This window comes from Cyanobium sp. Candia 9D4 (genome assembly GCF_024346155.1).
Classification (GTDB): Bacteria; Cyanobacteriota; Cyanobacteriia; order PCC-6307; family Cyanobiaceae; genus Cyanobium; species Cyanobium minutissimum.
The window spans coordinates 1-54,087 of record NZ_JAGQCK010000005.1; the positions used below are offsets into that span (position 1 = coordinate 1).

The 54,087-nt window shown below is 70.9% G+C and carries 57 protein-coding genes, 1 tRNA gene and 1 pseudogene (1 of these 59 only partly in view); 34 read left to right on the forward strand and 25 right to left on the reverse strand.

From position 1 onward, the window contains the following. Positions 1-1,523 (forward strand): Ig-like domain-containing protein (locus KBZ08_RS11190; protein ID WP_254973006.1); only part of this gene is annotated, 1,523 nt, incomplete at its 5' end. A 60-nt stretch (positions 1,524-1,583) separates the two neighbouring features. After that, on the forward strand, positions 1,584-2,102 hold the full coding sequence (locus tag KBZ08_RS11195) for a hypothetical protein (protein WP_254973008.1): 519 nt from the start codon (positions 1,584-1,586) through the stop codon (positions 2,100-2,102). Positions 2,103-2,129: 27 nt separating this feature from the next. Here the strand turns inward: KBZ08_RS11195 and KBZ08_RS11200 are convergent, their stop codons facing one another. From KBZ08_RS11200 to KBZ08_RS11215, 4 genes are all read right to left on the reverse strand, one after another. Next, positions 2,130-3,155 (reverse strand): hypothetical protein, encoded by a 1,026-nt coding sequence (locus tag KBZ08_RS11200; protein WP_106222667.1) that lies wholly within the window; start codon positions 3,153-3,155, stop codon positions 2,130-2,132. A 155-nt stretch (positions 3,156-3,310) separates the two neighbouring features. Further along, complete coding sequence (locus tag KBZ08_RS11205) at positions 3,311-3,736, reverse strand: cupredoxin domain-containing protein (protein ID WP_106222666.1); 426 nt, start codon at positions 3,734-3,736, stop codon at positions 3,311-3,313. Then, positions 3,733-5,835, reverse strand: a complete 2,103-nt coding sequence (locus KBZ08_RS11210) for a copper-translocating P-type ATPase (RefSeq protein ID WP_254973010.1) — start codon at positions 5,833-5,835, stop codon at positions 3,733-3,735. Before KBZ08_RS11210 ends, KBZ08_RS11205 begins: the two co-directional genes overlap by 4 nt. Before the next feature lie 94 nt (positions 5,836-5,929). Further along, the gene (locus KBZ08_RS11215) at positions 5,930-6,118 is read right to left on the reverse strand and encodes a high light inducible protein (protein WP_245552597.1); all 189 of its coding nucleotides are present in this window, start codon (positions 6,116-6,118) and stop codon (positions 5,930-5,932) included. 416 nt (positions 6,119-6,534) lie between these two features. Here KBZ08_RS11215 and KBZ08_RS11220 point away from each other — a divergent pair, with 416 nt between their 5' ends. Further along, positions 6,535-8,736 (forward strand): glycoside hydrolase family 3 C-terminal domain-containing protein, encoded by a 2,202-nt coding sequence (locus tag KBZ08_RS11220; RefSeq protein ID WP_254973012.1) that lies wholly within the window; start codon positions 6,535-6,537, stop codon positions 8,734-8,736. 4 nt (positions 8,737-8,740) lie between these two features. On the opposite strand, the gene KBZ08_RS11225 is transcribed toward KBZ08_RS11220, so the two are convergent. The 8 genes and pseudogenes from KBZ08_RS11225 to KBZ08_RS16535 form a co-directional block, all read right to left on the reverse strand. Beyond that, entirely contained in the window at positions 8,741-9,244 is a 504-nt protein-coding gene (locus KBZ08_RS11225; RefSeq protein ID WP_254973014.1) for a hypothetical protein, read from the reverse strand. Further along, a complete protein-coding gene (locus KBZ08_RS11230) occupies positions 9,214-10,296 on the reverse strand; it encodes a glycosyltransferase family 2 protein (RefSeq protein ID WP_106222663.1) in 1,083 nt (360 codons plus the stop codon). Before KBZ08_RS11230 ends, KBZ08_RS11225 begins: the two co-directional genes overlap by 31 nt. A 43-nt stretch (positions 10,297-10,339) precedes the next feature. Further along, entirely contained in the window at positions 10,340-10,948 is a 609-nt protein-coding gene (locus KBZ08_RS11235; RefSeq protein ID WP_254973017.1) for a triacylglycerol lipase, read from the reverse strand. A gap of 50 nt (positions 10,949-10,998) precedes the next feature. After that, positions 10,999-11,727: a peptidase gene (locus KBZ08_RS11240; protein WP_106222662.1), complete on the reverse strand. Its 729-nt coding sequence runs from the start codon at positions 11,725-11,727 to the stop codon at positions 10,999-11,001. Beyond that, a complete protein-coding gene (locus KBZ08_RS11245) occupies positions 11,724-12,563 on the reverse strand; it encodes a transglutaminase family protein (protein WP_254973020.1) in 840 nt (279 codons plus the stop codon). The genes KBZ08_RS11240 and KBZ08_RS11245 overlap by 4 nt, the downstream gene beginning before the upstream one ends. Before the next feature lie 3 nt (positions 12,564-12,566). Then, positions 12,567-13,370 carry an N-formylglutamate amidohydrolase gene (locus KBZ08_RS11250; RefSeq protein WP_254973023.1) on the reverse strand — a complete coding sequence of 268 codons (804 nt, stop codon included), beginning with the start codon at positions 13,368-13,370 and terminating at the stop codon, positions 12,567-12,569. 71 nt (positions 13,371-13,441) lie between these two features. Then, the gene (locus KBZ08_RS11255) at positions 13,442-14,038 is read right to left on the reverse strand and encodes a transglutaminase family protein (RefSeq protein WP_254973238.1); all 597 of its coding nucleotides are present in this window, start codon (positions 14,036-14,038) and stop codon (positions 13,442-13,444) included. 60 nt (positions 14,039-14,098) lie between these two features. Further along, positions 14,099-14,515: pseudogene (locus KBZ08_RS16535) on the reverse strand (transglutaminase N-terminal domain-containing protein); the annotation flags it as partial. A gap of 294 nt (positions 14,516-14,809) precedes the next feature. Between KBZ08_RS16535 and KBZ08_RS11265 the strand changes: the two are divergent. The 4 genes from KBZ08_RS11265 to KBZ08_RS11280 all read left to right on the forward strand — a co-directional run bounded on the left by KBZ08_RS11265 (position 14,810) and on the right by KBZ08_RS11280 (position 16,667). Next, entirely contained in the window at positions 14,810-15,028 is a 219-nt protein-coding gene (locus tag KBZ08_RS11265) for a CsbD family protein (RefSeq protein ID WP_106222659.1), read from the forward strand. Between the two features lie 56 nt (positions 15,029-15,084). After that, positions 15,085-15,489 (forward strand): heavy metal-responsive transcriptional regulator, encoded by a 405-nt coding sequence (locus KBZ08_RS11270; protein WP_106222658.1) that lies wholly within the window; start codon positions 15,085-15,087, stop codon positions 15,487-15,489. A gap of 113 nt (positions 15,490-15,602) precedes the next feature. Next, the gene (locus KBZ08_RS11275) at positions 15,603-16,256 is read left to right on the forward strand and encodes a DUF305 domain-containing protein (protein ID WP_106222657.1); all 654 of its coding nucleotides are present in this window, start codon (positions 15,603-15,605) and stop codon (positions 16,254-16,256) included. A gap of 18 nt (positions 16,257-16,274) precedes the next feature. Next, positions 16,275-16,667, forward strand: a complete 393-nt coding sequence (locus KBZ08_RS11280) for a DUF302 domain-containing protein (protein WP_254973026.1) — start codon at positions 16,275-16,277, stop codon at positions 16,665-16,667. A 39-nt stretch (positions 16,668-16,706) separates the two neighbouring features. Here KBZ08_RS11280 and KBZ08_RS11285 read toward each other — a convergent pair whose 3' ends face one another. Continuing rightward, positions 16,707-17,117 carry a hypothetical protein gene (locus KBZ08_RS11285; RefSeq protein ID WP_254973028.1) on the reverse strand — a complete coding sequence of 137 codons (411 nt, stop codon included), beginning with the start codon at positions 17,115-17,117 and terminating at the stop codon, positions 16,707-16,709. Between the two features lie 115 nt (positions 17,118-17,232). After that, a complete protein-coding gene (locus KBZ08_RS11290) occupies positions 17,233-17,577 on the reverse strand; it encodes a helix-turn-helix domain-containing protein (protein ID WP_254973240.1) in 345 nt (114 codons plus the stop codon). 91 nt (positions 17,578-17,668) lie between these two features. Between KBZ08_RS11290 and KBZ08_RS11295 the strand changes: the two genes are divergently transcribed. From KBZ08_RS11295 to KBZ08_RS11305, 3 genes are all read left to right on the forward strand, one after another. Further along, entirely contained in the window at positions 17,669-18,403 is a 735-nt protein-coding gene (locus tag KBZ08_RS11295) for a glucose 1-dehydrogenase (RefSeq protein ID WP_254973030.1), read from the forward strand. A 35-nt stretch (positions 18,404-18,438) separates the two neighbouring features. Next, on the forward strand, positions 18,439-18,879 hold the full coding sequence (locus KBZ08_RS11300) for a putative quinol monooxygenase (protein WP_254973032.1): 441 nt from the start codon (positions 18,439-18,441) through the stop codon (positions 18,877-18,879). Between the two features lie 65 nt (positions 18,880-18,944). After that, a complete protein-coding gene (locus KBZ08_RS11305) occupies positions 18,945-19,670 on the forward strand; it encodes a DUF305 domain-containing protein (RefSeq protein WP_254973034.1) in 726 nt (241 codons plus the stop codon). Positions 19,671-19,683: 13 nt separating this feature from the next. Here the strand turns inward: KBZ08_RS11305 and KBZ08_RS11310 are convergent, their stop codons facing one another. Both KBZ08_RS11310 and KBZ08_RS11315 read right to left on the reverse strand, forming a co-directional pair. Then, entirely contained in the window at positions 19,684-20,961 is a 1,278-nt protein-coding gene (locus KBZ08_RS11310) for a di-heme oxidoredictase family protein (RefSeq protein ID WP_254973035.1), read from the reverse strand. Further along, the gene (locus tag KBZ08_RS11315; RefSeq protein WP_254973037.1) at positions 20,961-21,986 is read right to left on the reverse strand and encodes an imelysin family protein; all 1,026 of its coding nucleotides are present in this window, start codon (positions 21,984-21,986) and stop codon (positions 20,961-20,963) included. Before KBZ08_RS11315 ends, KBZ08_RS11310 begins: the two co-directional genes overlap by 1 nt. Positions 21,987-22,326: 340 nt before the next feature. On the opposite strand from KBZ08_RS11315, the gene KBZ08_RS11320 reads away from it, so the two are divergent. Together KBZ08_RS11320 and KBZ08_RS11325 are read left to right on the forward strand one after the other, a co-directional pair. After that, entirely contained in the window at positions 22,327-23,925 is a 1,599-nt protein-coding gene (locus KBZ08_RS11320) for an iron uptake porin (RefSeq protein WP_254973039.1), read from the forward strand. A gap of 51 nt (positions 23,926-23,976) precedes the next feature. Continuing rightward, positions 23,977-24,666, forward strand: coding sequence for a response regulator transcription factor (locus tag KBZ08_RS11325; RefSeq protein WP_106222648.1), 690 nt, complete (start codon positions 23,977-23,979; stop codon positions 24,664-24,666). 58 nt (positions 24,667-24,724) lie between these two features. Here KBZ08_RS11325 and KBZ08_RS11330 read toward each other — a convergent pair. Next, positions 24,725-24,796: transfer RNA gene (locus KBZ08_RS11330), tRNA-Lys, on the reverse strand. Positions 24,797-24,880: 84 nt separating this feature from the next. Here KBZ08_RS11330 and KBZ08_RS11335 point away from each other — a divergent pair. From KBZ08_RS11335 to KBZ08_RS11365, 7 genes are all read left to right on the forward strand, one after another. Then, positions 24,881-25,396, forward strand: a complete 516-nt coding sequence (locus KBZ08_RS11335; protein WP_254973040.1) for a gamma carbonic anhydrase family protein — start codon at positions 24,881-24,883, stop codon at positions 25,394-25,396. A 30-nt stretch (positions 25,397-25,426) separates the two neighbouring features. Then, positions 25,427-25,549 carry a photosystem II protein Y gene (locus KBZ08_RS11340; RefSeq protein ID WP_015108528.1) on the forward strand — a complete coding sequence of 41 codons (123 nt, stop codon included), beginning with the start codon at positions 25,427-25,429 and terminating at the stop codon, positions 25,547-25,549. Beyond that, the gene (gene trmFO, locus KBZ08_RS11345) at positions 25,549-26,940 is read left to right on the forward strand and encodes an FADH(2)-oxidizing methylenetetrahydrofolate--tRNA-(uracil(54)-C(5))-methyltransferase TrmFO (protein WP_254973042.1); all 1,392 of its coding nucleotides are present in this window, start codon (positions 25,549-25,551) and stop codon (positions 26,938-26,940) included. The genes KBZ08_RS11340 and trmFO overlap by 1 nt, the downstream gene beginning before the upstream one ends. Before the next feature lie 65 nt (positions 26,941-27,005). After that, entirely contained in the window at positions 27,006-28,583 is a 1,578-nt protein-coding gene (crtH, locus tag KBZ08_RS11350; RefSeq protein WP_254973044.1) for a carotenoid isomerase, read from the forward strand. 41 nt (positions 28,584-28,624) lie between these two features. After that, a complete protein-coding gene (locus tag KBZ08_RS11355) occupies positions 28,625-29,566 on the forward strand; it encodes a carbon-nitrogen hydrolase family protein (protein ID WP_254973045.1) in 942 nt (313 codons plus the stop codon). Between the two features lie 90 nt (positions 29,567-29,656). After that, positions 29,657-29,938 carry a hypothetical protein gene (locus KBZ08_RS11360; protein ID WP_106222644.1) on the forward strand — a complete coding sequence of 94 codons (282 nt, stop codon included), beginning with the start codon at positions 29,657-29,659 and terminating at the stop codon, positions 29,936-29,938. Continuing rightward, positions 29,935-30,483, forward strand: a complete 549-nt coding sequence (locus KBZ08_RS11365; RefSeq protein ID WP_254973047.1) for a hypothetical protein — start codon at positions 29,935-29,937, stop codon at positions 30,481-30,483. The genes KBZ08_RS11360 and KBZ08_RS11365 overlap by 4 nt, the downstream gene beginning before the upstream one ends. Positions 30,484-30,489: 6 nt before the next feature. On the opposite strand, the gene KBZ08_RS11370 is transcribed toward KBZ08_RS11365, so the two are convergent. Then, positions 30,490-31,281: a response regulator transcription factor gene (locus tag KBZ08_RS11370; RefSeq protein WP_106222642.1), complete on the reverse strand. Its 792-nt coding sequence runs from the start codon at positions 31,279-31,281 to the stop codon at positions 30,490-30,492. Between the two features lie 203 nt (positions 31,282-31,484). Between KBZ08_RS11370 and KBZ08_RS11375 the strand changes: the two genes are divergently transcribed. Next, entirely contained in the window at positions 31,485-31,748 is a 264-nt protein-coding gene (locus KBZ08_RS11375) for a DUF6761 family protein (protein WP_015108534.1), read from the forward strand. On the opposite strand, the gene grxD is transcribed toward KBZ08_RS11375, so the two are convergent. The 4 genes from grxD to KBZ08_RS11395 are packed head-to-tail and all read right to left on the reverse strand — an operon-like array spanning position 31,745 to position 33,707. Beyond that, positions 31,745-32,068: a Grx4 family monothiol glutaredoxin gene (gene grxD / locus KBZ08_RS11380; protein WP_106222641.1), complete on the reverse strand. Its 324-nt coding sequence runs from the start codon at positions 32,066-32,068 to the stop codon at positions 31,745-31,747. The two genes, KBZ08_RS11375 and grxD, sit on opposite strands and share 4 nt — an antisense overlap. 24 nt (positions 32,069-32,092) lie before the next feature. Continuing rightward, on the reverse strand, positions 32,093-32,326 hold the full coding sequence (locus KBZ08_RS11385; protein WP_015108536.1) for a BolA family protein: 234 nt from the start codon (positions 32,324-32,326) through the stop codon (positions 32,093-32,095). 47 nt (positions 32,327-32,373) lie between these two features. Continuing rightward, positions 32,374-32,949, reverse strand: a complete 576-nt coding sequence (locus KBZ08_RS11390; RefSeq protein WP_106222640.1) for a hypothetical protein — start codon at positions 32,947-32,949, stop codon at positions 32,374-32,376. Between the two features lie 29 nt (positions 32,950-32,978). Then, positions 32,979-33,707 carry a 1-acyl-sn-glycerol-3-phosphate acyltransferase gene (locus KBZ08_RS11395; RefSeq protein WP_219904444.1) on the reverse strand — a complete coding sequence of 243 codons (729 nt, stop codon included), beginning with the start codon at positions 33,705-33,707 and terminating at the stop codon, positions 32,979-32,981. Between the two features lie 143 nt (positions 33,708-33,850). Here KBZ08_RS11395 and KBZ08_RS11400 point away from each other — a divergent pair, with 143 nt between their 5' ends. Both KBZ08_RS11400 and KBZ08_RS11405 read left to right on the forward strand, forming a co-directional pair. After that, positions 33,851-34,600: a pyridoxine 5'-phosphate synthase gene (locus KBZ08_RS11400; protein WP_254973050.1), complete on the forward strand. Its 750-nt coding sequence runs from the start codon at positions 33,851-33,853 to the stop codon at positions 34,598-34,600. 13 nt (positions 34,601-34,613) lie between these two features. Next, positions 34,614-34,934, forward strand: coding sequence for an MgPME-cyclase complex family protein (locus KBZ08_RS11405; RefSeq protein ID WP_106222638.1), 321 nt, complete (start codon positions 34,614-34,616; stop codon positions 34,932-34,934). Between the two features lie 45 nt (positions 34,935-34,979). Here KBZ08_RS11405 and KBZ08_RS11410 read toward each other — a convergent pair whose 3' ends face one another. Beyond that, entirely contained in the window at positions 34,980-35,333 is a 354-nt protein-coding gene (locus KBZ08_RS11410; protein ID WP_254973052.1) for a hypothetical protein, read from the reverse strand. Positions 35,334-35,454: 121 nt separating this feature from the next. On the opposite strand from KBZ08_RS11410, the gene KBZ08_RS11415 reads away from it, so the two are divergent. From KBZ08_RS11415 to KBZ08_RS11455, 7 genes are all read left to right on the forward strand, one after another. Next, positions 35,455-36,141, forward strand: coding sequence for a metallophosphoesterase (locus KBZ08_RS11415; protein ID WP_254973054.1), 687 nt, complete (start codon positions 35,455-35,457; stop codon positions 36,139-36,141). Between the two features lie 10 nt (positions 36,142-36,151). Next, the gene (locus KBZ08_RS11420) at positions 36,152-39,436 is read left to right on the forward strand and encodes an exodeoxyribonuclease V subunit gamma (RefSeq protein WP_254973056.1); all 3,285 of its coding nucleotides are present in this window, start codon (positions 36,152-36,154) and stop codon (positions 39,434-39,436) included. Further along, positions 39,433-43,239, forward strand: coding sequence for a UvrD-helicase domain-containing protein (locus tag KBZ08_RS11425; protein WP_254973058.1), 3,807 nt, complete (start codon positions 39,433-39,435; stop codon positions 43,237-43,239). The genes KBZ08_RS11420 and KBZ08_RS11425 overlap by 4 nt, the downstream gene beginning before the upstream one ends. After that, the gene (locus tag KBZ08_RS16370) at positions 43,236-44,909 is read left to right on the forward strand and encodes an ATP-dependent RecD-like DNA helicase (RefSeq protein WP_261359305.1); all 1,674 of its coding nucleotides are present in this window, start codon (positions 43,236-43,238) and stop codon (positions 44,907-44,909) included. Before KBZ08_RS11425 ends, KBZ08_RS16370 begins: the two co-directional genes overlap by 4 nt. Positions 44,910-45,323: 414 nt before the next feature. Beyond that, positions 45,324-45,686: a phosphomannose isomerase type II C-terminal cupin domain gene (locus tag KBZ08_RS11440; RefSeq protein ID WP_106222633.1), complete on the forward strand. Its 363-nt coding sequence runs from the start codon at positions 45,324-45,326 to the stop codon at positions 45,684-45,686. 92 nt (positions 45,687-45,778) lie between these two features. Further along, positions 45,779-47,722: a DEAD/DEAH box helicase gene (locus KBZ08_RS16375; RefSeq protein ID WP_315861258.1), complete on the forward strand. Its 1,944-nt coding sequence runs from the start codon at positions 45,779-45,781 to the stop codon at positions 47,720-47,722. Between the two features lie 58 nt (positions 47,723-47,780). Next, positions 47,781-48,086 carry a hypothetical protein gene (locus KBZ08_RS11455; protein ID WP_254973061.1) on the forward strand — a complete coding sequence of 102 codons (306 nt, stop codon included), beginning with the start codon at positions 47,781-47,783 and terminating at the stop codon, positions 48,084-48,086. Between the two features lie 27 nt (positions 48,087-48,113). On the opposite strand, the gene KBZ08_RS11460 is transcribed toward KBZ08_RS11455, so the two are convergent. Further along, positions 48,114-48,317 carry a hypothetical protein gene (locus KBZ08_RS11460; protein WP_106222630.1) on the reverse strand — a complete coding sequence of 68 codons (204 nt, stop codon included), beginning with the start codon at positions 48,315-48,317 and terminating at the stop codon, positions 48,114-48,116. A 285-nt stretch (positions 48,318-48,602) separates the two neighbouring features. On the opposite strand from KBZ08_RS11460, the gene KBZ08_RS11465 reads away from it, so the two are divergent. The 3 genes from KBZ08_RS11465 to KBZ08_RS11480 all read left to right on the forward strand — a co-directional run bounded on the left by KBZ08_RS11465 (position 48,603) and on the right by KBZ08_RS11480 (position 51,836). After that, positions 48,603-49,031: an RNA-binding protein gene (locus tag KBZ08_RS11465; protein ID WP_254973063.1), complete on the forward strand. Its 429-nt coding sequence runs from the start codon at positions 48,603-48,605 to the stop codon at positions 49,029-49,031. 59 nt (positions 49,032-49,090) lie between these two features. After that, entirely contained in the window at positions 49,091-50,845 is a 1,755-nt protein-coding gene (locus KBZ08_RS11475) for an ABC transporter ATP-binding protein (protein WP_254973246.1), read from the forward strand. Between the two features lie 103 nt (positions 50,846-50,948). Continuing rightward, positions 50,949-51,836, forward strand: a complete 888-nt coding sequence (locus KBZ08_RS11480) for an LCP family protein (protein WP_219904440.1) — start codon at positions 50,949-50,951, stop codon at positions 51,834-51,836. Here the strand turns inward: KBZ08_RS11480 and KBZ08_RS11485 are convergent. After that, positions 51,805-52,308, reverse strand: a complete 504-nt coding sequence (locus KBZ08_RS11485; RefSeq protein WP_254973066.1) for an MgtC/SapB family protein — start codon at positions 52,306-52,308, stop codon at positions 51,805-51,807. The genes KBZ08_RS11480 and KBZ08_RS11485 overlap by 32 nt on opposite strands. Positions 52,309-52,412: 104 nt before the next feature. On the opposite strand from KBZ08_RS11485, the gene KBZ08_RS11490 reads away from it, so the two are divergent. Both KBZ08_RS11490 and KBZ08_RS11495 read left to right on the forward strand, forming a co-directional pair. After that, positions 52,413-53,393, forward strand: coding sequence for an aromatic acid exporter family protein (locus KBZ08_RS11490; RefSeq protein WP_254973068.1), 981 nt, complete (start codon positions 52,413-52,415; stop codon positions 53,391-53,393). After that, on the forward strand, positions 53,387-54,087 hold the 5' portion of the coding sequence (locus tag KBZ08_RS11495; protein WP_254973070.1) for an FUSC family protein. The gene runs 382 nt beyond the window's last position; only the first 701 of its 1,083 coding nucleotides appear in the window; its start codon is at positions 53,387-53,389; its stop codon lies beyond the right edge, outside the window. The genes KBZ08_RS11490 and KBZ08_RS11495 overlap by 7 nt, the downstream gene beginning before the upstream one ends.

The following is a 54,087-nucleotide window of genomic DNA, read 5'->3' on the forward strand; positions in this document are numbered from 1 at the left end:
TCGCCGCCAACGGCTCCTATTCCTTCACTCCAGCCGCCAACTACAACGGCCCGGTTCCCCTGATCTCCTACGTCGTCACCGACGGATCCGGGGCCAACGACACCTCCACCCTTTCGATCACCGTCACGCCGGTCAACGATCCGCCGGTGGCCACCGACGACGTCTTCGGCGGGCCCATCCGACCAGCCGCCGGCACCACCGCGTCGCTCAAGGTCACCGACAACGACAGCGACCCCGATTCCCCCCTGGATCCCGCTTCGATCACGATCGCGGGCAGCGCCGGTCCCGGCCAGCCGCTGCTGGTGGCCTGGGAAGGCACCTGGAGCGTCAACAGCGCCACCCAGGAGATCAGCTTCACCCCCCAGGTCGGCTTCATCGGCGATCCCACTCCGATCCAGTACACGATCCGAGACCTGCAGGGAGCCCTCAGCAACCCGGCCACGGTGACCATCGATTACGACAACCTGGCCATCGCGCCCGCCCCTCCAGTGCCGGCACCACGGCACGTCGACCTCTACCTGCTGCTCGACAGTTCCACCTCGATGAAGGGCGGCGACCCCAGCGGTGTCTCCAGGATCGAGGCCCAGAACCGGCTGGCCTTCGAAACCCTCAAATCGGCCTTCGCCGCCGCCGGCTACGGCTACACCCTCAAGGGCAGCAGCACCTTCCAGCCCTTCCTCGATGACACGAATCTGACCAGCAGCCAGACCCTGGCCACCGACATCCTCAATTACGAACTGGTGGATGACCCCACCGATGGCAGCAGCACCAATGCCAGGTCGATCACGATCCATACCGTCGATTTCGGCTATCTCGTCACCCACAGCGAGATCACCTTCAGCGGCAGCAATCCCAACTTCGGCGAGCTGCTGGCCCGGGATGTGCTGCTCACCCAGACCCCCGACATCACCTACGGGGCCACCACCAGCCCCGACTGGATCGCCCGCGGCTTACCGGCCCCGAACAGCCTTGATGCCTACACCGCCCCCGGCACCAGCGGCAACCGCTACAGCGGCACCGAGATGCTCGGGGCCCTGGTGGCCCTCGACCGGCTGCTCGTGAAGGAGCTGCCCAACGTCGCCCTCGACACGCTCGTCTCGGTGGCGATGATCACCGATGGCCGGCCCGAACGGCGCCCCTGGTGGGACAACCGCCCCGACCTCGGCCAGGGCTGGACTGGCACCAACGTCGCCCTGCCCACCAGTTCCTGGCTGGATGGGGATCCGATCCTCAGTTCGGGGCTGCGCTACACCAGCAGCGGCACCCCGATCCGGGTGCCGACGGCCGCGGGGGTCGACATCTGGGCCCAGGCCCAGGCCTCCCTCAACAACACCCTGGACACCGTGGCCGCCAGGGCGGGTGCCAGCAACGTGAACGTGCTGGCGATCGGCATGGGCGACGGGGGGATCTCCAACTGGAACGCCATCTACACCGACCTGTTCACCAACCAGACCTTTGATGCCAGCCGCAGCTGGAACTACCAGTTCTCCACCTCCGGCCAGCTGCCGCAGCTCTCGGGGTGAGGCGCCATTGCGCCGCTGCCGGCGTTCACGGCAGGCTGGAAGCCATTCGTCCCGATGGCCATGACCCGCGAGCACGATCCCTTTCGCATTCCCCGTGCCGGCTGGGAAGCGGCCCCCCTGGCGGGGCTGGCCTCGGTGGATCTGAATCGCAACGGCGGTGCCGTCAGCGGCGGTGAATTCGTCTCGGAATCCACCGTCGGTGGGATCCTGCTCTTCGCCACCTACCAGGCCCTGCTGAGCGCCCTGCGCACCGAAGCGCTGCGCCGGCGGGGCGAGATCGACCGGCTCACCCAGGTCAGGCTGGTGCTGGCCACGAGCCTGGAATCCGCCCGCACCGGAGTGGCCGTGGGGGCCGTGCTCTCGGTGGTGCTGCTGGTCTTCCCCTGGCTGGCGGCACCGATGGCCGTGCTGGGGGCAGTGGGCACGGCCAAGGCCTCCCTGGACCTGTTCCATGCCTTCTGGGATGGCCTTGACGCCGAGCAGAAGCTGCAGGTGACGATCGCCGCCCACGAGGCGGGTGTGAACCTGCGCCGGTTCTTCAGCAACGGCGGCGAGGGTCTGGGACCGGTCGCGGGCTGATCGGCCCCTCCCTCCGTGACCCCTGACTCAGCGGCCGCCGCCGAACAGCTGCTGCAGCAGCCCGCCAAGGGCCTGCCCCAGGGCTTCGCTGTCGCCGCCCTGGACCACCTGCCCATTGGCATCCACGGGCTGGAGGGCCTGGTTGAGCTGGGCCGTGGTGGCCGTCGTCGTGCTGCGGAAGCCCAGGTTGAAGACGCTGGCCCAGCCCAGCTGGATGTCGGAGCGGTACTGGTCGGCGTTGACCCTGGACTGCACGGCGGCCGCTGAGCCGTTGGGCATCTGGATGCTCCACGGACCGTTGCCCTGGGCGGTGAATCGGAGCGTGCGCAGCGGGTTGGAGGCCGGCAGCCTGTCAAAGGTGAAGGCCAGGGTCTTGGAGCCGTTGCTGTTGTTCTGGAGGATCTCGTAGCGGCAGGTGCCGTTGTAGATGGAGATGCCGGCGTTGGTCCAGGCGCAGGTGCCGCTCTGGCGGGTGCGGGTGAACGGCGGCTGGAAGCCGGTGGTGGGGAGCTGACCATTGGTCGTGGCGCCGCCCGGCCCCCAGGTGGAGCCGGCCCCGCCGATCACCGTGCCCTGGCCGCCCGGGGTGCCGGCGGCGGCGCCGAACACCCAGGGGTTCAGCCGGGGGTCGAAGCGGGTGCGCTGACGGTTGGTCCAGCAGCCGCGCAGGTTGAAATTGCAGTAGCGGCCGTCGGCGAAGGTGACGTCGACGATGGGATTGCTGACCAGATTGTTCTCCAGGGTGCGGCGCGCCCGGCGTCCGAATTCCCGTTCCGTTTCGGCCAGGGCCGCGCCGCTGGCGTTGAAGCAGACGCTCACGGAACTGTCGCAGATCACCCCCTGCACCGGAAAGGACAGGGCCCTGTTGCCGGGCTGGCCGTAACCGGGCCCCCCGGAGCCGCCCCCGCCCCCCCAGGGCGTGGTCTGCACCGGGGTCTGCTGGTTCGGCGCCCCCCAGGGGTTGCCCTGGGCCCGGGCCTGCGGCGCCACCACAGCCAGGGCGACGAACAGCAGGGAGGCCTGGCTGAGATGTCCGCTGAAACGTCTGTTCATCAAACCTGTAACTCGCTCGTAGGCACTGGAATCAACGATACCAGGATTGGTCTTTCGAACCCTTTTTCTCTGGCCATCTGCAGCATCCAAGCAGAGGAATTGTCAAGGTTGGTGATCACAAGCCAGCTCGAAAGCCTCTCTCCAGCCTTTCCCCATCACTCCGCCTCCAGGCTGCCGCGCACCATGGCCATGCCGCAGTGGAACGGGTAGGAACCCGGCCGCTCGGGCCGCAGTTCGATGCTGGTGGTGGCCCCCAGGGGCAGGTCGAGGCTGCGCTGGAAATCCGGGAAGATCACCCGGGCCACGCAGCCGCTGGGATCGGTGCGGTGAAACAGCAGGCGCACCGGCCGGCCAGCCTTCACCCGGATGCGGGAGGGCAGATAGCCGCCCTGAACCGTGATCGTGATCTCCTGCATTCCCTGCTCCCCTTCGTCGGCCGCCACCCCGGCGCCATGGGGGCCAAGGAACCACCACAGCTCCGCCGCGATCAGGGCCAGCCCGGCCGCCGCCACTAGCACCTGCAGGGCCAGTGGCTGGGGGATCGATCGCCACAGCGGGGCGGCCGCCTCGTGGGGTGTCATGCTCCGGCCCCCGAGGGGCGCAGGCGGGGGCGGAAGCGACGCAGCCGCAGGGCGTTGCTCACCACCGACACCGAACTGAAGGCCATGGCTGCCCCCGCCAGCATCGGGTTCAGCAGCCAGCCGGTGAGCGGGAACAGCAGACCGGCGGCGATCGGGATCCCCGCCACGTTGTAGGCGAAGGCGAAGAAGAGGTTCTGGCGGATGGTGGCCATGGTGCGGCGGCTGAGCTCGATCGCGGCCGGCACGCCACCGAGGTGACCCGAGAGCACGGTGATGTCGCTGGCGGCAATGGCCACATCGGTGCCCGTGCCCATGGCGATGCCCACAGCCGCCCGGGCCAGGGCCGGGGCGTCATTGAGGCCGTCCCCCACCATCGCCACCGGGCCCTGCCCCTGCTCCTGCAGCTGCTGCACCACCGCCGCCTTGTCGCCGGGGCGCACTTCGGCGATCACCCGCACGATGCCCACATCGGCCGCCACCACCTCGCTGGTGCGGCGGGCGTCGCCACTGAGCAGCACCACCTCCAGCCCCAGGCGCCGCAGGGCGGCGACGGCGGCATGGGCCTCGGGCTTGATCGGATCGGCGATGCCGAAGCAGGCCTCGATCCGGCCGTCCACCGCCACGGCCGCCACGCTGCGGGCGGCCCGCTCCAGCCGCGCCACCACCGGATCCAGGGTGGTGGTGTCCAGGCCCGAACGCTGCAGCCAGCGGGGGCTGCCCACCCGCACCTCCTGGCCGGCCACGCTGGCCAGCACGCCGGACCCCGTCCTGGCCTCGAAGAACTGCACCGCGGGGAGCTTGCCGTCGCCGCAGCGGCGGGAGGCGTAGGCGACGATCGCCTCGGCCAGGGGATGCTCCGAGCGTGACTCGACGGCCGCCACCAGGGCCAGGAGGCTTTGGGCGGGATGTCGGCCGCCGTGGAGCCGCTCGAAGTCGGTCACCTCCGGCTGGCCCATGGTCAGGGTGCCGGTCTTGTCGAGCACGATGGTGCGCAGCCCTCCGGCGGTTTCCAGTGCCTCGGCGCTGCGGAAGATCAGGCCGTTCTCGGCCCCCTTGCCGGAGGCCACCATGATCGCCGTGGGCGTGGCCAGGCCCAGGGCGCAGGGGCAGGCAATCACCAGCACGCTGACCAGAAACAGCGTCGAGAGCACCACATTGCCGCTGACGAGGAACCAGACCACGAAGGTGGCGATGGCGATGGCGATGACCACCGGCACGAACCAGCCCACCACCTGATCCGCCAGGCGCTGCACCCGGGTGCGGGAGCTCTGGGCCTGGCGCACCAGCTCCACAATGCGGGCCAGCATCGTGTCCTCACCCACCCGGGTGACGCGGAAGGTGAAGCTGCCGCTGCGGTTCATGGCGGCGCCGATCACCCCGTCGCCGGGGCCCTTGGCCACCGGGGTGGGCTCGCCGGTGAGCATCGACTCCTCCACCCAGGAGCTGCCCTCCACCACCACCCCGTCAAGGGGCAGCGTCTCCCCGGGCCGCACCTGCACCAGCTCACCCACCGCCACCGTGGAGACGGGGACCTCGGTGGCGATCCCCTCCCGCAGCACCCGGGCCGTGGGGGGCTGGAGCTGGAGCAGCCGTCGGATCGCCTCGGAGGTCTGGCCGCGGGCCCGGGCTTCCAGCAGCCGGCCCAGCAGCACCAGGGTGAGGATCACCGCGGCGGTTTCGTAGTAGACGTCGGCCGGGAGACCCTCGGCGGTGAGCACCCCGGGAAAGGCGGTGGCCACCAGCGAGGCCAGCCAGGCGATGCCGGTGCCGGCGGCCACCAGGGTGTTCATGTCGGCGCCGTGGCGGCGCAGGGACGACCAGGCGCCACTGAAGAACTCCCGCCCGCACCAGAACAGCACCGGCGTGCTCAGCGCGAGCTGGGTCCAGGGGCTGGTGAACCAGTCCGGCAGCCACTTGAGGTGGACCCCGAGCATGTGGGGCAGGGTGGCCACCACCACAAGCCCCGTGAGCACGGCCGCCACCGACAGGCGGCGGCGCAGCACGGTGAGCTCATGGGCCAGCTCCCTTTCCATCCCCGTCGTGGCAGCGGCCGCCGGTTCGGCGGCGCAGCAGGGGGAGCCCAGGGTGGAGATGCTCATCGGGACGGACCGGGCCGGGACCTTGGCCTTCACCGTATGGGCTCCCCTGGGCTGGAGAGTCAAGCCTTGGGGCCATCCAGCCTCGCCGGCGGGTTCAACCCTGGGGCAGCAGAGCCCCGAGCCCCATCTGCCCCAGGATCCCCGAGCCGGTGAGGGCCTCGATGGTCAGACCGATGCCGAAACCGAGCATGGCCAGCCGGCCGTTCAGCCGCTCGGCGCGGCCGTGGAAACCCCAGCCGCTCTCGCTGCCAGGGCTGGCCAGGTACATGCGTGGCTCGATCACCCGAGGATCGAGGAGCCGGGACGCTTCGGAATCCCAACGTGCGCCTTCAGATTCCGCGAAGTGGTTGACATGGAGCTTTTTCGGAATCCTTACAGGAATGGGCATGGTGATATCTCGTATTGGAATGGTTTTGGTGTGGGTTGGAGGCTGAGGCAGGTTGTCAGCGCTGTCGACTCTGGCCTGATCCGTAATGACCAGAGACCTCCTTCCTTTCCACAACCTAGGGAGAACGTCATGGTATCAATCAGCTGCAGCCGGTTGATTCTGCCCTGGGGCGGATGACCCACCCTTCCGATCAATCAGACGCAGCAGATGCGGGCCAATCAGGGTGAAACCCGTACGCCACCCAAGCTGTGCCGCGATCCACACATCGCGACGGAAATCTCGTCAGCCAGCCCCGCCCCTAGGCTGGATCCGTGCCCACCTGCCCCGACTGGAGTCGCCTGGAGACGCAGGCCCGGACCCAGCTGCAGCGGCTCAGCCTGGGTGAGAAGCTCGCCATGCTCGACGGCGACACGCCGTTCTGGGGGGGGCTGGCGGCCATCGCCTTCCACGACGCCGCCCACCGCCGCCCCTGGCCGGCCGGGGTGGTGGAGCGCCTGGGCATCGACGGGCTGCACTTCGTCGACGGCCCCCGCGGGGTGGTGCTGGAGGGCGGCGCCACCACCTTCCCGGCCCCCATCGGCCGCGGGGCCAGCTGGGACGTCGATCTGGAGGAGCGCATCGGCGAGGCCATGGGGGCCGAGGCCCGCAGCTTCGGGGCCAACCTGTTCGGTGGCATCTGCGTGAATCTGCTGCGGCATCCGGGCTGGGGCCGGGCCCAGGAGACCTACGGCGAGGACCCTGTGCACGTGGGCGCCATGGGGGCGGCGGCGACCCGCGGCGTGCGGCGCCATGCCATCGCCTGCCTCAAGCATTTTGCGCTCAACTCGATCGACAGTGCCCGGTTCCGGGTCGATGTGAGCGCCGGCGAGCGGGTGCTGCAGGAGCTCTACCTGCCCCAGTTCCGCGATGGCGTGGAGGCCGGCGCCCTGGCGGTGATGAGCGCCTACAACAGCGTCAACGGGGCCTGGTGCGGCCAGCATCCCCACCTGCTGCGGGAGATCCTCAAGGACCGCTGGGGCTTCCGCGGCTTCGTGCTTACCGATTTCATCTTCGGCCTGCGCGACGGCGTGGCGGCCCTCCAGGCCGGCCAGGACCTGGAGATGCCGTTCCGGATGATCTTCGCGGCCACGCTTCCGGAGGCGGTGGCGGCAGGGCGGGTGCCGGAGACCCTGATCGATGCGGCGGTGCTGCGTATGCTGCTGGCCCAGGCCACCATTCCCACCGGCGCCTATCCGGTGACGCTGCGCGGCTGCCGCGCCCACCGGCAGCTGGCGCGGGCGGCCGCCGCCGGCTCGATCGTGCTGCTTCGGAACGACGGCGATGTGCTGCCCCTGAAGGGCATCGCATCGCTGGCGGTGATCGGCCCCCTGGCGGACACCGTCAACCTGGGGGACCGGGGATCCTCCGACACCCGGCCGACGCCGGGGTCGGTGCTGACGCCCCTGGCCGGCCTGCGGGCGGCGGCGCCGGAGCTGTGCCTGCACCACGACCACGGCGGTGATCCGGCCCGGGCCGCGGCCCTGGCGGCCCGCAGTGAGGCGGCCCTGGTGGTGGTGGGCCTGGACTGGCGCCACGAGGGGGAGCACATCCACCCGGGCGACCTGGCTCCGATCCTGCGCCAGGCGCCGCCCCCCGCCTGGCTGCTGCGCCTCTGCGGCCGGCGCCGGCTGCTGCCGATCTGGACGGCGGTGGCGGCCATGGTCGCCGGGGTGACGCGCTTCGGCACGGCCCGGGCCGGCGGTTCCTTCGCCTCCGGCGATCGCACGGTGCTGGAGCTGCCGCCAGCGCAGGAGGCCCTGATCCTGGCGGTCGCCGCCGCCAACCCACGCACGGTGGTGGTGCTGATGGGGGGTGGGGCGATCCTGTGCGAGGCCTGGCGGCAGCGGGTGCCGGGCCTGCTGCTGCTCTGGTATCCCGGTGAGCAGGGCGGCGCGGCCCTCGCCGACGTGCTGCTGGGTCGGATCTCCCCGTCGGGGCGGATGCCCTTTTCGGTGCCCACCGAGGCCGGCCACCTGCCGCCGTTCGATCCCCGGGCCCGGCACATCACCTACGACCTCTGGCACGGCTACCGGCGGCTGGCCCGCAGCAAGCAGCCGGCGGCCTTCCCCTTCGGCTTCGGGCTCTCCTACAGCTGCTTCAGCCACACCGACCCAGAACTGGCGTGGCTCCCCACCCCGGCGGGGGACGAGGGGGCGGTGGAGCTGGCCGTCACGGTGACGAACACCGGCACGGTGGAGGCCGCCGAGGTGGTGCAGGTCTATCTCGAGCCGCCCGGGGAGGCCGTAGAGCGGCCGCGGCGCACCCTGGTGGGCTTCGCCCGGGTGTGCCTGGCGGCGGATGCGAGCCGACGGGTGGCGGTGGAGATACCCCTGAGGCGTCTCGCCTGGTTCGATCAGAGGCGTGACGCCTTCATGCTGGAGAGCGGCCGGCACCGGCTTTTGGTGGCCCGCCACGCCGAGGACGGCGGGATCGGCGTGGACCTTGACCTGGTGGGTGGGGTGGTCGGGCGGTAGGGCATCAGCGGCCAGAAGAATCCCGACCCCGCATGGTCAGCAGCAGAGGCTGAAGCCTCAGACGGTTGTAACGCTGAAGCCAGAGGCAGGGAAGGTTGAACAGGGTCGCAAAGACCAGGTTGATCAGCACACCGGCAGGCGGCAGCCAGAGGGCCGTCACGATCCAGAAAGGCCAGATGGCCAGGTGCACCAGTTCGGCTCGCCTGGTCTCCTCAACGAGGCGCTGCAAGGTGGCAGGGTCCCGGCTGACCAGGCTGTTCTTGCGCACCCCTCCCGGCAGGGCGGCGCCGGCATCCGGAAGCAGGGACTTCCAGCGCAGGATCCCCAGATGCCGCTCATACGCCTCTTTCGTCTCCGGCCAGGGGCGCGACCTGGTGAGCCAGCTATCGCCCACCAGGGCCTCCCTGGGCAGGCCGTGGGCCAGCCCACCGATCAGCACCGACCACAGCAGCCAGCCCAGGGCACAGGCCAGCGCCGCTACCGCGTTGGAAACTGCCGGCCCTTCCATTCGATCGTGCCCCGCTTGAGATTCAGGATCGCCAGAACAAACACCGCCAGGAAAAAAAGAACGGGAATCGGAAACACCAGGCAGATCCAGGCGAAGTTCCCCACCCGCCTGGTGAGAGCCACCAGCTGCACGGCAAAGGCGAGGTAGAGCAGCAGGTTGGGAAGAATGGCAGGCTGACCCATCAGTGGCCACCCCAGCAGGGACGCCGGCAGGCACCAGGCGGCCCAGAACAGGCCGGAGATCCAGAGCAGCACCGCCAGCATCCAGGCCCATCGCACCTCCCCGGCTGCGGTAGCGAAATTTTTGGCAAAGCCCGTCACCATGTCGTGAAACCCGCCGGGATACATGCGGTATTCGATCAGTCCGTCGCCGATGTAGGCACTCACCGGCAGACCGGCCTTCTCGTACAGATGGCCCATGAACCAGTCCTCCACCACCTTGCCGGCGACGGCCTCATGGCCACCGACCCGCTCGTAGTCGACACGGCTGGTGGCCATGGCCGGACCGAAGGCCACGCCGCAGCCCTGCCCCATGGGCACCGCCATCAGCCCCACGAGGCTGAACAGGATCGAGAGCTGCTCATAGGCCTTTTCGGTGCGATGGAACGGCTGCACTGACACAAGACCGCCCAGTTGCTGCTGGGCGGCCACCAGCCGAGCCAGAAACGCGGGATGGGGCTCGGTGTCGGCATCGAGGAAAACGAGGATCTCACCCTTGCTGGCCCGGGCGCCATGGTGCAGTGCCCAGGTCTTGCCGCACCATCCGTGCGCCAGAGGAGGCGGTTGCATCACTCTCGCCCCGGAGGCCGCCGCAATCGCCGCGGTGCGATCGCTGGAGTGATCGTCGATCACGATCACTTCCAGGGGCGTGAAGGTCTGCGCCTGGAGAGCCGGCAGAAGATTCGGGAGGGTGCCTTCCTCATCGCGCGCAGGAATCAGCACGGAAACCGAAGGACGTCCCTGGAGCTCGGCCACGGGAAGCCGGAACAGCCTCAGACAGAGCGCCCAGCCCAGCAGCCAGCGCACCACCAGGGAAATGGCGACAAGGTCCATCGGATGTCGCCGGATTGAGAAGACACGACAAGATAAACGGCAATCAGCCTGGAAGACCCGGACCCGGTCCCCCCGGACCCGGTCCCCCCGGATCCGATCGCAGCAATTCGTCCACCAAAGCCCGCAGGGCGGCCGGGTGGGTCATGAGCTGGTGGTGGTACCGCACCGGCAGGCAGCGGCCCGGGCCGATCGGCAGCACGGCACGCCAGGCCGGCATCACCATCAGATCCGGATGGCAGTAGAAGCTGCAGCACTCCACCGGCTCCAGGGTGTCCAGGTGGCTGTTGAGCCGCACCAGCAGGGGACTGCCCGCCTTCAGGTCGGCGATGCCGGCCAGCGGCCAGCTGGGCCAGGGACCGGCGGTGAGGGTGCCCTGCTGCGGACTGCCCACGCTGATCAGCCGCCGCGTGCGCCGGTGACCGCCCCGCAGCTGGATCCAGGTGCGGGCGATCACCCCGCCCATGGAAAAGCCCAGCAGATCGATGGGCTGCCGGGTGCCGAAGGCCGCTTCGATGTGGAGGCCCAGCAGGTCGGCCTGTTCCTCGATCGGCGTGAGCCCGAAGCGATGGGGCAGATGGGGCATCAGCAGGGGACCACGGCGCCCCGCCAGCTGGCGCTGCAGGGGGCCGAACAGGCGGGGGGTGTCCCACATCCCATGGATCAGCACCAGCGGTGGGGAATCGGCCGCGGGGCCGGGCCCGCCTACCAGACCAGTTCCGGCAGCTCCCGGAACACCTTGCGCACCCCCACGCTCCACTCGGCGCTGAGGTCCTTGAAGTAGGCGTCCCCCTCACTGAAGCGGCGACGGTGCTGGATCTCGAAGCGGTCCTTCTCGTAGACGAGCAGGTCGATCGGCATCCCCACCGAGAGGTTGCTGCGCATGGTCGAGTCAAAGGACACCAGCACGCACTTGGAGGCCTCCGCCAGCGTCGTGTCGGTATGGATGACCCGGTCGATGATCGGCTTGCCGTACTTCGCCTCCCCCGTCTGCAGGAACGGGGTGTCCTCGCCGGCTTCGATGAAGTTGCCCTCCGCGTACATGCGGAACAGCCGCGGCGCCTCGCCCCTGATCTGGCCGCCCACGAGGAAGGAGGCATTGAAGCTGGAGCCGGAGGCCTTCAGGTAGGGGCCGTCGCGCTGCTCGATCGCCCGCACCGCATCCGACACCAGCACCATGACATCGAACATGGTCCGGGCCGTCCACACCGTGGGCTCCCCGTCACCCGCCTCGGCCCGCTGGCGCAGCAGACCGATCACCGCCTGGGTGCCGGCCAGGCTGCCGGAGCTGAGCAGGACGAGCACCCGGTCGCCGCGGCGCTCGAACACGGTCATCTTGCAGAAGCTGGCGAAATCGTCGAGCCCCGCATTGGTGCGGGAATCGGAGGCGAACACCATGCCGCTCTCCAGGAGCACGGCCACGCAGTAAGTCATGCCGTCCACACCTGGAACGACACCAGCTCCGACGGGCCGAAGCTGGTGGTGAGGGCCACGTCGGCGGCATCCCGGCCCCGCGCCATCAGGATCCGGCCGATGCGGGGGGTGTTGTTGCGCGGGTCGAACACGTGCCAGCCGTCGCCGAGGTAAGCCTCGAACCAGGCATGGAAGTCCATGGCCGTGTGGGGCGGCGGCACCTCGATATCACTCAGATAACCGGTGCAGTATCGCGCCGGGATGTTCATGCAGCGGCAGAGGGCGATGGCCAGGTGGGCGAAGTCCCGGCACACCCCCTCCTGGCTCTCGAAGGTCTGGAGGGCCGACTTCGTCGGGCTGGAGCGGCCGTAGTCGAAGCGCACGTGCTGATGGACGAAATCGCAGATCGCCTGCACCCGCCCCCAGCCGCCCGGGACCGCCTCGAACCGTGACCAGGCGAGGGGCGACAGCAGATCGGACTCGCAGAAGCGGCTGGCCAACAGAAACAGCAGGGTCTCCTCCGGCAGTTCCTCCACCGGCTGCTGCGTCAGCCAGGGCAGCACCGGATCGGGCCGACCGGAATCGGCCACCACCCCATGGCCGTGCAGCCGCAGCTCGCCGGCCGGCGCCACCAGTCGCTGGCAGTGGTTGCCGAAGGAGTCCACATACGGGCGCAGCGGCACCGGCGGATCTACCTGGAGCAGGTCGGGCTGCAGCAGATCGCCGGCCCGGCTGGCGTGCACCCCGAGGGTCACGATCAGGGGTGTCGGGGCGCCGAAGCGGAGCACCACATCGAATCCCAGCTGGATCTCGATCGGGTGAAGCGGTGGCGCCGGTGGGCTCGGTGATGTGTCCATGGCTCACCCTATGGAGGCCGGCCCCCCCGGGTGCGACGGGAACCCCTCCGCCAGGGCGTCCTCCAGCACCCCGGCCAGTCGCTGCGCCCAGGCCTGGCGGCCACTTTCGCTGGCCAGCAGGTCCTGGCGCACCTCCAGCTCCACATGGGGAATCCGCCGCCTCTCTCCGTGCACCAGGAGGGTGTGGTCGCTGGCGTCACTGACGGCATAGGGCTGGTTGTCCCCCACCCGCAGCCCCGGCTCTCGCTGGAGGCCCTGACGCACCCGCCTGGCCAGACGGCCGTCCCGGCCATGGAGCACGCCCACGTGCCAGGGACGCACGTCCTCGCCGAGCACCGGCGTGAAGCTGTGCAGGGTGACCAGGACGCTGGGCTGACGGCGCGCCGTGCGGGCGTCCAGTTCGGCGGCGATCCGGTGGTGGTAAGAGTGGAACAGTTCCACCAGCCGTTGCTGCCGGCCGTTTGGGGACAGGTGGATGTTGGCTTCGATGGCCGTCTGCTCGCAGTGGCTGACGATCGAATCCGGCGCCCCCGGAGGCCGGTTGGCATCGATCACCAGCCGTGAGTAGTTGTGCAGGATCAGGAACGCATCGAGCCGCTGCGCCAGCAGCAGGCCCAGGCCCTCCACCCCCAGATCGCAGGCCCCGTGGGTGGCGAGCAGGCGGGCGTCCAGGCCCAGGGTGCCGAGCCTGGCGGGGATGGCGCGGCCGGCATGGTCGGCCGTGAGCAGCACCGGCGAACGCCCGGCGGGATTGGCGATCCGGAACACGGCAGGATCGGCGGCCCCCAGAAGGGATTCGTGGCGCACGCTGTCGACCTCTCCCGAGGAGCCCGGGTCTCGTCCAGCCTGGCGCGGGCCGGACGGCGACGCGGACCGGCTCAGAGACCCGGGGCCGGTCCCACCTGGAGCTCCGTCACCCACACCCCCACCTCCATGGCCCCGAGCGGGGCGCCTCGGAAGGAGCCGGCGATGGGCGGGATCGCCTCGGGCCGGCGGGCCACCGCGACGGGGATGTGGGTGTCCCCGACCAGGGCGCCCAGGGTCGGGTCAAACCCCTTCCAGCCGGCACCCGGAAGAAACACCTCGGCCCAGGCATGGGTGCTGCCGGATTCCTCGGGTCGCTGTGACGTGAAGCTGTAGCCACTGACGAAACGGGCGGCAAAGCCGAGGACCCTGGCCGCCTCCATGAACAGAAAGGCAATGTCACGACACGATCCGCAGCCGAGAGACAGGGTGTCGGCGGCACTTTGCACACCGGGTTCGTCCCGCTGGCGGTAGGTGACCAGCTGGTGAACGGAGCGATTGAGACGTTTGAGCAGGGCATAGCTCTCGATCGCCTCCCCCGGCTGCCAGACCGTGGCGACCCACCGGGCCAGGGAACAAACGGACGGGGCCGCTGCCTGGGCAGGAGCGGCATCGCGATAGGCGTCGAGGAGGGGCCGATCGTTGGGGGCATAGCGAAACGGGTACGCCACCGCGTCAACCTCGACCAGGAAGTCCAGCGGCACCCGGTCGTAATGCTGGATGACGAGACTGCTTTCGATCCGCAACCTGTCGGTGGTGCCATGGAACGAGGCCGTGGCCAGACAGTTGTCCTCGACATCACGGTGCCAGCGAAGAGTGGCCGCTGGTTGGATCGTCAGGGTGGACGTTTCGATACGGACATCATGCCCCTCCCGCGGACGAAGACGAAGGATATGGGCACCGAGTTGCACGGCACCCGTATAGGTGTAGGTGGTAAGGTGAAGGATCCTGAAGCGTCTCATCGGTTCCCTTTCCTGACAGGCGACTGGGCCCAAAAGCCCGCCCGATCCCCGAACCAGGCCACGCAGGCGGCAGGTCCCCATCCTGATGGAACCGAGGTGTCTTCCGGGACCTCGGACAGCCGAACCGAATGAGGCGTTGATGCCGTGACACCGCTGCAGGCGGATGCAGAGGGCCGCTGAATGCATCCCTGGCGCCCATCCTGATGATCCGCCGGATTCGCTTGCCGGCACTCCTTTGTGCGGGGATGGGAAGACAGCACCGCTGCGACATCAACACCCACATCCCGCCAGGATGAGTAGGTTGAAGGGGCAGGATCCGTCGACGTCGAGCTCACTGAACATCGCCGCTCTGTGTCTTCAGGGCTGAACCCGCGGAGACCCTCTTCACAGAGAATCCCTGATCTCGTTCATCTCCGGCCATGGGCACCGAGACCGCCCCGACGACCTGCATCGTGCCGCCATCCCAACGCTGAGCGAACCATGTCGAACAAAGCCGATGCTGCCGCCAAGGATGCCGAGGGCAAGCTGGAATCGGCCCTGGGGGAACTGACAGGGGACACGGGCCACCAGGTCAAGGGCAAGGCCAAGCAGGTCCAGGCCTCGGTCATGAATGCGGCCGAGGATCTCAAGGACAGCGCCAGGTCCATGGCCAAGCAGGTCAGTGAGGCCGCCGCCCGCCTGGCCGACGACAAGGGCTGAGCGGCCCCGGGCGGGGGCCCCGTCTAGACTCTCCCTCACGATGGAGAGTTGGAGCCATGCAGGCCATCGGCATGAAGATCGGCCTGCTGGCCCGCCGCAGCGGGATGACCGTCAAGACCCTGCGGTACTACGAGGATCTGGGACTGCTGCCGGCGATCGGCCGCAGCGAGGGCGGCTACCGCCTGTTCGCCGAGGAGAGCCTGCAGCGGCTGGAGTTCATCCGCCGCCTCAAGACCCTGGGCCTCAGCCTGGAGGAGATCCAGGGCTGTCTGGCGGTTCACGACGCCGGTGAACTGCCCTGCGGCGACATCCAGAAGCAGCTGGAACGCCAGATTGAGCGGATCGATGGCCAGATCCAGGAGCTGCGCCAGCTCAGGACGGAACTGCAGGGATTGCTGGCCGGCTGGCAGAGCCATCCGCCCAAGGACAGCGACGTGATCTGCCCGAACCTTCGCGTCTGAGAGCCGGGGTGGCGCCGTCCGCCCGCTGGCCGGTGAAGCCCTGAGTCGGATTCGCTTCAGCGCCCCCTTCCCTGCCCATGCTGAAAGCAGGACCCAGACATGGAGACGCTCCGATGGACCCTGCCCGCTCCCCATCCCGCCGCACCCAGCCGGCGGCCCGTCACGTTGCCGCCGCTGGACTCGGTGCGTTGATCCTGGCCCTGGGGGCTCCGGCGTTCCCGGCCCCCCCGGCCTCGGTGGTGCCGCCGGCAGGCGGACTCGGGCAGGGGGCCCGGCCGTCGATGGATCAGCACTTCATCGTGATGATGATCCCGCATCATGACGGCGCCATCGCCATGGCGGACCTGGCCCTGAGCCGGGCGAAGCGACCGGAGATCAGGGCTCTGGCCGTCACGATCAAGGCCAGCCAGAGCCAGGAGAACGCCCAGATGCGGGCCTGGTACCGCGACTGGTTCGGCGGCTCCGTGCCGGCATGGGGCGGAGCGATGGGCCATGGCGGAGGCATGGGAATGATGGCCATGGGTGGCATGGGCATGGGGGGCACGGGCACCGATATCGCCTGGCTGAAGAACGCCCCTGAGTTCGATCGCGCCTTCATCCAGCAGATGATTCCCCACCACCGCATGGGCGTGATGATGGCCTCGATGGCCCAGACAGGCAGCCAGCATCCCCAGTTGCAGGCCCTGCAGCAGGCGATGGTGAAGGCCCAGAGCGAGGAGATCGAGCAGATGGCCGGGTGGTACCGGAGCTGGTATGGGACGCCCTGAACCCGCGAGGCCCCATCCATGGATCCGTTCTTCATCCTCGACTCCACGAAATCCTTCGAGGAGGCCTGCGCGTCCCTGCTGCAGGCGGTGCCGGACCACGGCTTCGGTGTGCTCGCCATGCATGACCTGGGCCAGACGCTGCGCAGTAAGAGCCTGGCCTTCCCTGAGGAATGCCGCATCTTCGAGGTCTGCGATCCCCTGCAGGCCGCTGCGGTGCTCGCCACCACGATGGCGCTCAACATGGCCCTGCCCTGCCGGATCTCGGTCTACACCGAAGCCGGCCGGACCCGCATCGGCATGCTCCGCCCCGGGGTGATGCTGGCGGGCCTGTCCAGTGATCCGTCCCTGCAGGCGGTGGCCCGGGCGGTGGAAGCCACCACCACGGCGATCATCGAGGCGGCTGCGGCCTGATCAGGGTCTGGGCGGCACCGTGTGGCGGCAGCCCGTTGATCAACGGAGCTGGGGACACTCCTGATCCCGCGACGGCATCACCAGCCCATCGGCTTGCCGGGCCAGCTTGGCTCCAGCCGCCGTATAGAACCTGAACTGCTGGCGGTTGACGTAGAGAACCGGCTGGCTGCGCAGCAGCTGTTCTTCCGCCTTGTGGCGGCAGTCGATCAGGGCCTGGTAGTCGATGGCTTGCCCGTTGCGGTCGTTGGCATTGGCCCCATCGGCCTGCTGGCTGAGGGCCGGGCAGATCCGTTCACGGATGGTTCGAACCAGGGCGATTTCGGCCTTCATGGCCTGCTCGGCCAGGGCATGGCGCTGATCCAGCAGGTTCCGGCACGCCTCCCCTTCAGCCGCCATCGCCGGAGCTGCCAGCCACCACCCGCTCAGCGAGAGGGCCAGAACATGGCGCATCCACGAATCTGTTCGTGGCCTGCAGCTGCCATCGGCAGGACTCTTCTGAACCTGTTGCATCAGACGATTGTCCTGGGGGCCGGAACCCCTGGAAGGCGGCACCGACCCAGACAGGTCAGTCGCGGCGACCCTGACGCACCCCGTGCTGCTGCCCCCAGGCACAGAGCGACTGAATCACCGGGATCAGGGTGCGGCCATAGTCGCTGAAGCTGTAGCTCACCTGGGGCGGTCGGGTCGGCGTCACTTCCCGTTCCACCAGCCCATCACGCTCCAGGTCGCGCAGGCGCTGGGTCAGCAGCTTGTCGCTGATCTCCGGGATGACGCGACGCAGATCGCCATAACGCTGGGGGCCCTGCCGCAGCTGCCAGAGGATCGGCAACGTCCACTTCCCCTCCAGCACCTGGAGGGCGGCGCGCACGAAAGCGGTGGCTTCGATGGGATCCGCCTCCGTGGTCGGCACCAACGCACCTGCCGGTAAGTCCTTCCGTTCCAGGGCCGGCGGCCATAGGTTGCTGGCCCATTCTTGTCCTCGCCGAAGGGCCCTGCCGACGATGACGCGACTGCAAGGCAAGGTGGCCCTGGTCACAGGCGGATCCCGCGGCATCGGCCGGGCCATCGCCGAACGGCTGGGGCGCGATGGCGCCGATGTGGCCCTCACCTACGCCGGCAACCGCGACAAAGCGGAAGCCGTGGCCGACACGATCCGCGCCGGTGGTGTGCGGGCCCTGGCGCTGGCGTCCGATCTGCGCGACGTGAGCCAGACCCGGGCCCTGTTCGCCGCCGTGCTCGAGCAGTTCGGCCGCCTCGACATCGTCGTCAACAACGCCGGGATCTCGGTGTTCAAACCCACCACCGACATCGACGAAGCGGACTACGACCGGGTGATGGACACCAATGCCCGCGGCACCTTCTTCGCCCTCCAGGAGGCGGCCCGCCATGTGGCCGACGGCGGCCGGATCATCAACCTGGCCAGCGGCGCCACCCGCCAGGCCCTGCCGGCGGCGGGGGTCTATGCCGCCAGCAAGGCGGCGGTGGAGCAGTTCGGCATGGCCCTGGCCAAGGAACTCGGACCCCGAGGCATCACCGTCAACCAGATCGGCCCCGGGGTCACCGACACCGACGGACTGATCATGCCGGCCGAGGCCCTGGCCCATCTGATCGCCTCCACGCCCCTGGGGCGCCTCGGCCAGCCCGCCGATCTGGCGGATGTGGTGGCCTTTCTGGCCTCCGATGACGCCCGCTGGGTGAACGGCCAGACCCTCCAGGTGAACGGCGGCATCCTCTGAGCCAGTCCTCTGAACCTTCCCCGTGCGCCCCCTCCATGAGTGAATCTCCCGCCTGCGCCGTCAACGGCTTTCCCGTCAACACGATCCGGGTCGGCGACGGGATCGTGCTGATCAATGTGTTTCACCTGGATCCGGATCGGGCCGAGGCCTTCGTGGCCACCCAGGTGGGCGAATACAAGCGCCTGCAGGGCGTTTTTCCAGGCAGCCTCAGCGCCAATCTGCACCTCAGCCTCGATCGCACCCGGGCCGTCAACTACGCCCACTTCAGCTCCGTGGCGGCCTATCTGGCGATGCGAGACAGCCCTGCCTTCGCGGAGCACCTTGAGCGGCTCAGAGGGCTGGTGCTCAAGGCCGAGCCCCAGCTGTACACCGTGGCCTACACCCAGAACGCCAGCCAACCCGTCTCCGAGACACCCCTGGCGCCCCTGGGAGATCCGGCCCTGGCGCCGCGGCTCGGGCCGGTGCCACTGGCCTGACCGCCGGTGCCCTTGACTCTCCAGCCAAGTGGAGACCATACGGTGAGGCTTCCTCCCAAGCCCCCATGTCCCACAGCCGCTTCTCCCCCGCCTTGCTCGGGACTTTCTGTGCTCTGAGCCTGACGGTCCCAGCCCTGGCGCAGGACCACGGCGGCATGAACCACGACCATCACCAGCACCATCACCCCGCACCGGCCGGCGCTCCCCCGGCCGGAGGTCAGGCCCACACCGCCCACGCCCACGACGTGGGCCCCGCCGGAGCCACCTACGACCTGCGCTTCATCGACGGGATGGTGCAGCACCACACCGGCGCCCTGCGAATGAGCGAGTTCGTCTTCGGCATCGGGGCGCCCGGGGTGGGGGCTCTGGGCAAGGCGATCTGGCGCGACCAGGCCAACGAGATCCGGGCCCTGGGGCTGTGGCGCAAGGCCTGGTACCCCCAGGCTCCCGTGTATCCGGTGGCCCTGGCCAGCGGCGGCGATCCCAACAGCCTGGGGGGCCTCACCCGCATGGGCCAGACCCAGATCGACGGCATGCGGATGATGGGTGAGGCGCCCACCCCCGACAACCGTGTCGTCTGGTTCCTGGAGGGGATGCTCCATCACCACGGCGGGGCGCTGATCATGGCCCACGACGCCCTGGCCAAAAGCACCAACCCCACCATCCGGCGCTTCGCCCGTGGGGTGATCGTGGCCCAGCGCGCCGAGATCATCGAACTGCGGCGGATGCTGGCGGTCGAAGGCCTGCGCAAACCGGAGTACGGCCGCTACGACGCCCTGTTCGCCCTCTGAGGCTGGCGGAGATTCAGAGCTGCTGCAACCAGTCCAGCAATGAGCGGCGCTGCAGCGGGGCCAGGGCCGTGAAGCGCTCCCGGGCGGCGGCCGCCTCCCCCCCATGCCAGAGGATCGCCTCTTCGATGGTGCGGGCCCGGCCGTCGTGGAGGAACCCCACCGACCCATTCACCCGCTGGGCCAGACCCAGGCCCCACAGCGGCGCCGTGCGCCATTCCTGCCCCGGTGCCCCCTTTTCGGCCACCCCGTCGTCGAGGCCGGGGCCCATGTCGTGCAGCAGCAGATCGGTATAGGGCCAGATCGGCTGGCCGTTGATCGCCCCGGCCACCGCCCCGGGGGAACGGCCGGTGGTCAGCCGGGGGACATGGCAACGGGCGCACTGCAGGGTCCCGAACAGTTCCCGGCCCCGTCGCACCACCGGGCTTGTGGCCGGCAGGGCGGTGCGCGGGGCGCCCAGGGTCTGGCTGTAGTAGGTCACCAGCTCCAGCTCGCGGGTGCCGATGTCCCCCGGGCTGGTCAGGCCCATGTCGTTGAGGAAGGCGGCAGCGGTCTGGTCGCGCACCGTGGCGGCGCCCGCTTTCCAGCCGAAACGCCCCAGCCGCGGCGTCCCCTTCCCCTCCTCCAGCCAGTGGGGCCGGCCCGAGATGCCGTCACCGTCGCGGTCGTCGGGATCGGCGTGCGCCAGGATCGCCTCCTCCGGCACCGCCTCCAGCAGGCCCAGGCCGATCAGGGGCGGCGCCACCCGCAGGGAGCGGGCCACCGACCGCTCAGACAGGTCGAGGGACCCGTCACGCTCCAGCCGGATCTCCGGCCGGCGCCGGCCCTCCCGCTCCAGCCAGGCCACCGTCACGGCCGCATCCGGCCGGGCGCCGAAAACAGCGCGGTCCCGCACCTGGTGGCCGAGGCCCGGCACCGGCTGCCCGTTCCGCAGCGCCACCCGCACCAGGGATTCCCCCATCAGGGGCCGGCCCCGGCCGTTGCGCACATGGCAGGCGATGCAGGAGGCGGCATTGAAGCGGGGACCCAGACCCGCCCCGGCGGGGCCCTCCAGGGGCACATGGGTGCGATCGAAGAGAACGTCGGCCACCTGGTGGCGCTCCAGCTCCGCCGGAGTGAGACCGGCGGCGGGTTGCTCGAAGGAGGCCGAGGTGCGGTTGGCCACCGTCATCGCGCCGGCGGCCTGGCGGGGATCGGCGGCTCCCCACACCTGCCGCAGTCCGAGCCCGAGCACCACGGCCAGTGCCAGCAGCGCCAGCAGGACGCGCCGCAGAACGCGGGAGGGACGGGCCATCAGGACAGCAGCGGCACCGAGCGCTCCACCAGCTTCGCCGTGCTGTGCAGCTGGCTGATGAGCGCCTCCATCGCCTGGCGGGCGGTGGGATCGGAGAGGGCGCCATTGAGGGGGTCGGGCAACCCCTTGGCCATCGCCACCGCCGCGGCGCTCTCGCGGTCGATCTGGCGGGCCAGGTCGGGATCGCGGCTGCCGATCAGGTCCACCAGACCGGTGGCCATCAACACCCGGCGGGCCCCTTCCACATTGGCCACCAGATCCGCCTGGGTGTTGCCGCTGTCGGCACTCTCGAGGGTGCGGGGATCGCGGGTTTTCAACGGTTGGCCGAGTTTCTCGTCGCCCCCTTCCTGCAGCAGACCGATGACCCCCTGCAGCATCTCCTGCACGGCGGCGCCGGCTTCCCCGGGGCTGCTGAACCGGGCGCCGAAGCCCTCAGGACCCGACCAGCTGGCCAGCAACCCGGCCGCCTGACGGTGCAGATCATCGGCCGCGAGGCGCAGGTAGGCGCGTTCACCCGGGGTGAGCTGGGCCGCGGTGGGCGGTGTGCCGGTGCGGCCGCCGTAGAGCACCCACTCGATGCCGTGGAAACCCTTGGCGGTCTCGCTGAGGGCGGCGAAGGTGTCGGGACCGAAGCGTTGGCGGCCCAGCGCGGTGGCCAGGTCCTTGCCGTTGACGGGCCAGTCGTCCATGGCCCCGTCGAAGCCGTTGGTCTCGGCAGGGCCGAAGGCCCAGCTTTCACTGGTCTCCCAGGTCCGCCGCGCCGCCAGCCAGGCCTGACGGGTGGCCGCGAGCTGCGCATCGGAAGGGTTCTCGCTGAGGCGCTGGATCGCCTCCTGCAGGGCCGCCGTCTGCGCCACCAGCTGGGTGTAGTTCGGCAGGACCACCCTCTCCACGAAGGACTGGGCCACGGCCCGCTCCGTCGGCGCCGCCGTACCGGGACGGGGGCCACAGGCGGAGAGGGCCAGACCCAGGCAGAGCGGCAGGCCCAGGGCCAGGGCTGGGCGCCAGCGGCAGGTCGGTGCCATGGGCAGGAAGGGGCGGCTGCTGTCACTGTCCCCCCGGCGCGCCGCAGAGCCTGACGCGAGGGGACCACGGCGCGTGCCCGTTGGCACCGCCCCTTGTTCCTTTGGTGGTGGCCTTCCCCAGCAGCGCCTGAACAGGATGGGGCGGATGGCGACGGCGCCCCCTGCCGGCGGGAGAACCGGTCCAGGGCAAGGGAGCTATTGCTGATAACTATTATCGTTCTCAGGTCTTTCCTGTTCAGGCGCACCTCTGCTGGAGGGTTCCTTCCCGCTCTCCAGCCCGCGTTCCGGCGCCGGCCCGATCGGCGCCCCTTCCCTTTCCTCTGTCAACTCTTCCACCTCCATGGGCCTTCCCCTGCGTCACCTGATTCCCGCCGCCACCGCCGGCCTGCTGGCCCCCCTGGCCCCGCTCGCGGCCAGCGCCGGCGAGCTGAACCTGGAGGCCGTCAACCGCTACGCCAGGAGTGCGACGGGACAGAGCCAGGAGCAGGTCACCAGCATCAACCAGTTTTCCGACGTCAAGCCCACCGACTGGGCCTACCAGGCGCTCTCGAACCTGATCGAGCGCTACGGCTGCGTCGCCGGCTACCCGAACGGCACCTACAAGGGCGGCCAGGCCATGACCCGCTATGAAGCGGCGGCCCTGCTGAACGCCTGCCTCGACCGGATCACCGAGGTGACCGACGAGCTCAAGCGCCTGATGGCCGAGTTCGAGAAGGAACTCGCCGTGCTGCGCGGCCGGGTGGATGGCCTGGAGGCCAAGGTGGGCGAGCTCGAAGCCACCCAGTTCTCCACCACCACCAAGCTGAGCGGCCAGGCCACCTTCGTCATCGGTGCCAATGCGTTCTCGGGCAGTGACACCCTCAACGTCGATGCCGCCCGGGCCGCCGTGGGGGCCACCACCTTCAGCTACGACATCCAGCTGAGCTTCGACACGAGCTTCACCGGCAAGGACCTGCTGCGCACGATCCTGCGGGCCGGCAACTTCGCCGATTCCGCCTTCGGCGGCGCCGGCCCCACCGGTGGGCTCTCCACCCTGGAGGCGGCGTTCCAGGAGGACTGCGGCATCGGCGTCGACTGCGGCGACGTGGTGGCGATCGACAAGATCTTCTACCAGTTCCCGATCGGCAGCCAGTTCACCGCCACCTTCGGGGGCCGCGTCGGCCAGGAGGACATGCTCGCCCTCTGGCCGAGCGCCTACCCCTCCGACACCATCCTCAACCTGTTCACCCTCAACGGCGCCCCGGCGGCCTACAACAAGAACCTCGGACCCGGCGCCGGTCTGTGGTGGCAGCAGGGCGGCTTCAGCATCAGCGCCAACTACGTGGCCGCCAATGGTGATGTGGGGGATCCCAACATCGGCGGCATCGGCACCGTGGCGTCAGCCGGCACCGGCACGGTCCAGATCGCCTATGCCAGGGAGCAGTGGGGGCTGGCGGCGATCTACTCCCGCATCCAGTCGGGCGTGGGGGTGCCGGGCACCACCCCCTTCACCGGCCTCACCTATGAGGCCAACCCCAACAGCCGCACCGATGCCTTCGGCGTCAGCGGCTACTGGCAGCCGGCCAACTCCGGCTGGATTCCCTCCATCAGCCTGGGGTGGGGCATCAACGGCACCAGCTACGACACCGCCCAGGCTCCCGGGGCCCTGCGCACCAGCCAGTCGTGGATGGTGGGCCTGCAGTGGGACGACGCCTTCGTCAAGGGCAATGCCCTCGGCATGGCGGTGGGCCAGCCCGTCTTCGCCACGGCCCTGGCCGACGGCCAGACGCCCCAGGACGGCAACTTCGCCTGGGAGTGGTGGTACAAGTGGCAGGTCACCGACAACATCAGCGTCACCCCGGCGCTCTTCTACCTCAGCCGGCCCCTGGGGCAGTTCACCACCCCCGACACCAGCTTCCGGCAGCTGGGTGGCCTGGTGAAGACCACCTTCCGCTTCTGATCCCGGCCCACGGGAACGGATGATGAGGGAGACCTGGATGGCCTGGCCACCATGGATCTCACGCCGTTCCTGGGCAGCCTGGAGGGGAACACCTTCGATGCGGTGCTGCTCTCGGTGGCGTCCGGCGGAAAGGTGGCGATCGCCATGAAGGGCCGCTTCCTGCTGCGGGCCCTGTGCGAGAGCATCAGCGACCGCAGCCTGATCGGCTGCGCCATCACCCACGAGCAGGGCTGCCTCGACTACCTGCAGCGGGATCCCTACGACCTGCTGCTCTGCACCGACCACCTGGAGAGCGGCAACGGCTTCGACCTCACCCGCCGGGCCAAGGAGCTCTACCCCGACCTCAAGGTGGTGATGCTGGCCCTCGGGGATGTGATTCCGGCGGAGTACGAGCACGCCCCCTGGCTGGAGGCCGTGGTGGCCGAAGCCGACATCGTTGACGACCAGCGGCCCCTGCAGGCCGCCGTGATCGCCGTGATGGGCCACCACTCCTACCGCAGCCCCTCCCTGCGCTCCGGAAAGCTCCCCTACCTCAGCTGTCCGCGGCTGACGCCGCGGGAGTACGAGGTGCTCGACCTGCTGGCCAGCGGCCTCAGCGACCGTGAGATCGCCCAGAAATTGGTGGTGAGCGACGCCACGGCCCGCACCTACACCAAGCGCCTGCTCCAGACCCTGGGCGTCAACAACCGACTGCAGGCCGTGCTCAAGGGGGTCCGCTGCGGGATGGTGCAGCTGGGCTGAAACCGCACCATCGAGGCCGACGGATCGGGCCTTCAATGAAGCTGTTCAGGGAAAGGGATGGGTCGCCTGAGATTCGAACTCAGGACCAGTCGGTTAAAAGCCGAATGCTCTACCGCTGAGCTAGCGACCCGTCGCTGGGGAAGCTATCACCCGGCGGTGACCCTCTCCAAGCCCACCGGCCGCCGCACTCTGCCCCCCATCGAGGCCACGCCCCATGCCCAGCCCTGACCCCTGGCCCAGCCGCTGGGACGCCCCCCGCATCGACGCCGCCGCCTGGGTGGCCCCGTCGGCGGTGGTGATCGGCGATGTGGAGCTGGCGGCGGGGGCCAGCCTCTGGCCCACCGCCGTGGCCCGGGGGGATGTCTGCGCCATCCGGGTGGGGGAAGGCAGCAACGTGCAGGACGGCGCCGTGCTGCACGGGGACCCGGGCCAGCCCGTGACCATCGGCAACGATGTGACCATCGGCCACCGGGCCGTCATCCATGGCGCCACGCTGGAGGACGGCTGCCTGATCGGCATCGGTGCCATCGTGCTCAACGGCGTCACGGTGGGGGCCGGGGCCCTGGTGGCGGCCGGCTCGGTGGTCACCCGCGACGTGCCCGCCGGTGCCCTGGTGATGGGGGCTCCGGCGGTGGTGAAACGCCAGCTCGACCCGGCCGCGATCGAAGCCCAGCGCCAGCACGCGGATCGTTATCGCCAGCTGGCGGAGGTTCACGCTGGACTCCGTTAGGATCCCGCCATCGTTTTTCCCTCCCCCGCCATGGACCTCCGGCTGCTGCTCGTCGCTGCTCCGATCCTCTTGGCCGTGGGTTGGGCCGCCTTCAACATCGGCCGCGCCGCCGTGGGTCAGCTGCAACTGATGCTCAAGCGCGCCCGCGCCTGATGGTTGTTGTCATCGGTGCCGGTCTCGCCGGCACCGAAGCCGCCTGGCAGATCGCCGAGGCCGGGATCCCAGTGCGGCTGGTGGAGATGCGGCCCGTGCGCCCCTCCCCGGCCCACCACAGCGGCGATTTCGCCGAGCTGGTCTGCAGCAACAGCTTCGGCTCCCTCTCCCCGGATCGGGCCGCCGGCCTGCTCCAGGAAGAGTTGCGGCGCCTGGGATCGCTGGTGATCCGCACCGCCGACGTCCATGCGGTGCCCGCCGGCGGCGCCCTGGCCGTCGATCGGGGCCGCTACAGCTCCGCCCTCACGGCCGCCTTCGAGGCCCATCCCCTGGTGACGGTGGAGCGCCGCGAGCAGCTGGCGCTGCCCGACCCGGAGGAGATCGCCGTGCTGGCCACCGGGCCCCTCACTGGCGCCGCCCTGGCCGACGACCTGCTGCGCTTCACCGGCCGGGAGTCCTGCCACTTCTTCGATGCCGCCAGCCCGATCGTGGAGGGGGAAGGGATCGATCTGTCGGTGGCCTTCCGGGCCAGCCGCTACGACAAAGGCGACGCCGACTACATCAACTGCCCCATGGACAGGGAGCAGTACCTCGCCTTCCGCACGGCCCTGCTGGAGGCCGAGAAGGCGGAGCTGAAGGATTTCGAGCAGGAGAGTGCCACCTTCTTCGAAGGCTGCCTGCCGATCGAAGAGCTGGCCCGCCGCGGCGAGGACACCATGCGCTACGGCCCGCTCAAGCCGATCGGCCTCTGGGATCCCCGCTGGGGCGACCTGCACGACCGCGACGTGCGCCGCGCCAAACGGGCCCATGCGGTGGTGCAGCTGCGCCAGGAGGACAAGGACGGCCAGCTCTGGAACCTCGTCGGCTTCCAGACCAACCTGAAATGGGGCGAGCAACAGCGCGTGCTGCGCATGATCCCCGGTCTGGAGAACGCCTCCTTCGTGCGCTTCGGGGTGATGCACCGCAACACCTTTCTGGAGTCCCCCGAGCTCCTCCAGCCCACCCTGCAGTTCCGCCAGCGGCCCACCCTGCTGGCTGCCGGGCAGATCACCGGCACCGAGGGCTACGCCGCCGCGGTGGCGGGCGGCTGGCTGGCCGGCACCAACGCCGTCCGGCTGGTGCGGGGCCTGCCGCCCCTGAGCCTGCCGCCCACCACCATGGCCGGGGCCCTGCTGGCCTTCATCAGTGAGGTGGAGCGCAGCCACGGCGCCCGCAAGGGGGGCTTCCAGCCCATGCCCCCCAGCTTCGGCCTGATGCCGGAGCTGCCGGAGCGCATCCGCGACAAACGCCGCCGCTACGGGGCCTACCGCGACCGGGCCCTGGCGGACCTGGCCGCCTGGGACGCACAACGCCAGGCCGCAACTTCGGCGGTGGCGATGGCCGCCGGCTGAGCCGGCCCGCCCGCCGGAGCCGGGCCGCTTCCTAGGGTCGGGCCGCTCCCGTTCGCCTGGTTCCGGTGACCGTCACCGTCCCTTCTTCCGCCGCCGCTCCCCTCACCGCGGCCGATGGCCGCCCCTGGGACGTGGTCGTGATCGGCTCGGGGATCGGCGGACTGGTCACAGCCAGCCAGCTGGCGGCCAAGGGGGCGCAGGTCTTGGTGCTGGAGCGCTACCTGATCCCCGGCGGCAGCGGAGGCAGCTTCCAGCGCCAGGGCTACACCTTCGACGTCGGCGCCTCGATGATCTTCGGCTTCGGCGAGAAGGGCCACACCAACCTGCTCACCCGCGCCCTGGCCGATGTGGGCGAGCACTGCGAAACGATCCCCGACCCCGCCCAGCTGGCCTACCACCTGCCCGGCGGCCTGTCGGTGGCGGTCGACCGCGACTACGAGCGTTTCATCGCTGATCTCACCGCCCTGTTCCCCCATGAGGCCAAGGGGATCCGCGCCTTCTACGACACCTGCTGGCAGGTGTTCCGCTGCCTCGATGCGATGCCGCTGCTGTCGCTGGAGGACCCCGCCTACCTGGCCAAGGTGTTCTTCCGCGCGCCCCTGGCCTGCCTGGGGCTGGCCCGCTGGCTGCCGGTGAACGTGGGCGCCGTGGCCCGTGCCCACATCAGCGATCCGGCCCTGCTCAAGTTCATCGACATGGAGTGCTTCTGCTGGTCGGTGATGCCCGCCGATCGCACGCCGATGATCAACGCCGGCATGGTGTTCTCCGATCGCCACGCCGGCGGCATCAACTACCCGAAAGGCGGCGTCGGCGTGATCGCCGAGAAGCTGGTGGCGGGCCTGCGCCGCCACGGCGGCACGATTCACTACCGCTCGCGGGTGGTGAAGGTGCTGCTGGAGGGCGAGGGACCCCAGACCCGCGCCGTGGGGGTGCGGCTGGCCAGTGGCGAGGAGATCCGCGCCCGCCGGGTGGTGAGCAACGCGACCCGCTGGGACACCTTCGGCTCCCTGGTGGACGAGGCCCACACCCCGGCGGCCGAGCAGACCTGGCGGCGGCGCTACCGGCCCTCCTCCTCCTTCCTCTCCCTGCATCTGGGGGTGCGGGCCGAAGCGATCCCCCCCGGCAGCCATGTCCACCACCTGCTGCTGGAGCGCTGGGAGGACATGGAGGCCGAGCAGGGGGTGATCTTCGTCTCGATCCCGACGCTGCTCGATCCCTCCCTGGCCCCGGCCGGCCACCACATCGTGCACACCTTCACCCCCTCGGAGATGGCCCCCTGGCAGGGGCTGGCCCCGGGGGCCTACCGGGCCGCCAAGGAGGCCGCCGCCTCCCGCCTGATCCGCCGCCTGGAGGCGATCCTGCCGGGCCTGGAGGGGGCGATCACCCACCGGGAGATCGGCACCCCCCGCAGCCACCGCCGCTTCCTGGGCCGCCACGGCGGCAGCTACGGGCCGGTGCCGGCCCTGCGGCTGCCCGGCCTGCTGCCGATGCCCTTCAACCGCACCGCCATCCCCGACCTCTACTGCGTCGGGGATTCCTGCTTCCCCGGCCAGGGCCTGAACGCGGTGGCCTTCAGCGGCTTCGCCTGCGCCCACCGCATCGGTGCTGACCTGGGCCTCAACCCCTGGAACCTGCCGGCCTGAAGCGGCCGGAGCCCATCAACTCTTCCGCTGCCGCGCACCCCATGCCCATGGTTCCCGACCATCGCCTGCACTGCGTCGTGAGGCCGCAGCCACCGGCCGCCGGCGAGGGCCTGCGGCTGGGGATCTGGCAGGGCAGCGGCAGCGCCGGCACCCCCGAGGCCGTCGACGAGAACCTGGAGCGCCTGGAGCGGGTCTGTGAGCTGGCGGCGGGGCAGGGAGTGCAGCTGCTGGCCTTCCCAGAGCTGTATCTGAGCGGCTACATCGTCACGCCCGCCATCGCGCGGCAGCTGGCCGAGCCGGTGGAGGGGCCCAGCCTGGGGCGGGTGGCGGCCGCCGCGCGCCGCCACGGTCTGGCGGTGGCCTGTCCCTACCCCGAACGGGCCACCGTGGCCGGCGAGGAGCGCTTCTACGACGCCATTGCCCTGTTCGACCGGGACGGCAGCCTGCTGCGCAACTACCGCAAGACCCACCTCTGGGGGCCGGACGAGAAACGCTGCTGGACTGCCGGCTACCGTCACACCGAGGAAGGGGCGGCGTTCACGGTCCAGCCGGTGAACGGGCTGGGGGTGGGCCTGCTCAACTGCTACGAGGCCGAGTTCCCCGAGCTCACCCGGCGGCTGGCCCTGGAGGGGGCGCAGCTGGTGCTGATCCCCACCGCCGCCGATGCCTGGGCCGAGCTGAGCACCGGCGAGCGCACCGACCGGCCCTACCCGGATGTGTCCCGCACCCTGATCCCCGCCCACGCCTTCCAGAACGGCTGCTTCGTGGCCTACGCCAACCGCTGTGGCGAGGAGACGGTGAACGGCCGGGTGATGGCGGCGTACCTGGGCAACAGTGTCATCTGCGGCCCCCATGGCGATGTGCTGGCGGCCGCCCGGCCGGAGCCGACGCTGCTGATCGCCGACTGCCGGCCCGGCGAGTACGGGCCCACCCACCCCGCCGCCACCCGCTACCACGAGGATCTCCGGCCCGATCTCTACTGACCGGCGGCCCAGCCACCAGCCGCGACCCGGGCGGCCGGCCACGCCGGAGCGGGGTCGGCCGTAAAATATGTAAACATTTATTGCGCATCCATGGCGGCTCCGATTCCCAGCTCCTCCGACCTGGCGCGCTACCTGGAGGCCCGCGGTGAGATGGGCAAACCCTGGGTGTGGCACCTGCTGCGGCTCAGCAAGCTCAAGGAGGCCAAAGACACCATGGAGCCCAACGAGTACGTCGAACGGCTCGGGGAGGCCCACGCCGACCTGATGCGGCTGGGCGAGTTCTGGAAAGGGCGGGAGGCGGAGGTGTTCGGGGGCCGCTACCAGCCCTCGGAGGTGATCGAGCCCCTGCCCGGTTCCCCCGACGACCGATGAGCCCCACCCCGACGGCCCAGCGCTACCCGATGGCGCCGCTGATCCGCTTCACCCTGCTCGCCCTTTACCTGGCCCTCGTCCTGCCCCTGCCGGTGCTGGCGCCGCCATCCCTGTGCCTGCCCCTGCTGCTGGCCGCCATCGCCGGCCTGCTGCTGGTGGTCGCCATCACCAGTGAGCGGGTCGAGCTGGACGAGCGCCAGCTGCGGGTGGGCCATCCCCCCTGGTGCTCCTGGCTGCTGCGCCGTGGCTGGCAGCTGCCCTGGGATCGCATCACCGCCCTCACCCCGGTCACCACCAGCCAGGGCGGAAGGGTGTACTACGTGCGCACGGCCAGCTCCGAGGGGGAACGCAGTGGCGCCGCCTGGCTGCTGCCCCAACGGGTGGCCCGTTTCGAGGACTTTCTGGAGGGCTTCAGCGCTGCCACCGGCATCGCCACCGAGGGCATCGGTCGGATCAGCCCACCCTGGACCTACCGGCTGCTGGCCCTGCTGTGTGGGCTCCTGCTTGCGGGGGAAGCGGCGGCCCTGATTCTGCGGCCGGCCTGAACGTCCCTAGTTGAGGCGGGAGGCGCTGCTTGGGGACGACACCAGCAGACCCGAGCCGGCGGCGCCAGCAGCCTCCTCGCTGAACTCCGGCAGGGTGTCGAGACTGAAGCGGTAACCCTGCTGCCGCATCGTTTCGATGGCGCCGCCCTCCCCCAGTCCGGCCTGTTCGAGCTTGCGGCGCAGGGTCAGCACCTGGGTGTCGACCGAGCGGGGGCCGCCACTGAAGGGGGGCCAGGCCATGCGCAGCAGTTCCTGGCGGCTGCGGACCACCCCCGGCGGCATCAGCAGGGCGCAGAGCAGGGCAAACTCCCGCGGGCTGAGCTCCACCGGCTGGTCCCGCAGGGTGACCTGACGCAGCAGCAGGTGCACTTCCAGGGGGCCCACACAGACCCGTTCCTGGAGACCGCTGCCGCTGCGGCGCAGCAGGGTGCGGCAGCGGGCCGCCAGCTCCTCGAGACCGAAGGGCTTGCGCAGCACGTCGTCGGCGCCGGCATCGAGCAGGGCCACCACGGGTTCCGAACCGGAGCGGGCCGTGAGCACCATTACCTGGCAGTGCAGCTGGGCGGCGAGGCGCAGGGCCGAGGTCTCCTCGAGCAGCTCGGCGCTCACCAGCAGATCGGGGGACTGCTCCTGGCAGATCTCCAGGGCTTCGCGGGCCGTGGCGACGGCGGCGGCCAGATGCCCATCCTGGCGCAGACGCTGGGCAAGAACCGTCCGGAGGGTCGCGTGGGGGTCCACCACGAGGACGCGGCGAGGTGTTCCTCCTGGGTCAGTCAGCTTGTCCTGGGCCACGGGCATCTCCTCGGCATCACGATGAAATCAGAAGCGGAAGTGCCGACAGCCGATTGAGTGTGCCAACGCTAACTGGAAATGTGCGGGGACGCCGGTGACGGGCGATGCCTTGTCAACTGTCCGCCCCCTGATGACGGTCCCGGCACGGCAGGATGGTGGCATCTGCCGGCTCTCGCCGCCACCATGACCCCAGGGGCCCGACCCCAGCCATGACAGCACTCCAACACCCCGACGCGATCCGCCACTTCCAGTCCCTGTGTGATGCCTGCCAGGCCCTGTCCGACCGTCACCACGGGCCCTCCGAGCTGCGGCTGTACGCGGACGGCTACCTCCACGCCCTGCGTCGCACGGCCGTGCTGGATCACCACTCGCAGCGCCGGCTGGAGGAACTGATCGACCGCTGGATCCAGGACCCCTCCAGCTTCCTGGGGCCCGACGGCCAGCCCCGCCTGCTGATGGAGCGGAGCCGTTAGGAGGCCAGGGCCACTTCCAGCTTCTCGCGCAGCTCACCGCTGTTGTACATCTCAATGAGGATGTCGGAGCCGCCAAGGAACTCCCCTTTCACATACACCTGGGGAATGGTGGGCCAGTCGGAGAACTCCTTGATCCCCTGGCGGATCTCCATGTCGGAGAGGACGTCGAAGGTCTCGAAAGGCACACCCAGCGACTGCAGGATCTGGACGACGTTGTTAGAGAATCCACACTGAGGCATCAGTTTGTTGCCCTTCATGAAGACCATCACCGGGCTGGCGCTGATCAGGGCGTCGATGCGTTGACGGGTGCTGGCATCCATGGTCGGAATCGCGGAGGGGGAACGTCAGGAAGGAAGGGAGGTCTGCAGGGCCAGGGCATGGATCGCCTCGCTGGCCAGCTCGCTGCGCAGGGCGCCGTAGACGAGCTGGTGCTGGCGCACCCGGTTGAGGCCGGCGAAGGCACCGGACACCACCTTCACCTGCAGGTGGTCACCGCCCCCGGTGAGATCCTCCACCTCAACGGCGGCATCGGGGAGCGCGCGCAGAATCGCGTCCTTGACCTGCTCCGGTTGCACCATGGCGGCGGGGATCGGGGAGATGACGGAAGGCTGGAATCTAAGGACGATCACCCACCGGCGGTCGATCCCGGGGCGTTGTACGGGGTGATCACGAAGCCCAGCTCCACCAGCTGCTGATAGGCCTTGCGGCCAGCCTCGTTGGTGGGAGTCATGATCTTCACCACCTCGACCAGCAGGGGGATGGCCACCTCGGGCTGGTTCTGGCGGCGGAACAGGGCCGCCAGCCGCAGGTTGGACTCGGCCAGCAGGGTCAGGGCCTCCCGGCCCTTGTCATCCATCTCCCGGGGGATGCGGGCATCGAGACCCCGGAAGGAGCCGCTCAGGTCGCGGTAGAAGCCGAGCAGGCGGCGGCTGGCATCGCGGGCCAGGTCGTAGAGGCGGCGGCCCTCGGCCAGGTTGCCGCTGGCCACCGCCGCATCGCCCCGCGACAGGAGGGTCTTGACCGCAGAAAGGTTGAGATCGGTGCCGGCGGGCTGGACCGTCTGGGGAGCGGCCTGGGCCCGGGCGGGCGGCGGCAGGAGCGGCTGGGCCAGGGCCAGCAGGGCCAGGCAGCTGCCGCAGACCCCGGCGAGGCCCGATGGCCGGGCGGATCGGAGGACAGAAACGGCGGAAGGCCTGATCACGTCGACGCCTGACGGGTAACGGCCGAACTTTACGGGGAGCCGATCGGGCGACCCACCACGAGGCGGGCCGCTTGCTCGGCCGACTCCATGGCGGCGGCGAGCTCGGCGCTGAAGTCCAGGGCCGCCTGGCGTCCCTGGCCCGCCGCCCGCAGGGGGCGGCCGAAACAGACGGCGGCCTGGTCACCGGGGCGGGGATCGGCGTGGCCATAGGCGAGGCCCACCGGGACCACCGGCACGTCCACGCCCTGGCTGGCGGCCAGCAGGGCCAGTCGGGCCAGCCCTTGGTGCAGACGGATCGGACCGTCCTCGCGCCGGATGCGGCCCTCGGGGAACACCACCAGCTGCTGACCGCAGGCCAGCAGCTCCACCGAGAACCGCAGGCTGGCCAGGGTGGGGCGTCCCTGGTTCACAGGGAAGCAGCCGAGGCGGTGCAGGAACCATCCCTGCAGCCCCTTCATCTCATCGGCCGTGACCATGAAGCGGCAGTCCCGGCCCGTGACCCGGCGGCCCGCCGCCCAGGGGAGCATCAGCGCGTCCCAGCGGGCCCGGTGGGTGGGGGCCAGCAGCACCGCCCCGTCGCGGGGCAGGTGCTCGCGATCGAGCACCGTCAGCTCGCCGAAATAGCCCCGCAGCGCCAGGTCGATGGTGACCACCATCGCCACGGGGGACAGCCAGGGGCTGATGCCGTTGCAGAGGGAACGCTCACGCTGGCTGACCAGCGGAGAGAGGCCTGGTCCGGAGGGCGTCTGCGCCGCCAACACTCTCGATCCGGCAGAACGTCGATGTCGAAGCTAGGGGCTGGATCCCCCCCTTGCCGGACCGCGGCGGGCAGTTGGGCCTGCGGCCGCACCCCCGGAGACCGATACGGTGCCATCAGGATCGCTTCAGCCACCCGCCGCCTATGGCCAGCCTCGGGGTCAACATCGACCACATCGCCAACGTGCGGCAGGCCCGCCGCACCGTGGAGCCCGACCCGGTGCGCTGCGCCCTGCTGGCCGAGCTGGGCGGCGCCGACGGCATCACCGTGCACCTGCGGGAGGATCGGCGCCACATCCAGGACCGGGACGTGGAGCTGCTGCGGGCCACCGTCCGCACCCGGCTGAACCTGGAGATGGCGGCCACCGCGGAGATGGAGGCGATCGCCCTGCGGGTCCGGCCCGACATGGTGACCCTGGTGCCGGAACGCCGCGAGGAGGTGACCACCGAAGGGGGCCTGGACGTGGCCGGCCAGGTGGAGAGCCTCGCGCCCCTGACGGGGCGACTGATGGAGGCGGGCATCGGCGTCAGCCTGTTCGTCGACCCCGACGACGCCCAGCTGGAGGCCTGCCGCCAGTGCGGCGCCCGCTGGGTGGAACTGCACACCGGCGCCTATGCGGAAGCCGCCTGGGGGGAGCAGCCGTTCCAGTTGGCCCGGATCACCGAAGCCACCGCCATCGCCCGGGGCCTCGGCCTGCGGGTCAACGCCGGCCATGGCCTCACCTATCACAACGTCGAGCCGATCGCCGCGATCGAGGGGATGGAGGAACTGAACATCGGCCACACGATCGTGGCCCGCGCCCTGGTGGTGGGCCTCCAGGAGGCGGTGCGCCAGATGCGGGCGCTGGTGCAGAATCCCCGCCGCGACCCGCTGTTCGGCGACCGCCAGCCCTGAGGCCCCTCCCGCCATGACCCGCTACCACTTCGTCGCCGCCAGCCGCGCCTTCCTGCTCGAGGAGGAACCCCTGGAGGAGGTGCTGCGCGAGCGCCGGCGCAACTACGCCGAAAAGGACAAGGCCATCGATTTCTGGCTCCTGGAGCGTCCCGCCTTCCTGGAGGCCCCCGAGCTGGCGGCCACCGTGGCCGCCGTTCCGCGGCCGGCGGCGGCGGTGGTGTCCACCGACGAGAAGTTCATCACCTTCATGAAGCTGCGCCTGGAGTTCGTGGCCGTGGGCAGCTTCGAGGCCCCCAGCGCCACGATCCCCGACCCCCTGGCCACCCTCAACTGACCCGGAGCGAGGGGCTGGACGGGGCGCCTGCCGGTCCGGCCCCGCTCAGAACAGGCCCAGGAACCGCCGCCGGGGCTCGTCGGGACCCTCGTCCTGGCCCGATCCGGCGGGGCGCGGTCTGCCCTGGCCGCCGTCCTGCTGGTAGCGCGGCTTGCTGTCGCCGATGGTGAGGGGGGCTTCCTTGTTCTTCCACCAGATCCAGTCCCGGATCGGCGGGGTGTTCTGCAGTTCCCAGCGGGTCAGACCCAGCCCCAGCCGCGACGAGGCATCGAGCAGCACATCCAGCATCTGCTCACCGTCACTGCAGCGGGCCAGGGCCTCGTTGGTGCGCTTCGCCCCGTCGAGGGCCTTCACCAGGGCGTTGACGCGCTGCGTGACCGGCAGATCCTTCAGGTCCATCGCCCGTTGCCTCCAGGGTGCACCGAGGGCGCACCGTATCAGCGCTGGAGCCCCGCCGGCGCCGGCGGGGGTGACAGAAGCCCACTCCAGAGGCAAGACTTGGGGGGAAGCTTCCCTCTTGATGACGTTCCCGGACCGGCGTCCACCCCATCACCGTCCACCCCAGCACTGGGTCATCGGTGATGTGCATGGATGCGCGGACGCTCTGCAACGCCTTCTGGTCCAGTTGCCGGTGGGCGATCGCCTGGTGTTCTGCGGCGACGTGATCAACCGCGGCTCCCGCATCGAGGAGGCCATGGACCTCGTCTGGGACCTGGTGCGTCGCCAGCGGGCGGTGTGGCTCAAGGGCAACCACGAGCGGGATCTGGTTCGTCAGCTCGACACGGGCCTGGCCCCCGGCCGGCCCGACCTGAACGGCAACGACACCTACCGCCAGCTGGGGGAGGCCCGCTGCCGCCTCTGGCGCGACCGCCTCGACCAGCTGCCCCTCGCCTACTGGGGTCAGGGCTGGGTGGCCACCCATGCCGGCTTCGATCCCCGCACCTGGCAGCCCGACCTCAACGTGAGGCTGGCCTTCTGGCAGGCCTACGACGACCGCTTCGGCGAGGTGATCGTCGGCCACACGCCCGGCCCCGGCCTGCGGCGCGTCGGCTCGATCGTCCTGCTCGACACCGGCGCCTGCTACGGCGGTGATCTCACCGCCTACTGCCCGGAAACACGGCAGACGCGGCAGGTCAGCAACCCGGCGGCGGCGGACCGCCCGATGGCGGCCCCGACCTCCGGCTCGGCGATGAGCCGGGCCCTCTGAGCCCACCCCTTTGCTGACGGTCTTTCGCAGCAACCGGGCCGAGTTCCTGGCCCGCCTGCTGGCCACCCAGCTCCGCCTGACCCCTCCCGACCCGTTTGAGCAGGTCCAGGTGGTGGTCAACACCTGGCCCACCAGCCGCTGGCTCGGTGAGCAGCTGGCCGAGCACCTCGGCGGCATCGCCGCCAACCTGCGCTTTCCCTTCCCCGGCAGCCACCTGCGCCAGCTGGTCGATCAGCTGCTGGCCCCCGTCGGAGAGGTCCCCACGGCGGGGGCCGTCGATCCCTGGCGTGCCGACCGGCTCGTCTGGCCCCTGCTCGACCTGCTGCCGGCGGTCGCCGCCGCGCCGGAGGGGGAGCCGCTGCGCCGCTGGCTCGCGGACAGGGGGGCGGGACCGCGGCTGGAACTGGGCCACTGGCAGCTGGGGCGGGCCATCGCCGATGCCTTCGACGACTACGCCCTCTACCGGCCCGAGCTGCTGCAGGCCTGGGAGAGTGGGCAGGCGATCGATGGCCGCGGCCGGCCCCTGCCCGACAGCCAGTGCTGGCAGCCCCTGCTGTATCGCACCCTGCGGGCGGAGCTGGGCGCCGAACCGTTCGGGCGCCGGGTGCAAACGCTGATCGACCGACTGCGGCGCGGTAGCCCTCCCCCGGCAGCGGCCGGCGGCGGCACCCTGCGCCTCTTCGGCCTGAGCAGCATGGCCCCGATCCAGGTGCAGCTCCTGCAGGCCCTCAGCCGGCACCGGCCGGTGGACCTCTACCTGCTGACGCCCTGCCGCAATCTCTGGCAGCGCTGCGGCGAGCGCCGCCGGGAGCTCAGCGACGCCCTGGCCCTGAGCCAGCCCCTCGACGCCGCCTGGCTGCTGGAGGCCCCGGGCCTGGAGGCCCGCTTCGGCCGCCTGGGGGGGGAGTTCCAGCAGCTGCTGGAGGGCACCGGCGAGGCCCAGCTGGGGGAGGAGCAGGAGCGCGACCTGTTCTTCTCGCCCGCCGCCGGCACCACCCGGCCCCCCCTGCTGGCCCAGCTGCAGGAGCAACTGGCCGATGCCGAGCGGATGCCGGCACTGGCCCTGGATCCGGAGGACCACTCCCTGGAGTTCCACGCCTGTCCCGGCCGGCTGCGCCAGGTGCAGATCGTGCGCGACCGTCTCCTGCAGCTCCTGGCGGCCGACCCCACCCTCGAACCGCGGGACATCCTGGTGATGACGCCCGACATCGACGGATTCGCCCCCCTGGTGGCCTCGGTGTTCGGCGATGCCCATGCCACGGAGGTGGAACTCCCCTGGCGCCTGACCGACCGCAGCCAGCAGGACGGGGCGGGGCTGGGCAGCACCCTGCTGCAGCTCCTGGAGCTGGCCGGCACCCGGCTGACCGCCACCGGCCTGGAGACCCTGCTGGGCAGCCGGCCCCTGCTGGAGCGGTTCGGCCTCGAGCTGGGCGAGGCGGCCCGCCTGGTGGAGGCCCTGCAGGAGGCGGGCTTCCGCTGGGGCCTGGACGGCGAGGAGAAGGACCCGCCCTGCCACAGCCTGGCCTGGACGATCGATCGGCTGTTGCTGGGTCTGGTGCTGCCCGCCGACGCGCGCCTGGCGCCCGGGGAGACCGCCCCCTGGGAGGCGGGGGTGCCCATGGAGCTGACCGGGCGCTGGCTTCACCTGCTGGGGCGGCTGCGCCACTGGCTGGCGGAGCTGCGCCGGGGCGGCACGGTGAGCGTCTGGGCGGAGCGGCTGCGGCGGCTGATCGATGACCTCTTCAGGGACACGGGCGACATCGCCGGTGAGCGGAGCGAGCTGATGGGGGCCATCGACGCCTGGCAGACGGCCGCCGAGGCCTGCGCCCTGTCGCTGGAGGCCCCGGTGGTGGCGGCCGCGCTGCAGGAGCTGCTCGGGGCCGAGAGCGGCCGCTTCGGCCACCGCAGCGGCGCCCTGACCATCAGTGCCCTGGAACCGATGCGGGCGATCCCCTACCGGGTGATCGTGCTCATGGGGCTGGACGCGGGGCAGTTTCCCCGGGCGGGCGACCGTCCCGCCTTCCATCTGATGGAGGGGCAGCGACAGCTCGGCGATCCCCACCCCGCCGACCAGGACCGCTACGTGCTGATGGAGGCCCTGCTCTCCGCCCGGGACCACCTGCTGCTCAGCTGGAGCTGCCGCGACGACCGGAGCGGCGCCGACCTGCCCCCGTCCGGGCCGGTGCGCCAGTGGCTGCAGTGGCTGGCCGGCCAGCTGGATCCGGAAGCCATGGGGCAACTGCTGGTGGAGCACGCCGCCAACCCCCTCGACCGGCGCAACTTCCTGCCCGCAGGCGGGCGGGAGGCGCCCAGCTGTGACCGGCGGCTGCTGGAGGCGGTGCGCCGCCTGGCCGGCGATCGGCCGGTGCCGCCCGCGGCGCTCCTGGCCGGGGCGACCCCCCAGGAGGCGCCTCCCGCCGGCGGGAGCGACGCCTACACCGACCTGCGGGACTGGCTGGTGGCCCCCCAGAAGCACTGGCTACGGTCCCTGGGCCTGCGGCCCGGGGAGTGGGAGAAGCGGGTCGACGACCTCGAGGCCCTGACCCTCGGGGAGCGGGAGCGCTCCTCCCTGCTGCGGGGGACGCTGGAGCGCAGCGATGCCGAGCCCGGCGGAGAGGCCCCCCGGTCGGCCGCCGACTGGCTCGACCGGCACCGGGGTCAGGGCCTGCTGCCGCCCGGGGCGGCGGGCGCGATGGAGGCGGAGCTCCTGCAGCGCCGCTGGACGGGCCTGGTGAACGCCCTGGAGGGCCTCGGCCCCCCCCGGCGCCGCAGCCACCACTGGGGTGCCTGGCAGGCGGCGATCCCCTGGCGGGGCGAGGCCGTTGTGCTGGCGCACACGGCCCAGGCCCGGGTCAGCCACCGGCTGGAGCTCTGGCTGCAGTTGCTGCTCGCCAGCGCCGCCGGTCCCCGCCCGAGCCGGGGGGTGCTGATCGCCCGGGACGGCGATGGCTACGTGCCGGTGCTGGAGCTCATGGCACCGGAGCAGGAGGCGGCACGGGACGAGCTCGACCGTCTGGCGGGCCTGCAGCGGCAGTGGCGCTCCCGGGGTTGGCCGGTGCCGCCGGAGACGGGCTGGAGCCACGTGGCAGGCGAGCGCAAGAAACCTGGCCAGGGACGGGCCCGGGCCGCCGGGACCTGGGAAGGCTCCGGCTTCCACGCCGGCGAGCGCGATCGGGCCGAGATGGAGGCCTGTTTCGGCGCCGGCCTGGCGGCGGACGATCTGCTGACGCCGGAGCTCCTGGCCCTGGCCAGCGAGCTCTTCTCCCCCCTGCTGGCGGCGGAGGTGGAGCGATGACGCCTGCCGCCGGGGACGGCCCCGCCGAGCCCGGGCCCTTTGAAGCCAACGGCGTCAGCCTCGCTGACGGCGTCGTGCTGCTGGAGGCCAGCGCCGGCACCGGCAAGACCTTCGCCCTGGCCCATCTGGTGCTGCGGCTTCTGGTGGAAAAGCGCATCGGCCTGCGCGAGCTGCTGGTGGTGACGTATACCAACGCCGCGGCGGCGGAACTGCGGGATCGCATCGGCCGACGGCTCCAGGAGGCCCTCACCGGCCTCCAGGCCCCCGACGGCTGGGCGGCACCCGATCCCGTGCTGGTGGAATGGCTGGCGCGCCAGCCGGCCGAGCCCGCCGCCCGCGCCGCGGTGCAGGGGTTGCTGCTGCTGGCCCTCGAGGAACTCGACGCCGCCGACATCACCACCATCCACGGCTTCTGCCAGCGCACCCTGCGGCGCCACGCCATGGAAGCCGCCCGCCCCCCCGAGCTGACGCTGGAGGCCGACGCCGCCGACCTGGTGCGCCAGGTCGCCCACGACTACTGGCAGCAGCAGGTGCTGGCCCTGCCCCTGCACCTGGTGGAGGGGCTGGCGGAGGCCATCGACCTGGGGGACCTGGAGCGGCTGCTGGGCCAGCTGGATGGCGACCCCGGCCTGGCCCTCGATCCCCTGCCGGCGGGTCTGGGGCTGGAGCGCCCGCTGGCCGAGCAGCTGGAGGCCCTCTGGGAGGCCCCCTGGGCCCGGTTCCGGCAGGCCTGGTCGGACGGGGGCCGGGACCTGGAGCAGGCCTTCCGCGCCGCCGCCTCCCAGTGGCGGGCCGCTGGAGCCAGCGCCTCGAAGACCTATACCGTCAAGCCCCGAAGCGATCGCAGCGAGGTGGTCGACGCCTGGCTCACCCAGCAGCCGGAGGGGGGCAGCTATGCCGCCCTGATGGCCCAGAAGGAACTGGGGTCGTACTTCCACCCCGACCCCTTCTGCAAGGCCGCCCGCAAGGCGGAGGGTCCGGAGCGGCCGATCCGGCTGCCCGGCCACGGGCTCCTGGAGGCGGTGGCCTCCGTGCGCGAGGGCCCGGCGGAGACGGTGCTGCTGCATGGCTGCCACTGGGGGCGGGCGGAGCTGGCCCGGAGGCGGTCCCGCAGCGGCAGCATCGGCTTCGCCCAGCTGCTGGAGGGGCTCGACCCCGGCCCGGAGGCCACGGCCCCCACCCCCCTGCTGCGGGCCGTGGGTGAGCGCTACAGGGCCGCCCTGATCGATGAATTCCAGGACACGGACCCGGTCCAGTGGCGGATCCTGCGGCTGGCCTTCCCCGGCGATGCCCACCTGCTGGTCATGGTGGGGGATCCGAAGCAGGCCATCTACCGCTTCCGCGGCGGCGACCTGGACACCTACCGGCTGGCCCGCCGCAGCGCGGCGCGGGTGCTGGCGCTGCAGGAGAACCGCCGCTCGACTCCGGCGCTGATCGGGAGCCTGAACGGCCTGATGGCGCCGTCGGGCCTGCCCCGCTCCGGCCTGCCGGTGCCGGCGGTGCTGGCCCGTTCGCGGCGAAGCGGGCCCGACGACATGGCGCCGGTGCGCCTGCTCTGGCTGGGGGGCAAGCGGGCGGCGGGCGATGCCCTGCCCAGCCGGAGTGCCCTGGAGGCCCGGCTGCCCGCTCTCGTGGCCGACGCCGTCCTGGAGCTGCTGGAGCAGGCCCCCGTCCTGGCGGGGGGCGACGGGCAGCCGTCCCTGCCCCTGCGCGCCCGCGACATCGCCCTGCTGGTCCACAGCCATCGCCAGGCGGAGGACCTGCGCAGCGCGCTCGAGCGCCGGCACATCGCCAGCCGGCTGGTGAGCAAGGCCGATGTGTTCGCCAGCCCGGCCGCCACCGCCCTGCAGCGGCTGCTCGATGCCCTGGCCGATCCGGCCGATCCCGGCCGCCTGCGCCTGCTGGCCGCCTCCCCCCTGATCGGCTGGTCAGCGCGGCAGATCGCCGAGGCCGCTCCGGCCGCGTGGAGCGAGCTGGCCGGCCGGCTCCAGACCCTGGCCCGGGAGCTGCCCCATCGCGGACCGCTCGGGGTGCTCTCGCTGCTGGTGGACGGGGAAGGACTGGCCCGGCTGAGTGTCAGCGGCCGGCTGCTGGCCGACCTGCAGCAGGTGGCCGAACTGCTCCAGGAGCGCCTGCACGTGGAACAGCTGGCCCTGGTGGCCGCCGCCGACTGGCTGCGGCGCCTGCGTCTCGACCAGACCCGCGCCAGCGGGACCATCCCCGAATCCCACCAGGCCCACAGTGACAAGGCCGACGAGGCGGTGACGGTGATCACGGTGCATCGGAGCAAGGGGCTGGAGTTTCCGGTGGTGATCTGTCCCTACCTGTGGCAGGCGGCCGGCACCCCCACCGCCGGCGGCCACCGGGCGGGTCTGCGCTGGCATCCGGCCCCTGGCGGCGGCGCCCAGCTCGACCTTCATCTCCGTCCGGCCTGGGGACGGGGATGGCAGGCGCTCCGCCAGCACCGGGACGCGGAGCGGGCCGAACGGGAGCGGCTGGCCTATGTGGCCGTCACCCGGGCCCAGCACCTGCTGCTGCTCGCCTGGGGGCCGGCGAAGGGCCAGCAGGCCAATCCCCTGTTCCCCTGGCTCTTCCCGGACGAGCCCCTGCCCGATCCCGAGGACGAGACCCCCATCACCGGGCGCAGCGACAGCGACTGGCATGGGCGGTTGCAGGCGATCGAGGGTCGGGCCCTCGGGATCGAGCTGCGCCAGGCCGCCGCGGAGCCGGGGGGGCCGCGGACGCTGGCGCCGGCGCCGGCGGCGGTCGAGGCCCTGCGCTGCGGGCCGGTGCCCCTGCGCACGCTGGACACGCGCTGGGGTCGCAGCAGCTACACCGCCTGGACCCGTGCCGCCCACGGCGCCGGCGTCTCGGAGGCGGCCCTCGAGCAGGGCCGCGACACCAGCGATCCCAGCCCCGACGGCGAGGCCCCGGAGGGCGGCGACGCGGCCCTGTGGCCAGAGCAGGGTCCCCTGGCCGGCTTCGCCCGCGGAGCGGGGGCCGGCGACTGTCTGCACCGGATGCTGGAGCAGCTGGACTACCGGGTTCCGATCGACACGCCGGCCAGCCGGGAGCTTGTCGAACGGGAGCTGCGCCGGGCCGGGCTGGAGGGGGAAGCCCTCGAGCCGCTGCTGCGGGGCCTGGAGCAGGTGCGCCTCACCCCCTTCGGCGGCGGGCTGGGGTCCCTGCGGGTGGCCGATCTGGGGCCGGAGCGCCGGCTTAACGAGCTCAGCTTCGATCTCACCCTCGGCTTCGCCAGGGCGCCGGAGCTGGCGGCGGCCTTCGCCGACCACCCCGGCGGCGCCTTCGGTGCCGCCTACGCCGCCAGCGTGGGGGGCCTGCCGGTGGCCAGCCGGGGCTTCCTCACCGGCTCGATCGATCTGATCTTCACCGCCGCCGAGGCCAACGGGGATCAGCGCTGGTGGGTGGCCGACTGGAAGAGCAACTGGCTGGGCCGGCGGGACGGTGAGGGCAGGCCCCTGGCCTGCGGCCCCCGTCACTACGGCCGGGAGGCGATGGCCGCCCTGATGGCCCAGAGCCACTACCCCCTGCAGGCCCACCTCTACCTGGTGGCCCTGCACCGCTACCTGGCCTGGCGGCTGCCCGGCTATGCCCCCGAGCTCCATCTGGGGGGATACACCTACATCTTCCTGCGCGGCACGCCCGGGGAAACGGGGGCGCAGGCGCGGGGCGGAGCCGTGCCGGGCATGTTCGTGGAGCGCCCGCCCCTGGGCCGGGTCCTGGCCCTCGATGCGGCCCTGGGCGGCCATGGCGTCGACGGCGCCAGGGAGGAGCCGTCATGAGGGAGCCCCATCCGACCGTCCAGCCCTGGGTGGGAGCCCTCGCCCTCAGCCTGGCGGAAGCCCTGCCGCGCCTGCACGGCACCCCCCCCGATCCCCTGGTCGGCGAGCTGATCGCCGCCCTCACCGCGGCCCTGGCCCGGGGGGAGCTGGAACTGGATCTGCGGGGCCCGAGACCGGCGGAGGTGAGCGAGGCCGCCTGGCCTGAGGGGCACCGCCGAGCCCTGGCCGCCAGTCCGCTCGGCGGCGATCCGGACGGGCCCCTGGCCCTGGAGAACGATCGACTGCAGTGGCGCCGCTGGCAGCGGCAGCGCCAGGCGGTGCTTGAGGCCCTGGTCGTTAGGGCCGGCGCCCTGGAGCCGGGCGGCGGCGGCGAGACTCCCGGTGTTGCGGAGCCCGGAGCTGAAGAGCCTTCTGCTGCGGGTCCCGGTGCCCCCCGGAGCCTCGACGCCCGGCAGCGGCAGGCGGTGGCAGCGGTGCTCCGCCACGGACTGGTGCTGCTGGAGGGGGGACCCGGCACCGGCAAGACCAGCACGGTGGCGGCGATGATCGCGGCCCACCGGGCCAGCCAGCCCGACGCCCGCGTCCATCTGGCCGCGCCCACGGGCAAGGCGGCGGGCCGGCTGCGGGCAGCCACCGGGGGCGCCCTTCCCTGCACCACCCTGCACCGGCTCCTGGAGAGCCGCGGCGACCGCTTCGGCCGCCACCGCGGCCGCCCCCTCGACCTCGACCTGCTGGTGGTCGATGAGGTCTCGATGGTGGATGTGGGGCTGATGGGTGCCCTGCTGGAGGCCCTGCCCGGCAGCTGTCGGCTGGTGCTGGTGGGTGACCCGGCCCAGCTGCCGCCGATCGCCCCCGGGGCCGTGCTGCAGGACCTGCAGCGGCCCGAGCACCGCCGCCGGCTGGGGGACGCCGCCATCACCCTGACCACCACTTACCGCAACGCCGGGGCCATCGCCGCCGTGGCCGCCGCCCTGCGCCAGGGGCTGGGGGACGCCCCCGGCCCGCAGGACCCGGATCCGGTCGCCCCCATCCGCCCGTTGCTGCAGGCCCTGGGTGACACCGACAACCTCCGGTGGCTCCCCTGCTCCCCGCGGACCCTGCCGGCGGAGCTGCTGGAGCGGCTGCGCCGCCACCAGGCCGACCTGGGCCGGCTGGCGGGGCGATGCCGGCCGGGCTCCCCCCGCGGATGCCGGGCGCTGCTGGCCGAACGGGACCGCCTGCTGGTGATGGCGCCCCAGCGCCAGGGACGCTGGGGCCTGGAGGCGATCCACCGGACCCTGCTGGGGGCTCGGCGGGGCGAGGACCTGCAGGATCTCCCCCCGGGAACCCCCGTCCTCTGCCGCCGCAACCTGCCGGAACTGGACCTGGCCAACGGCGATGTGGGCGTCCTCGTGGGGGGTCCCGGGCCCTCGGCCCGCCTGCTGTTCGGTGACGGTGAGGGGGAGCCGCTCTGGATCCATCCCGGCCAGCTGGCCGGCGCCGCCGAACCGGCCCTGGCCCTGACGGTCCACAAGGCCCAGGGCAGCGAAGCCGAGGAGGTGATCGTGCTGCTGCCCAGCGGCACCGCCCGCGACGGGCGGCTGCTCTACACCGCCCTGACCCGGGCGCGGCAGGCGGCCCTGCTGATCAGCGAGCAGGGGGAGGGGCCCACGGGCGGGGAGGGTCCGTAAGGCTTCTTCATTCATCGCCACAGCCGGCAATGTGTCTACGAAAAGTGAACCTCCCGGGGGGATCTCTGGGCCTCGCTCCATACTTCCTCCATCGGCGCGGTTCCCCCGGGCCGAACTCACCGGAGCCCCTGCTCCAATAGTCTCCACCGCTGGGATCTCTCCCTTTCCGGGAGCCCCTTGATTCCTTGAGTCCCCCCTTGAGGAATGCCCTCCTGCATCGTCACGAAGGCGTGAACCGGCCCAGCCGGAGCATTCCCTTCAGGTGCCCCGAGGTCCAAAGGGACAACCCCATGGATTCCCTGGCCCCAGGTGGTTCCGGTCAGTCTTTTTCCCACCTCCACACGCGCCCTCCCGCCGCCGTCGCGTCCCACCCGACACCCGTGCCACTCGCTGCGATTCCTGGAGAGCGCCGCGATGGCTGAGCGGGTCCAGCGGCCCTGGGGATGGTTCGAGACCCTCGCCACAGGCCCCGGCTACCTCGTCAAACGTCTGCGGATCCGGGCGGATCAGCGCATCAGCCTGCAGCGCCACCACCAACGCAGCGAGCACTGGGTGGTGGTGACCGGCGAGGGGGTGATGGAAACCGAAGGCGGCGCCATCACCGCCGCCCCCGGCGCCACCCTGTTCGTCCCCTGTGGCGCCCTGCACCGGGCGGCGGCCGGAGCCACCGACCTGGAGATCATCGAGGTGCAGCTGGGCGCGGTGCTGCGGGAGGAGGACATCGAGCGATTCGACGACGATTACGGCAGGGTGGTAAAGTCTCATTTCAACCTTTGAGCAAGGGCAAGGCAGCCCGGGTGCATGGCACCCATCTCCAACGGTCCGCTGCCGGCCTGCGTTGAAAAGGATTCACCAGGCTCCCGCATCCCGTGACCCAGATCATTGACGGCAGCACCCTCACCGGTGCTGCCGATTCCCAGGCGGCCCTCGCGCAGCCCTGCGAGGCCGAGACGGCTTCGTCCCCCGTTTCCCTGGGGAACGCCACCGCGCTCGATGTCCCCGAAGCTCCGGACTCCGCCGCTGCCCAGGTCGTCATCCCTTCCGATGACGCCGTCACCGAAGCACCCGCCACAGAAACGCCAGCCACTGAACCGACTGCCACCGAGACGGCAGCCCCCGTCAGCGCCTTCGCCGCCTTCGGCCTGCGCCAGGAGCTGCTCGACGGCCTGGCGGCCATTGGCTTCGAGGAGCCCTCACCCATCCAGAAGGCTGCCATCCCCGAGCTGATGCTGGGCCGCGACCTGGTGGGCCAGGCCCAGACCGGCACCGGCAAGACGGCCGCCTTCGGCCTGCCCCTGCTGGAGCGCCTCGATCCCGGCCAGCGCACCCCCCAGGTGCTCGTGCTCACCCCCACCCGCGAACTGGCGATGCAGGTGGCGGAGGCCTTCAACAGCTATGCCGCCTGCATGAAGGGCGTCAAGGTGCTGCCCGTCTACGGCGGCGCCGACTTCCGCGACCAGATCCAGCAGCTGCGCCGGGGCGTGCAGATCGTCGTGGGCACCCCCGGCCGGGTGATGGACCACATGCGCCAGGGCACCCTCGACCTCTCCGGGCTGCGCAGCCTGGTGCTGGACGAGGCCGACGAGATGCTGCGCATGGGCTTCATCGACGACGTCAAGTGGGTGCTTGAGCAGCTGCCCGCCGAGCGTCAGGTGGTGCTGTTCTCCGCCACCATGCCCCCGGAGATCCGGCGGATCTCCCAGAACCATCTGAAGAACCCGGCGGAGGTCACCATCCGCCAGAAGGCCGCCGACGGTCGCCGCATCCGCCAGCGCCACCTGGTGGTCAACGGTCCCCAGAAGCTCGAGGCGCTCGAACGGGTGCTGGAGGCCGAAGGCAGCGAAGGGGTGATCATCTTCGCCCGCACCAAGGCCATCACCCTCACCGTGGCCGAGTCGCTCGAGCAGCACGGCTACGACGTGGCGGTTCTCAACGGCGACGTCCCCCAGACCCAGCGGGAACGCACGATCGAGCGGCTCCGTGACGGCCGGGTCAACGTGCTGGTGGCCACGGACGTGGCAGCACGGGGCCTCGACGTCGACCGCATCGGTCTGGTCATCAACTACGACATCCCCTTCGATGGGGAGGCCTACGTGCACCGCATCGGCCGCACCGGCCGTGCCGGGCGCAGCGGTGAGGCGATCCTGTTCCTCACCCCCCGGGAGCGGCGCTTCCTGGGAGGCCTGGAGCGGGCGGTGAACCAGCCCATCGAAGCGATGGAGGTGCCGGGCAACGCCAGCATCAACCAGCACCGCCTCGACCGTCTGCGCCAGAAACTCACCACCGCCCTGCAGCAGCCCGCCTGCAATCCCGAGGAGCGGGCCCTGCTGGGCGAGATCCTGCAACGGGTGGCCCAGGAGCAGGCCTGCACACCCGAACAGCTGGCCCTGGCCGCCCTCGAGCTCGGACTGGGGGGCAAACCCCTGCTGTTGCAGGGCGAGGAGCGCTGGGGCCAGGGCCGTGCCGGCGCCCCCACCAGGGAGCGCGACCGTGACCGGGGCGAGCGCGACCGGGGTGGGGAACGCCGCCCCTTCAGCGACCGCCATCAGGAACGGGGCGAAGACGGTCCCGAGGACAACATGGAACGGTTCCGCATCGAAGTGGGCTGGCGGGATCGGGTCAAGCCGGGCAACATTGTCGGGGCCATCGCCAACGAGTCCGGCCTGGCCGGACGATCGATCGGGAAGATCCGCATCTTCGACGCCCACAGCACCGTCGACCTGCCCAAGGGCATGCCCGACGACGTCTTCGCCGACCTGCGTCGCCTGCGGGTGATGAACAAGGAACTTCAGATCTCCCGGCTGGGCTCCTGAAGTCCTTCCACGGCGCTCCTCCCCCCTGTTCCCCATGCCTTCCCAGCAGCGGCCACGCTTGCGTTCCTTCCGCCCCCGGCTCCTGCCGGGCCAGGCCGGTCTGATCCTCGGCCTGGTCGCTCTGGCGGCCTTCGGGTCGCCGGAGCGCCCGGCTGAGGCCGCCTCCGGCCCCATCCTCGAGGTCGTGCGCTCCATCTGCCTCTCCGCCTTCGAGACGGAGCTGGCCCAGTCCGGGAAGAAAGCCCCGGACGGGATGGCCAGCTACGCCTGCAACTGCGTGGCGGATCGCATCTCCAGCGGCAGCAGCATCGCCTCGGCCCGCAGCAGCTGCCGGGACGCCACCTCAAAGCGCTACCCGATCTGAAACCGGATCAGGCGTCCAGGCAGGGCCTCAGGCGCAGAGGCGGGTGACCTCCTCGCAGGCCGTCACCTGGAGCTCGCTCACGGAGAGCTGCTCCACGGCGGCGATCAGGCCCATCTGCACCTCGTGACTTTCGCTCGCCACCAGGACCTGCAGCAGGTCGAACAGATCCTGGGAACCGAGCTCTCCGTTCTCACGCCAGGTGAGGCTCCAGGGCACAGGGGCGGCTTTCATGGGATCAACTGGATCAGGGTTTGCTGACAATGGAGCGTCGTTGGCGGGGGTGGGGAGATTTTTTCGTTTTCCTTCGCATCTGCTTCAAGCTTCGCCATGGAGCCCCGGGGCACGGTTGTAGGCTTCGGGGAATTCCACGCCGTTCTGGCTCCCTTCGGCACGCATCGACGGCTCAGGCCCAACAGAGCCGGATCCATCCCTGGATCCGATCTGTGCTCCATGCCGACCGCCTGCTTTCCCTGGGATTCCCGACACCGGAGGAATCCGTTCCAGCTTTTTCTTTGAATGACCATCTACGTCGGCAACCTCTCGTTCCAGGCCGAACGCGAGGACCTTCTCGATCTCTTCGGCCAGTACGGCGAGGTCCGTCAGTGCAGCCTGCCCCTCGACCGTGAGACCGGCCGCAAGCGCGGCTTCGCCTTCATCGAGCTCGCCGACGACGCGTCCGAGCAGAAGGCCATCGACGACCTCCAGGACGTCGAATGGATGGGTCGCATGATCCGTGTCAACAAGGCCACACCCCGTGAAGGTGGCGGCGGCGGCGGTGGCGGTGGCCGCGCCGGCGGTGGTGGCTACGGCGGCGGCGGCAGTCGCCCCGGGGGCGGCGGTGGTCGCTCCGGTGGCGGTGGTTACGGCGGTGGCGGTGGCGGTGGTTACGGCGGTGGCGGCGGTGGTGGTTACGGCGGTGGTGGCGGCGGCGGCAATCGCTGGTGAGTCCGGCGGCGGTCAGGGCCGTTGCCGGCCCCCCGGGGCCAGCCCCGACAGCGGCAGGGCTGCGCAGCCTGCGGCCCCACCGCCGGCTGGTCGGCCTGGCGGCCGCCTGCTCGATCCTCAACAAGCTCTTCGACCTGGCACCCCCCGTTCTCATCGGCCTGGCGGTCGATGTGGTGGTCCAGCAGCGCACCTCCTGGCTGGCCGGCCTCGGCTTCACCACCGTGCCGGGCCAGCTGGGGGTGCTGGCGGTGCTCTCGTTCCTGATCTGGAGCGCCGAGTCCCTGTTCGAGTACCTCTACGCCCTCCTCTGGCGACGCCTGGCCCAGACGGTGCAGCATGAGCTGCGCATCGAGGCCTACGACCACCTCCAGCACCTGGAGATGGGCTTCTTCGAGGCCGGCAGCAGCGGGCGTCTGCTGACGGTCCTCAACGACGACATCAATCAGCTGGAGCGCTTCCTCGACCAGGGCGCCAACGAGATCCTGCAGCTGATCACCACCGTCCTGGCGGTGGGCGGGGCCATGGTGGTCCTCTCCCCCACGGTGGCCGGGGTCTCCTTCCTGCCGATCCCGGTGATCCTCTGGGGTTCCCTCCGCTTCCAGCGGCGCCTGGCCCCCCGCTACCGGGAGGTGCGCGAGCGGGCCGGCGACCTGGCCAGCCTGCTGAGCAACAACCTCGGCGGCATGCTCACCATCAAGAGCTACGCGGCGGAGGACTGGGAGAAGCAGCGGCTGATCGCCCAGAGCCAGGCCTACCGGGCCAGCAACGGCCGGGCCATCCGCCTCTCGGCCGCCTTCATTCCCCTGATCCGGTTCGCAATCCTGTTCGCCTTCATCGCCATCCTGGTGATCGGCGGACTGCAGGCCTGGAGCGGCGCCATCGCCATCGGCACGTATTCGTTCCTGGTCTTCATCACCCAGCGGTTGCTGTGGCCGCTCACCACCCTGGGCCGCACCCTCGACGACTACCAGCGCGCCATGGCCTCCACCCACCGGGTGATGGACCTGCTGGACACCCCCGTCGCCATCCCCAGCGGCAACCGGCCGCTCCCCATCGCCGACGTCCGCGGCCAGATCCGCTTCGAGCGGGTCGACTTCGCCTACGCCGGACGGGAGCGGCTTCTCGCGTCCTTCGACCTGGAGATTCCCGCCGGCGCCACGATCGGGATCGTGGGGGCCACGGGCTCCGGCAAGAGCACGATCGTCAAGCTGCTGCTGCGGCTGTACCCCATCCAGGCGGGGCGGATCCTGCTGGATGGGGTGGCGATCGAGACGCTGTCCCTCCAGGACCTGCGCCGGGCCATCGGCCTGGTGAGCCAGGAGGTGTTCCTCTTCCACGGCACCGTGGCCGAGAACATCGCCTACGGCAGCTTCGCCGCCACCCGCGCGGCCATCGAACGGGCGGCCGGCCTGGCCGAGGCGGCGGGGTTCATCGAAGCGCTGCCCCAGGGGTACGACACCCTGGTGGGGGAGCGCGGCCTGCGCCTGTCCGGGGGCCAGCGGCAGCGCATCGCCCTGGCCCGGGCGATCCTCAAGGATCCGCCGGTGCTGGTGCTGGATGAGGCCACCGCCGCCGTCGACAACGAAACGGAAGCGGCGATCCAGCGCTCCCTCGATCGCATCACGGCCTCCCGCACCACCCTGGTGATCGCCCACCGTCTCAGCACAGTGCGCCACGCCGACCGGATCGTGGTGATGGATCAGGGGCGCATCGTCGAGAGCGGCGGCCACGACGAACTGCTGGCCGGAAACGGGGCCTATGCGGCGCTCTGGCGGGTGCAGACGGGGCTGAGGCCCGAGGAGGCCCTGCGCTGAGCCCGCTGGGCTTAGCGTGGATTGAATGAAGATGTCCCAGCCCAGCAGAGGGGCCCAGCCAACCAAGGGGGCCCCGCCCAGGTCATCCCGACGTCGCACCCCCGTGCTGCTCGCGGTGGTCTGCGGCCTGGGGGCGGGCCTGTTGCTGGCCGGGCCCCTGGCCCAGCTGATCTCGGCCCGGGCCACCGCCGGAGGAAATCCGGCACTGACCAATCCCTTCGCCGCCTGGAGCGGCGGCATGGACCGTCAGGACATCCTGATTCTGGGCACCGACGTGGGCGGTGGCAACACCGATGTGATCGCCACCCTGCGCATCGATGGCAAGCAGACGAGCATCACCCAGATCCCCCGCGACACGTACATCGAGGCGGAGAGTTTCGGGCCGGTCAAGATCAACGCCCTCTACAACCTGGGCGGCATCGAAGCGGTGAAGCGGGAGATCTCCCAGCGCCTCGGCCGTCCCATCCAGCACCACCTGGTCGTCAACCTCTCGTCGATCCGCCAGATGGCCGATGTCCTCGGAGGCATCGAGGTGGACGTGCCCAAGCGCATGGTCTACGTCGACCGCAGCCAGGGGCTGTCGATCGATCTGCAGCCCGGGATGCAGACCCTGCGCGGCAAGGATCTGGAGGGTTTCCTGCGCTTCCGCCACGACGAGACCGGTGACCTCGGGCGCATGGACCGCCAGCAGCTGGCCCTGAAGTCCCTGTTCCGCAAACTCACCCGCCCCGAATACCTGGTGCGGCTGCCGGCCCTGATGATGGCCGCCCGCAAGGACATCAAGACCGACCTCGGACCCATGGAGCTGGGGGGATTGATCACGGCCATGGGCAGCACCCAGCTCGACACCCAGCGGCTGGACGGCCGCCCCTTCTACAAGGACGGCATCAGCTACTGGGACGCCGTCTGGCCAACTCCGGAGGACCCACTGGAGGCCGACAACGAGGGCCAGGCCAACGCTACGAACGGCCGCCACCGTTTCCTTTTCTGACCTCCCCGGGCGGCTTCTCCCCGTCACCGCCATTGCCGGAGATGGGGCCATCGTCGCGAACGGAGAGGGTGATGAGCGCCAGGCCGAGGGCCATCAGGACCGGCACGGGGCTGGAGACGGCCACGGTGACGCCCAGGGCCGCCGTGAACCAGATCGAGGCGGCACTGCTCAGGCCGCGCACCTCCGGGATGCCGTGCTTGGGACGCACCGGAGGCACCAGGATCTCGCCGGCGCCCAGGAAGCCGATGCCGGCCGCCACCCCCTGAATTACGCGGCTGCGGGCCTGGGCATCGGGGCCGGCCGCCAGGACCATCAGGCAGGCACTCATGCCCACCAGCACATGAACCCGCAGGCGGTTGGGGTGGGCACGGCTGCCGTGGTGCGCCCGGTTGATGCCCACCGCCAGACCGCAGAGCACCGCCATCCCCAGCCGCAGCAGGGCCTCCAGATCCGGGCTCAGCGAGAGGACCATGGCTGCCCACAGCACGGCAAGGGAAGATCAACCATGGCGCATCGCCGAATGGCCGTGGACCATGGGCCTCCATAGGCTCCTGCCACCCCTGCGCCTCGAGGTCCGTGCGCTCCGCCCTGCTTCGCAACAGCCTGAGGCTCGGGGTGGCCGCCTTCCTCACCGCCGCCCTGTCGCTCTGGTTCGAGCGGATCGCCTACGTCTGGTACCCGATACTGGCCGTGGTCACGGTCATGGAGGACGGTGACGACCTCAGCCTCCAGGCCGCCCGGGTGCGGGTCTTCGGCACCATCACCGGAGGGCTGGTCACCTTCCTGGTCCACACCCTGCTGTCCGGGTGGCCGGGGGTGCTGGTGTCGCTGCTGCTGATGCTGCCCCTGCTGCGCTGGCTGGGCTGGCAGTCGGCCGCCGGGACCGCGACGCTGGTGAGCCTGATGTTCCTGATGATCCCCAGCCATGTGGCCCTGAACTGGGATTACGTGTTCAACCGCACCCTGGACACGGCCGTCGGCTGCGTCATCGCCATCGTGGTGGGGCTGCTGTTCTGGCCCCGGCGGGGAATCGACCGGATGCTGCGGCTGGAGGCCGGGCTGCGCCAGGGCTACGCCGCCCAGCTGGAGCAGCAGCGCAGCTGGCTCGAGGGTCGTGGCGAGCGGCCCCAGCCCCTGCCCCCGGCCAGGCTCAGCCACGACCTGGTGGCGATGGAGCAGCTGCTGGCCCAGGAGCGGCGCGGACCCCATGGCCAGCGGCTGCAGCGGCAGCACTGGCCCCAGCGGCTGCAGCTGTGGGGGGCGGTCCAGCACCACTGGGTGCAGTGGGAGCGGCTGCTGGGGGGCCTCCCCGACCGGCTGGGCCTGGACACGGAGGCGGCCGGGGACCCGACCGGCGATCCCCTGCAGGCCGGCATGGCACGCATGGCGGCCCTGCTCCGGGGGGACACCCTGCCGGTGCTGGCCCCGGACCCCGGGCCTTGGCAGAGCCTGGCCCGGCACCGTTCGCTGCCGCTGCTGCCGCTGCTGGCCCTGGCCGAGGAGCAGCATCCGCTGCTGGCCAGTCTGCGCACCCTCAGTCTGGTGACCCGATGCTGATCCGCCGCTCCGAGCTGCGGCTGGCCCTGACCGCGGGGCTGATGAACGGCCTGGGTGCCCTGGCTCCGTTGGGTTACGGCTTCTACGCGCCGATGGCCGTGCTGGTCGTCTGCACCGGCACCTACGGGGGCTCCATCGGCCTGGGGCGCCAGCGCCTGCTGGGGTCGGTGGTGGGCGGGGTGGTGCTGGTGGTCTCCTTCACCGGCCTCAGCCACCTGCCCCTGCCCCTGGGCCTGAGCCTGTCCCTGGTCGCGATGCGGCTGGTGGGGGCGGCGTTGGGACTGGAGGTGGGGTACAAGGTGGGCAGCAACATCATCGTGATGGGCTGGCTGGTCCACGACGGTGAACTGGGCATCTGGGTTCCGGTGCGACTGTTCTGGACCGCGGCCGGCATCCTGGTGGCCCTGCTCTGCCTGCGGCTGTTCTGGCCCGACCTGGCGGTGGAAGGCAACCGGCAGCGGCTGCGCCGGTTCTTCGCCGATCTCGGCGGGGCCCTCGTCGCCCAGGCCGACCGCCTCGAGGCGCCGGCCGTCCCTGCACCGCCGGGGGCCCTGGTGGCCGCCCGGCGGCGCGAGCTGGAGACGGCCCAGGGTCTTCGGCGCCAGCTGGTGGCCCTGCGCCAGGCCATGCCGGCGGTAGCCGATGAGCTCGGCAACAACCCCACCAGCCATGCCACATTCCGGCTCTTCCAGCT

Excerpts from the sequence above, each read along its gene's own strand:
- KBZ08_RS11245 (WP_254973020.1), bottom strand. The coding sequence starts at position 12,563 with ATGGACACATCACCGAGCCCACCGGCGCCACCGCTTCACCCGATCGAG.
- KBZ08_RS11300 (WP_254973032.1), top strand. The coding sequence starts at position 18,439 with ATGAGTGAATCTCCCGCCTGCGCCGTCAACGGCTTTCCCGTCAACACG.
- KBZ08_RS11340 (WP_015108528.1), top strand. The coding sequence starts at position 25,427 with ATGGACCTCCGGCTGCTGCTCGTCGCTGCTCCGATCCTCTTGGCCGTG.
- KBZ08_RS11210 (WP_254973010.1), bottom strand. The coding sequence starts at position 5,835 with ATGAGCATCTCCACCCTGGGCTCCCCCTGCTGCGCCGCCGAACCGGCG.
- KBZ08_RS11195 (WP_254973008.1), top strand. The coding sequence starts at position 1,584 with ATGACCCGCGAGCACGATCCCTTTCGCATTCCCCGTGCCGGCTGGGAA.
- KBZ08_RS11460 (WP_106222630.1), bottom strand. The coding sequence starts at position 48,317 with ATGAAAGCCGCCCCTGTGCCCTGGAGCCTCACCTGGCGTGAGAACGGA.
- KBZ08_RS11360 (WP_106222644.1), top strand. The coding sequence starts at position 29,657 with ATGGCGGCTCCGATTCCCAGCTCCTCCGACCTGGCGCGCTACCTGGAG.
- KBZ08_RS11275 (WP_106222657.1), top strand. The coding sequence starts at position 15,603 with ATGGACCCTGCCCGCTCCCCATCCCGCCGCACCCAGCCGGCGGCCCGT.
- KBZ08_RS11200 (WP_106222667.1), bottom strand. The coding sequence starts at position 3,155 with ATGAACAGACGTTTCAGCGGACATCTCAGCCAGGCCTCCCTGCTGTTC.
- KBZ08_RS11270 (WP_106222658.1), top strand. The coding sequence starts at position 15,085 with ATGCAGGCCATCGGCATGAAGATCGGCCTGCTGGCCCGCCGCAGCGGG.
- KBZ08_RS11370 (WP_106222642.1), bottom strand. The coding sequence starts at position 31,281 with ATGCCCGTGGCCCAGGACAAGCTGACTGACCCAGGAGGAACACCTCGC.
- KBZ08_RS16370 (WP_261359305.1), top strand. The coding sequence starts at position 43,236 with ATGAGGGAGCCCCATCCGACCGTCCAGCCCTGGGTGGGAGCCCTCGCC.
- KBZ08_RS11205 (WP_106222666.1), bottom strand. The coding sequence starts at position 3,736 with ATGACACCCCACGAGGCGGCCGCCCCGCTGTGGCGATCGATCCCCCAG.
- KBZ08_RS11355 (WP_254973045.1), top strand. The coding sequence starts at position 28,625 with ATGCCCATGGTTCCCGACCATCGCCTGCACTGCGTCGTGAGGCCGCAG.
- KBZ08_RS11335 (WP_254973040.1), top strand. The coding sequence starts at position 24,881 with ATGCCCAGCCCTGACCCCTGGCCCAGCCGCTGGGACGCCCCCCGCATC.
- KBZ08_RS11465 (WP_254973063.1), top strand. The coding sequence starts at position 48,603 with ATGACCATCTACGTCGGCAACCTCTCGTTCCAGGCCGAACGCGAGGAC.
- KBZ08_RS11485 (WP_254973066.1), bottom strand. The coding sequence starts at position 52,308 with ATGGTCCTCTCGCTGAGCCCGGATCTGGAGGCCCTGCTGCGGCTGGGG.
- grxD (WP_106222641.1), bottom strand. The coding sequence starts at position 32,068 with ATGGATGCCAGCACCCGTCAACGCATCGACGCCCTGATCAGCGCCAGC.
- KBZ08_RS11315 (WP_254973037.1), bottom strand. The coding sequence starts at position 21,986 with ATGGCACCGACCTGCCGCTGGCGCCCAGCCCTGGCCCTGGGCCTGCCG.
- KBZ08_RS11305 (WP_254973034.1), top strand. The coding sequence starts at position 18,945 with ATGTCCCACAGCCGCTTCTCCCCCGCCTTGCTCGGGACTTTCTGTGCT.
- KBZ08_RS11385 (WP_015108536.1), bottom strand. The coding sequence starts at position 32,326 with ATGGTGCAACCGGAGCAGGTCAAGGACGCGATTCTGCGCGCGCTCCCC.
- KBZ08_RS11400 (WP_254973050.1), top strand. The coding sequence starts at position 33,851 with ATGGCCAGCCTCGGGGTCAACATCGACCACATCGCCAACGTGCGGCAG.
- KBZ08_RS11240 (WP_106222662.1), bottom strand. The coding sequence starts at position 11,727 with ATGACTTACTGCGTGGCCGTGCTCCTGGAGAGCGGCATGGTGTTCGCC.
- KBZ08_RS11320 (WP_254973039.1), top strand. The coding sequence starts at position 22,327 with ATGGGCCTTCCCCTGCGTCACCTGATTCCCGCCGCCACCGCCGGCCTG.
- KBZ08_RS11285 (WP_254973028.1), bottom strand. The coding sequence starts at position 17,117 with ATGCGCCATGTTCTGGCCCTCTCGCTGAGCGGGTGGTGGCTGGCAGCT.
- KBZ08_RS11310 (WP_254973035.1), bottom strand. The coding sequence starts at position 20,961 with ATGGCCCGTCCCTCCCGCGTTCTGCGGCGCGTCCTGCTGGCGCTGCTG.
- KBZ08_RS11280 (WP_254973026.1), top strand. The coding sequence starts at position 16,275 with ATGGATCCGTTCTTCATCCTCGACTCCACGAAATCCTTCGAGGAGGCC.
- KBZ08_RS11230 (WP_106222663.1), bottom strand. The coding sequence starts at position 10,296 with ATGGACCTTGTCGCCATTTCCCTGGTGGTGCGCTGGCTGCTGGGCTGG.
- KBZ08_RS11405 (WP_106222638.1), top strand. The coding sequence starts at position 34,614 with ATGACCCGCTACCACTTCGTCGCCGCCAGCCGCGCCTTCCTGCTCGAG.
- trmFO (WP_254973042.1), top strand. The coding sequence starts at position 25,549 with ATGGTTGTTGTCATCGGTGCCGGTCTCGCCGGCACCGAAGCCGCCTGG.
- KBZ08_RS11415 (WP_254973054.1), top strand. The coding sequence starts at position 35,455 with ATGACGTTCCCGGACCGGCGTCCACCCCATCACCGTCCACCCCAGCAC.
- KBZ08_RS11410 (WP_254973052.1), bottom strand. The coding sequence starts at position 35,333 with ATGGACCTGAAGGATCTGCCGGTCACGCAGCGCGTCAACGCCCTGGTG.
- KBZ08_RS11295 (WP_254973030.1), top strand. The coding sequence starts at position 17,669 with ATGACGCGACTGCAAGGCAAGGTGGCCCTGGTCACAGGCGGATCCCGC.
- KBZ08_RS11225 (WP_254973014.1), bottom strand. The coding sequence starts at position 9,244 with ATGGAAGGGCCGGCAGTTTCCAACGCGGTAGCGGCGCTGGCCTGTGCC.
- KBZ08_RS11235 (WP_254973017.1), bottom strand. The coding sequence starts at position 10,948 with ATGTGGGACACCCCCCGCCTGTTCGGCCCCCTGCAGCGCCAGCTGGCG.
- KBZ08_RS11265 (WP_106222659.1), top strand. The coding sequence starts at position 14,810 with ATGTCGAACAAAGCCGATGCTGCCGCCAAGGATGCCGAGGGCAAGCTG.
- KBZ08_RS11425 (WP_254973058.1), top strand. The coding sequence starts at position 39,433 with ATGACGCCTGCCGCCGGGGACGGCCCCGCCGAGCCCGGGCCCTTTGAA.
- KBZ08_RS11375 (WP_015108534.1), top strand. The coding sequence starts at position 31,485 with ATGACAGCACTCCAACACCCCGACGCGATCCGCCACTTCCAGTCCCTG.
- KBZ08_RS11440 (WP_106222633.1), top strand. The coding sequence starts at position 45,324 with ATGGCTGAGCGGGTCCAGCGGCCCTGGGGATGGTTCGAGACCCTCGCC.
- KBZ08_RS11365 (WP_254973047.1), top strand. The coding sequence starts at position 29,935 with ATGAGCCCCACCCCGACGGCCCAGCGCTACCCGATGGCGCCGCTGATC.
- KBZ08_RS11325 (WP_106222648.1), top strand. The coding sequence starts at position 23,977 with ATGGATCTCACGCCGTTCCTGGGCAGCCTGGAGGGGAACACCTTCGAT.